The sequence below is a fragment of the Spirosoma sp. KCTC 42546 genome (assembly GCF_006965485.1).
Classification (GTDB): Bacteria; Bacteroidota; Bacteroidia; order Cytophagales; family Spirosomataceae; genus Spirosoma.
On the sequence record NZ_CP041360.1, the window covers coordinates 3,171,218 to 3,228,888 of the forward strand.

The 57,671-nt window shown below is 47.6% G+C and carries 53 protein-coding genes (2 of these 53 running past the window's edge); 29 read left to right on the forward strand and 24 right to left on the reverse strand.

What is annotated here, in order from left to right; genetic code table 11:
* The 3 genes in view from EXU85_RS12845 to EXU85_RS12855 are tightly spaced (at most 40 nt apart) and all read left to right on the forward strand, a layout consistent with a single transcriptional unit that may run on beyond the window.
* Positions 1-372 carry the 3' portion of a hypothetical protein gene (locus EXU85_RS12845; RefSeq protein ID WP_142776704.1) on the forward strand. It extends 36 nt beyond the left edge of the window, so 372 of the gene's 408 nt are visible here — the last part of the coding sequence; its start codon lies off the left edge, out of view; the stop codon is at positions 370-372.
* A 40-nt stretch (positions 373-412) separates the two neighbouring features.
* Positions 413-634 (forward strand): hypothetical protein, encoded by a 222-nt coding sequence (locus tag EXU85_RS12850; RefSeq protein ID WP_142772463.1) that lies wholly within the window; start codon positions 413-415, stop codon positions 632-634.
* The gene (locus EXU85_RS12855) at positions 624-965 is read left to right on the forward strand and encodes a type II toxin-antitoxin system PemK/MazF family toxin (RefSeq protein ID WP_142772464.1); all 342 of its coding nucleotides are present in this window, start codon (positions 624-626) and stop codon (positions 963-965) included. Before EXU85_RS12850 ends, EXU85_RS12855 begins: the two co-directional genes overlap by 11 nt.
* A 134-nt stretch (positions 966-1,099) precedes the next feature.
* Here EXU85_RS12855 and hslU read toward each other — a convergent pair whose 3' ends face one another.
* Positions 1,100-2,485 (reverse strand): ATP-dependent protease ATPase subunit HslU, encoded by a 1,386-nt coding sequence (gene hslU / locus EXU85_RS12860; protein ID WP_142772465.1) that lies wholly within the window; start codon positions 2,483-2,485, stop codon positions 1,100-1,102.
* 153 nt (positions 2,486-2,638) lie between these two features.
* Here hslU and EXU85_RS12865 point away from each other — a divergent pair, with 153 nt between their 5' ends.
* A complete protein-coding gene (locus EXU85_RS12865) occupies positions 2,639-4,522 on the forward strand; it encodes a beta-N-acetylhexosaminidase (RefSeq protein WP_142772466.1) in 1,884 nt (627 codons plus the stop codon).
* 108 nt (positions 4,523-4,630) lie between these two features.
* On the opposite strand, the gene EXU85_RS12870 is transcribed toward EXU85_RS12865, so the two are convergent.
* The 5 genes from EXU85_RS12870 to EXU85_RS12890 form a co-directional block, all read right to left on the reverse strand.
* Complete coding sequence (locus EXU85_RS12870; RefSeq protein WP_142772467.1) at positions 4,631-5,191, reverse strand: Uma2 family endonuclease; 561 nt, start codon at positions 5,189-5,191, stop codon at positions 4,631-4,633.
* Between the two features lie 76 nt (positions 5,192-5,267).
* Positions 5,268-6,287 carry a type IX secretion system protein PorQ gene (gene porQ / locus EXU85_RS12875; RefSeq protein WP_246859542.1) on the reverse strand — a complete coding sequence of 340 codons (1,020 nt, stop codon included), beginning with the start codon at positions 6,285-6,287 and terminating at the stop codon, positions 5,268-5,270.
* 121 nt (positions 6,288-6,408) lie between these two features.
* Entirely contained in the window at positions 6,409-7,116 is a 708-nt protein-coding gene (locus tag EXU85_RS12880) for a DUF3575 domain-containing protein (RefSeq protein WP_142772469.1), read from the reverse strand.
* Positions 7,113-7,865, reverse strand: a complete 753-nt coding sequence (locus tag EXU85_RS12885; protein WP_142772470.1) for an LVIVD repeat-containing protein — start codon at positions 7,863-7,865, stop codon at positions 7,113-7,115. The genes EXU85_RS12880 and EXU85_RS12885 overlap by 4 nt, the downstream gene beginning before the upstream one ends.
* A gap of 32 nt (positions 7,866-7,897) precedes the next feature.
* Positions 7,898-8,431, reverse strand: coding sequence for a hypothetical protein (locus tag EXU85_RS12890; RefSeq protein ID WP_142772471.1), 534 nt, complete (start codon positions 8,429-8,431; stop codon positions 7,898-7,900).
* Positions 8,432-8,537: 106 nt separating this feature from the next.
* Here EXU85_RS12890 and EXU85_RS12895 point away from each other — a divergent pair, with 106 nt between their 5' ends.
* From EXU85_RS12895 to EXU85_RS12905, 3 genes are all read left to right on the forward strand, one after another.
* Complete coding sequence (locus EXU85_RS12895) at positions 8,538-10,124, forward strand: acyl-CoA carboxylase subunit beta (protein WP_142772472.1); 1,587 nt, start codon at positions 8,538-8,540, stop codon at positions 10,122-10,124.
* Between the two features lie 390 nt (positions 10,125-10,514).
* On the forward strand, positions 10,515-11,315 hold the full coding sequence (locus EXU85_RS12900; RefSeq protein WP_142772473.1) for a hypothetical protein: 801 nt from the start codon (positions 10,515-10,517) through the stop codon (positions 11,313-11,315).
* 160 nt (positions 11,316-11,475) lie between these two features.
* Entirely contained in the window at positions 11,476-11,943 is a 468-nt protein-coding gene (locus EXU85_RS12905) for a hypothetical protein (RefSeq protein WP_142772474.1), read from the forward strand.
* Between the two features lie 195 nt (positions 11,944-12,138).
* Here the strand turns inward: EXU85_RS12905 and EXU85_RS12910 are convergent, their stop codons facing one another.
* Positions 12,139-13,341 (reverse strand): aspartate aminotransferase family protein, encoded by a 1,203-nt coding sequence (locus EXU85_RS12910; RefSeq protein WP_142772475.1) that lies wholly within the window; start codon positions 13,339-13,341, stop codon positions 12,139-12,141.
* A gap of 45 nt (positions 13,342-13,386) precedes the next feature.
* Here EXU85_RS12910 and EXU85_RS12915 point away from each other — a divergent pair, with 45 nt between their 5' ends.
* The 4 genes from EXU85_RS12915 (at position 13,387) to EXU85_RS12930 (ending at position 17,943) form a co-directional block, all read left to right on the forward strand.
* Positions 13,387-14,601, forward strand: a complete 1,215-nt coding sequence (locus EXU85_RS12915; protein WP_142772476.1) for a hypothetical protein — start codon at positions 13,387-13,389, stop codon at positions 14,599-14,601.
* Positions 14,602-14,604: 3 nt separating this feature from the next.
* Positions 14,605-15,513 (forward strand): hypothetical protein, encoded by a 909-nt coding sequence (locus EXU85_RS12920; RefSeq protein WP_142772477.1) that lies wholly within the window; start codon positions 14,605-14,607, stop codon positions 15,511-15,513.
* Between the two features lie 289 nt (positions 15,514-15,802).
* Positions 15,803-17,485 carry a sodium:solute symporter gene (locus EXU85_RS12925; protein ID WP_142772478.1) on the forward strand — a complete coding sequence of 561 codons (1,683 nt, stop codon included), beginning with the start codon at positions 15,803-15,805 and terminating at the stop codon, positions 17,483-17,485.
* A gap of 92 nt (positions 17,486-17,577) precedes the next feature.
* On the forward strand, positions 17,578-17,943 hold the full coding sequence (locus EXU85_RS12930) for a hypothetical protein (protein ID WP_142772479.1): 366 nt from the start codon (positions 17,578-17,580) through the stop codon (positions 17,941-17,943).
* A gap of 720 nt (positions 17,944-18,663) precedes the next feature.
* Here the strand turns inward: EXU85_RS12930 and EXU85_RS12935 are convergent.
* Positions 18,664-19,569: a DUF2911 domain-containing protein gene (locus EXU85_RS12935; protein WP_142772480.1), complete on the reverse strand. Its 906-nt coding sequence runs from the start codon at positions 19,567-19,569 to the stop codon at positions 18,664-18,666.
* 157 nt (positions 19,570-19,726) lie between these two features.
* Between EXU85_RS12935 and EXU85_RS12940 the strand changes: the two genes are divergently transcribed.
* From EXU85_RS12940 to EXU85_RS12955, 4 genes are all read left to right on the forward strand, one after another.
* Positions 19,727-20,278, forward strand: coding sequence for an NUDIX hydrolase (locus EXU85_RS12940; RefSeq protein WP_142772481.1), 552 nt, complete (start codon positions 19,727-19,729; stop codon positions 20,276-20,278).
* A gap of 83 nt (positions 20,279-20,361) precedes the next feature.
* Positions 20,362-20,766 (forward strand): hypothetical protein, encoded by a 405-nt coding sequence (locus tag EXU85_RS12945; RefSeq protein ID WP_142772482.1) that lies wholly within the window; start codon positions 20,362-20,364, stop codon positions 20,764-20,766.
* Between the two features lie 196 nt (positions 20,767-20,962).
* Positions 20,963-24,067 (forward strand): two-component regulator propeller domain-containing protein, encoded by a 3,105-nt coding sequence (locus EXU85_RS12950; protein WP_168207783.1) that lies wholly within the window; start codon positions 20,963-20,965, stop codon positions 24,065-24,067.
* A 115-nt stretch (positions 24,068-24,182) separates the two neighbouring features.
* Positions 24,183-24,920, forward strand: coding sequence for a LytTR family DNA-binding domain-containing protein (locus EXU85_RS12955; RefSeq protein ID WP_142772484.1), 738 nt, complete (start codon positions 24,183-24,185; stop codon positions 24,918-24,920).
* Positions 24,921-25,306: 386 nt separating this feature from the next.
* On the opposite strand, the gene EXU85_RS12960 is transcribed toward EXU85_RS12955, so the two are convergent.
* The 9 genes from EXU85_RS12960 to msrA all read right to left on the reverse strand — a co-directional run bounded on the left by EXU85_RS12960 (position 25,307) and on the right by msrA (position 33,387).
* Complete coding sequence (locus tag EXU85_RS12960) at positions 25,307-25,894, reverse strand: O-methyltransferase (protein ID WP_142772485.1); 588 nt, start codon at positions 25,892-25,894, stop codon at positions 25,307-25,309.
* A 43-nt stretch (positions 25,895-25,937) separates the two neighbouring features.
* A complete protein-coding gene (locus tag EXU85_RS12965) occupies positions 25,938-26,456 on the reverse strand; it encodes an O-acetyl-ADP-ribose deacetylase (RefSeq protein ID WP_142772486.1) in 519 nt (172 codons plus the stop codon).
* Between the two features lie 77 nt (positions 26,457-26,533).
* Positions 26,534-28,213 (reverse strand): S8 family peptidase, encoded by a 1,680-nt coding sequence (locus EXU85_RS12970; protein ID WP_142772487.1) that lies wholly within the window; start codon positions 28,211-28,213, stop codon positions 26,534-26,536.
* Complete coding sequence (locus EXU85_RS12975; protein WP_142772488.1) at positions 28,167-28,862, reverse strand: hypothetical protein; 696 nt, start codon at positions 28,860-28,862, stop codon at positions 28,167-28,169. The genes EXU85_RS12970 and EXU85_RS12975 overlap by 47 nt, the downstream gene beginning before the upstream one ends.
* Positions 28,863-28,934: 72 nt before the next feature.
* Complete coding sequence (locus EXU85_RS12980; protein WP_142772489.1) at positions 28,935-29,438, reverse strand: hypothetical protein; 504 nt, start codon at positions 29,436-29,438, stop codon at positions 28,935-28,937.
* A gap of 113 nt (positions 29,439-29,551) precedes the next feature.
* Positions 29,552-30,598 (reverse strand): hypothetical protein, encoded by a 1,047-nt coding sequence (locus EXU85_RS12985; protein WP_142772490.1) that lies wholly within the window; start codon positions 30,596-30,598, stop codon positions 29,552-29,554.
* 95 nt (positions 30,599-30,693) lie between these two features.
* Entirely contained in the window at positions 30,694-31,707 is a 1,014-nt protein-coding gene (locus EXU85_RS12990) for a hypothetical protein (RefSeq protein ID WP_142772491.1), read from the reverse strand.
* Positions 31,708-31,797: 90 nt separating this feature from the next.
* The gene (locus tag EXU85_RS12995) at positions 31,798-32,493 is read right to left on the reverse strand and encodes a hypothetical protein (protein WP_142772492.1); all 696 of its coding nucleotides are present in this window, start codon (positions 32,491-32,493) and stop codon (positions 31,798-31,800) included.
* Between the two features lie 225 nt (positions 32,494-32,718).
* A complete protein-coding gene (gene msrA, locus EXU85_RS13000; protein ID WP_142772493.1) occupies positions 32,719-33,387 on the reverse strand; it encodes a peptide-methionine (S)-S-oxide reductase MsrA in 669 nt (222 codons plus the stop codon).
* Positions 33,388-33,507: 120 nt separating this feature from the next.
* Between msrA and EXU85_RS13005 the strand changes: the two genes are divergently transcribed.
* The 3 genes from EXU85_RS13005 to EXU85_RS13015 all read left to right on the forward strand — a co-directional run bounded on the left by EXU85_RS13005 (position 33,508) and on the right by EXU85_RS13015 (position 35,322).
* Positions 33,508-34,104, forward strand: a complete 597-nt coding sequence (locus EXU85_RS13005; protein ID WP_142772494.1) for a tRNA-(ms[2]io[6]A)-hydroxylase — start codon at positions 33,508-33,510, stop codon at positions 34,102-34,104.
* Positions 34,105-34,161: 57 nt separating this feature from the next.
* Positions 34,162-34,473, forward strand: a complete 312-nt coding sequence (locus EXU85_RS13010; RefSeq protein WP_142772495.1) for a hypothetical protein — start codon at positions 34,162-34,164, stop codon at positions 34,471-34,473.
* Positions 34,474-34,659: 186 nt separating this feature from the next.
* Positions 34,660-35,322, forward strand: coding sequence for a zeta toxin family protein (locus EXU85_RS13015; RefSeq protein WP_246859628.1), 663 nt, complete (start codon positions 34,660-34,662; stop codon positions 35,320-35,322).
* Between the two features lie 42 nt (positions 35,323-35,364).
* Here EXU85_RS13015 and EXU85_RS13020 read toward each other — a convergent pair whose 3' ends face one another.
* Entirely contained in the window at positions 35,365-35,805 is a 441-nt protein-coding gene (locus EXU85_RS13020) for a YafY family protein (protein WP_168207784.1), read from the reverse strand.
* 900 nt (positions 35,806-36,705) lie between these two features.
* Here EXU85_RS13020 and EXU85_RS13025 point away from each other — a divergent pair.
* The gene (locus tag EXU85_RS13025; protein WP_142772498.1) at positions 36,706-37,314 is read left to right on the forward strand and encodes a GDSL-type esterase/lipase family protein; all 609 of its coding nucleotides are present in this window, start codon (positions 36,706-36,708) and stop codon (positions 37,312-37,314) included.
* 198 nt (positions 37,315-37,512) lie between these two features.
* Positions 37,513-40,659: a PD-(D/E)XK nuclease family protein gene (locus EXU85_RS13030; protein WP_142772499.1), complete on the forward strand. Its 3,147-nt coding sequence runs from the start codon at positions 37,513-37,515 to the stop codon at positions 40,657-40,659.
* Positions 40,660-40,759: 100 nt separating this feature from the next.
* Here EXU85_RS13030 and EXU85_RS13035 read toward each other — a convergent pair whose 3' ends face one another.
* Positions 40,760-42,565 carry an acyl-CoA dehydrogenase gene (locus tag EXU85_RS13035; RefSeq protein WP_142772500.1) on the reverse strand — a complete coding sequence of 602 codons (1,806 nt, stop codon included), beginning with the start codon at positions 42,563-42,565 and terminating at the stop codon, positions 40,760-40,762.
* Between the two features lie 153 nt (positions 42,566-42,718).
* Here EXU85_RS13035 and EXU85_RS13040 point away from each other — a divergent pair, with 153 nt between their 5' ends.
* The 4 genes from EXU85_RS13040 to EXU85_RS13055 all read left to right on the forward strand — a co-directional run bounded on the left by EXU85_RS13040 (position 42,719) and on the right by EXU85_RS13055 (position 47,413).
* Positions 42,719-43,246 (forward strand): DUF2911 domain-containing protein, encoded by a 528-nt coding sequence (locus tag EXU85_RS13040; protein ID WP_142772501.1) that lies wholly within the window; start codon positions 42,719-42,721, stop codon positions 43,244-43,246.
* Between the two features lie 266 nt (positions 43,247-43,512).
* On the forward strand, positions 43,513-44,388 hold the full coding sequence (locus EXU85_RS13045; RefSeq protein ID WP_142772502.1) for a hypothetical protein: 876 nt from the start codon (positions 43,513-43,515) through the stop codon (positions 44,386-44,388).
* Between the two features lie 263 nt (positions 44,389-44,651).
* Complete coding sequence (locus EXU85_RS13050) at positions 44,652-46,622, forward strand: sialate O-acetylesterase (protein ID WP_142772503.1); 1,971 nt, start codon at positions 44,652-44,654, stop codon at positions 46,620-46,622.
* Between the two features lie 77 nt (positions 46,623-46,699).
* Positions 46,700-47,413, forward strand: coding sequence for a hypothetical protein (locus EXU85_RS13055; RefSeq protein ID WP_142772504.1), 714 nt, complete (start codon positions 46,700-46,702; stop codon positions 47,411-47,413).
* 30 nt (positions 47,414-47,443) lie between these two features.
* Here EXU85_RS13055 and EXU85_RS13060 read toward each other — a convergent pair whose 3' ends face one another.
* From EXU85_RS13060 to yidD, 3 genes are all read right to left on the reverse strand, one after another.
* Positions 47,444-47,827, reverse strand: a complete 384-nt coding sequence (locus EXU85_RS13060; protein WP_246859544.1) for a DUF4174 domain-containing protein — start codon at positions 47,825-47,827, stop codon at positions 47,444-47,446.
* A gap of 140 nt (positions 47,828-47,967) precedes the next feature.
* Complete coding sequence (locus tag EXU85_RS13065; RefSeq protein ID WP_142772506.1) at positions 47,968-48,342, reverse strand: co-chaperone GroES family protein; 375 nt, start codon at positions 48,340-48,342, stop codon at positions 47,968-47,970.
* Positions 48,343-48,489: 147 nt separating this feature from the next.
* Positions 48,490-48,699 (reverse strand): membrane protein insertion efficiency factor YidD, encoded by a 210-nt coding sequence (yidD, locus tag EXU85_RS13070; protein WP_142776705.1) that lies wholly within the window; start codon positions 48,697-48,699, stop codon positions 48,490-48,492.
* Positions 48,700-48,890: 191 nt separating this feature from the next.
* Here yidD and lgt point away from each other — a divergent pair, with 191 nt between their 5' ends.
* The 4 genes from lgt (at position 48,891) to EXU85_RS13090 (ending at position 54,508) form a co-directional block, all read left to right on the forward strand.
* Positions 48,891-49,736, forward strand: a complete 846-nt coding sequence (gene lgt / locus EXU85_RS13075; protein WP_142772507.1) for a prolipoprotein diacylglyceryl transferase — start codon at positions 48,891-48,893, stop codon at positions 49,734-49,736.
* 286 nt (positions 49,737-50,022) lie between these two features.
* Entirely contained in the window at positions 50,023-52,143 is a 2,121-nt protein-coding gene (locus EXU85_RS13080) for a S9 family peptidase (RefSeq protein WP_142776706.1), read from the forward strand.
* A 4-nt stretch (positions 52,144-52,147) separates the two neighbouring features.
* Positions 52,148-53,782, forward strand: coding sequence for a M1 family metallopeptidase (locus EXU85_RS13085; RefSeq protein WP_142772508.1), 1,635 nt, complete (start codon positions 52,148-52,150; stop codon positions 53,780-53,782).
* A 93-nt stretch (positions 53,783-53,875) separates the two neighbouring features.
* Positions 53,876-54,508 (forward strand): transposase, encoded by a 633-nt coding sequence (locus EXU85_RS13090; protein WP_142776707.1) that lies wholly within the window; start codon positions 53,876-53,878, stop codon positions 54,506-54,508.
* An 87-nt stretch (positions 54,509-54,595) separates the two neighbouring features.
* Here EXU85_RS13090 and EXU85_RS13095 read toward each other — a convergent pair whose 3' ends face one another.
* A complete protein-coding gene (locus tag EXU85_RS13095) occupies positions 54,596-55,543 on the reverse strand; it encodes a carbohydrate kinase family protein (protein WP_142772509.1) in 948 nt (315 codons plus the stop codon).
* Positions 55,544-55,640: 97 nt separating this feature from the next.
* Positions 55,641-57,170, reverse strand: a complete 1,530-nt coding sequence (locus EXU85_RS13100; RefSeq protein WP_142772510.1) for an MFS transporter — start codon at positions 57,168-57,170, stop codon at positions 55,641-55,643.
* 123 nt (positions 57,171-57,293) lie between these two features.
* On the opposite strand from EXU85_RS13100, the gene EXU85_RS13105 reads away from it, so the two are divergent.
* Positions 57,294-57,671, forward strand: the 5' portion of a protein-coding gene (locus tag EXU85_RS13105) for a BamA/TamA family outer membrane protein (RefSeq protein WP_142772511.1). Its footprint extends 1,059 nt past the window's final position; the window shows 378 of its 1,437 coding nt (coding positions 1-378); its start codon is at positions 57,294-57,296; the stop codon falls past the right edge of the window.

The following is a 57,671-nucleotide window of genomic DNA, read 5'->3' on the forward strand; positions in this document are numbered from 1 at the left end:
GATGCGCTGAACAAAACCGGACTGGTTCGTACGTTTTCGAGTTGTGAAGGCCATTTTGGACCTGGAGAGCAGACGCTCGTTGATCGAAATCACGCCGAAGTGCGGTTTGTTCCTGCTGATGGTGTATCTGTTGAAGAAGTCGAGAAGTTGCTGGCTTCTATAGTAACCCGCTTCAAAGCCAGGCATGGGTTGCTACCTGTAAAAGTGACGGCCTATAAATTGTATACGCCCATTGATGACGAAGTGGTTGAGGAAACCTTCGTTCTGGAACTTCGGCCCTTTAACCGTTTTGATTCGCCCGATCGGAAACGCGCAGATATTGACTGGGCAATTGGGCAGGTTGTATTGCTGAACAGCGCAATGAATCAGTGATAACCTATTTCAAATCTCCATTTTACTGTATATTCGGGACATGAGAACATTGGAACTACATCTTTCTGAAGAGTTAGCCGCTTCATTGGCTCGTGTCACGCCTGATGCTGAACTTTTTGCAATTGAAGCCTTACAAGCGAGGTTAAATGAAATAGAAAGAGAACATCATCTGGCCGAAGAATATCGATTTGCCGCTGAAGAGAATAAAATAATTACTCGAGATTTTAATGAGTTAGATCTTGACAACTGGGATGAATATTAAACGCGGGGAAGTTTGGTTAGCAGCATTGGACCCAACTATTGGTAGTGAAATACAAAAGACTCGCCCGGTTATAGTTGTTTCTAATGATATAAATAATGCTAACAATAGTGTCGTTTCTGTAATACCCATAACGTCAAACGTGACTCGAATTTTATCATTTGAAGTGTTTATTCCTGCTGGCGTTGCTAGCCTTACGAAAGATTCTAAAGCAAAAACTGACCAGATTCGGACGTTGGATAAAAGCCGTTTAGTCAAACGATATGGTGCCTTACCGGCAGTGTATACGCAACAACTTAATACTGCTCTGAAATTACATTTGGCTTTGCCTTAATAGAAAAGCACTTTAAGAGGCCCTGTTATAGCCGTATTGTGATTGAATAGATAGTTGCAGTGTGAGTAGACGCATTCACCTAAATTAACGAAGCGCTTGAGCCCCAAGCGCTTCGTTAATTTAGGTGAATGCGTCTACAAAATAAACTGACTTAAATCCCTATTCTTCACCAGCCCATTTAAACGTTCACTCACTAAATCTTTGGTGATAACTACCTGAGCGTTAGCGCCAATTACGTCAGGGATATCGAACATGAAGTCATTCATCAGATGACTCAGTACTGTTTGCAGACGTCGTGCACCAATGTTCTCCACATCGCTGTTTACTTCGAAGGCAATCCGGGCCAATTCGCGGAGGGCGTCATCCTGAAATGTAAGACCAACGTTTTCGGCCTGTAACATGGCTTCGTATTGCTTGGTCAGCGCGTTTTTTGGTTCTTTCAGGATTTGATAGAAATCATCCTCCGACAGGCTTTGCAGCTCAACCCGGATTGGGAAACGACCCTGTAATTCGGGGATCAGATCACTGGGCTTAGCTACGTGGAAAGCACCGGCTGCAATGAACAGGATATGGTCGGTATGAATAACGCCATATTTTGTGTTTACGGCGCTGCCCTCAACAATCGGGAGTAAATCGCGCTGTACGCCTTCCCGGCTCACATCGGGGCCACCTCCGCCATTACCAGAGCGGGCAGAGGCTACTTTGTCAATCTCGTCGATGAAAATAATTCCAGCGTCTTCCGCTTTGCGAATGGCTTCCTCCTTCACCTCGTCCATGTCGATGAGCTTGGCCGCTTCTTCTTCCAGCAGGATTTTACGGGCTTCGGCAATGCTCACTTTGCGTTTTTTACCGCGCTTGGGCATCATGCCGCCAATCATCTCCTGAATGTTCATCATAGACAGATCGTCGACCGAGCCACCCATAATGCCGATGTTGGGCGTTTGCGCCTGATGCACATCGATCTCGATTTTTCGGTCGTCCATCTCGCCCGAGCGGATTTTTTCGCGGAATCGTTCACGGGTGCGTTCGTTGAGTTCAGCGTCGGAATCTTTCTTCTCGTTTTCAAATCCCAGCTGGCCGTTGGCAGGCTTCACGGGTGGAATTAAAATATCCAGAATGGCATCTTCAACTAACTGTTGTGCTTTTGCCTGAACGGCTTCTTTCTTGGAAGCTCGTACCATATTGACAGCTTGCTCAACTAAGTCGCGCACCATGCTTTCAACATCGCGGCCAACGTAGCCTACTTCTGTGAACTTGGAAGCTTCAACTTTAATAAACGGAGCATCGGCAAGTTTTGCCAGTCGACGGGCTATTTCGGTTTTGCCAACGCCCGTTGCTCCGATCATCAGGATATTATTTGGCGTGATTTCACGTTGCATATCGGCAGGACTATTCATCCGGCGCCAGCGATTCCGCAGGGCAATGGCTACGTTCCGCTTGGCATCATGCTGGCCGATAATGTACTGGTCTAACTCGGCAACGATCTGCCGTGGGGTAAGGTCTTTTAGTAATTGGGTCATCGAAAAAAATGGAGCGTGTTGTGCGCCCCTGCCAAAGAAACACAGGAAACCCGAAAATGTGCCAATTCAATAGACGAAATTTGGATTTTGGTCATTCAACGTTAAAACGAGACCTTCGATTACTTTACTTCTTAATCATCAATCACGCGTACTATGAATCTTAGTCGAGTTCTTCTTTTTATTCTTTGTATTGCCACGGCTCAGGCCCAGTCGCCCATTAATTTAATTCCCCAGCCTGTGAGTGTGCAGCCTCAAACTGGCACTTTTACCCTTACCAAAGCAACTACTATTCACTACAACCAGGCCGATGGGCGCGCGGTGGCTGATATGCTTAGCCAGCGACTGAATATGCCAACCGGTTTTGGCCTGGTGGCAAAGTCAGGTAAAACCGGCAAAATTCAACTGAATCTGACCGATACGCCCAATACCCAATTAGGCGAAGAAGGGTATACACTAGATGCTTCGCCGAAAGGAGTCATTATTACAGCAAATCGTCCTGCGGGGTTGTTTTATGGTATGCAAACCCTGACTCAGCTCCTTCCGAAAGAAATTGAGGGCAAGACCGTAACCACGAAAACCTGGAGTATTCCTGCTGTTCGGATCACCGATTATCCGCGCTTCGGCTGGCGGGGGATCATGTTCGATGTAAGCCGTCATTTCTTCACAAAAGTGGAGGTAAAGCAGTACATCGACCAGCTGGCGAAACTGAAGTACAATACATTTCACTGGCACCTGACCGATGATAACGGCTGGCGAATTGAAATTAAATCGTTGCCCAAACTTACCTCTGTAGGGGCCTGGCGGGTTGCCAGAGCGGGGCACTTTGGCGATCGGGCCGAGCCAAAACCAGGCGAACCAACCCCTTATGGTGGCTTTTATACGCAAGACGACATTCGGGAGATTATTGCCTATGCCCAGGCCCGTAACGTAACCATTGTTCCTGAAATTGACGTACCTGGCCACAGTATGGCTGCGCTTGCGGCTTATCCGGAACTCAGTTGCACAAAGGCCATTGTTAGTGTTAACCCTGGAACGGCATTTTCCGACTGGTATGGTAATGGCACGTTTAAAATGAAGGTTGAGAATACGTTGAATCCGTCAGATGAAAAAGTCTATGAGTTTTTAGATAAGGTATTTACCGAAGTAGCCGCACTCTTCCCGAGCCCGTACATCCATGTTGGGGGCGATGAGTGCTACAAAGGTTATTGGGCGAATGATCCCGGTTGTCAGGCATTGATGAAGCAGTTGAATATCCGGCACGTCGAAGATTTGCAGGGGTACTTTATGAACCGGGTTGAAAAGATTTTAACGGCCAAAGGCAAGAAATTACTGGGTTGGGATGAGATTCTGGAAGGCGGAATTTCGCCGGGTGCTACGTTGATGAGCTGGCGGGGTGTCAAGTACGGCATTGAAGCAGCGCACGCGGGCCATAATGTAGTCATGACCCCCACGACCTTTGCCTATCTGGATTATGTTCAGGGAGAACCAACGATTGATCCGCCCATTTACGCCAGTTTGCGCGCACGAACCAGCTATAACTATGAACCCGTTCCAGATGGAGTAGATGCCAAGTATATTCTGGGTGGGCAGGGTAATCTCTGGACGGAACAGATACCAACCCTGCGGTATGCCGAATACATGACCTATCCACGCGCCTGGGCCTTATCGGAAGTGTTTTGGTCGCCGAAGGAGGTTAAGAACTGGCCCAACTTTGTGCAACGGATGGAAACGCATTTTGAGCGGGCCGATGCCGCCCAGGTCAACTATTCGCGGGCGATTTATGACGCTATTGTTAAAACAAGTATGAAAGATGGCAAACTACGCCTTGAACTGGAAGGTGAAGTGCCGGGTCTGGATATCTACTACACAATTGACGATACCATGCCTGACCAGTTCTCAACTCGGTACAGCCAGCCTGTTGACCTGCCCGACGGCCCTATTAATCTTCGGGTAATTACCTATCGGGCCGGAAAACCAATTGGACACTTGATTACCCTCACGCGCGATGCGTTGCAGAAGCGGGTTGGGCGTTTTTAAATAAGATAGACCGCTGATTTTTATGATGACTATGATTCAACATGATTTAAAGGAATCTGGAACTCGTTGAAAATTATAATCATCATAAAAATCAGCGGTCTATTGTAATCAGAAAACCCCTTCATACACATCACCAACTTGCATAGTAATCCCAAGTGCACGGACATCAAACGAATCCGTTAAATCAGTGTAAAAAGCATACTCCCACTTTGTTCCTGTACGCTGATACACTTCGACCAACAACTCAGCCTGGGAAACAATTAGATAGCACTCAATCGAAGGTATACCGATATACTCATGGAATTTCTCATCATGATCAACACCAGAAGAATTTTCAGAGGTAACTTCAACCGTTACTATGGCGCGATGAACTACATGTGTGTCGTCAACATCATCAGTAGGTACAACCATGATATCTGGGTAACGATACTTTCGACCTGGAACAGTACGGAGCTTCACATCGTGGTTGTAGACTTCAAAGGGCTTACCTTTTAAACCCAGACGGAGGGCCATATAAATACTGCCCGCAATTATATTTGCTTTCTTAGACTCTCCTGGCATCTCAAGTAGGATTCCATCTACAAACTCATGCTTTACCTCCGAATTCTTCTCGAATTCCAGGTATTCATCAACTGTGTAGATGCGCTTTTGAATTTCTTCCGCTATCATATTGAGCTGCTTTGGTTGAGTGAAAATAGCTGGTATTTGGTAGAAATCAAATAGTCAACAGGTAATTGATTTTTGATTACTTCAGCCAGCGATCCAAATCAATTCGAAGGGATAATTGGCTGGTTCCGGCTGTGGGAACGGATGTAAACCGGGCGTAGGTTAGCTGGAACCCCTTCGCCTGTACCGAGGCTCCGAATGAAATACCCGCGCCCGCTCCACCCGTAGTCAGCTTACCTTCCTGATGCTTCTGGTGGTTGTAGCCCACTAACAGATTCACGTTTCGATGGACCAATAGCTCGGCCCCAATACTAAGGTGCCGGGCTATTTTCTCGGTTACGCTGGTGGTTTGCGGAATTGGATTGCCGCTCAAATCGTAGCGGACATTCAGATTCGGATCGGTATAGCTGATGTCGAAGCGCTGAAGATGGTGGGCCGTCAGCGTTAGGCGAATTGGTGCATGTTCGGGTTTTATGGTTACGCCCGCCTGTAAATCGAAGGGTAGATCGGCATCGAGCGAGCCGTAGTTTTTGATCAGATAGCCTACGTTTTTAGCGACCAGTCCGAAGGTGAGATCTTTTTTCGGATGCCGCCAAACCCCACCTAAATCGGCCAGAACGCCAAAGGCGGAATACATATCGATGCTGGACCCAACCGCTTTGATGGTTGCCCCAAGAGTAAAGTTGCCTTCTGTTCGGGCGTGGGTAATACTCAGGGCATAATCATTCGCAGAGAAAGTGCCAGTTGTGTTACCCACGGGGTCAGTCATGGTGAACTGGCCGTAGCTCAAATATTGCAAGCCAGCCGCCCACCCGGAACGCCGGTTCGATGCCTTACTCTTTATCGGCAAACCATACTGCAACGTATAATATTTTGCGGCTGCCAGATACGGCATCAGGCTGATAGATAAGTCATTATCTTTAACAGAATCGGCTAGGGCAGGGTTGTTCAAGTGATACGAGCCATCGGGACTTGTAGCCGTAGCAACCTGCCCACCAAGGGCGGCAACCCGAGCGTATGTAGGTAAGTCGAGGAAGGAAAAAATACGTTGCCCACCCAGCGGTTGAGCGACCGCCAGGAACGGCCACAGTATGACCAAAAGCAATAGAATAAAACAGGCTCTCAAGCGGAAGTCGTTCGCAGTTTTTACAAAGAAAGCCAATTTTTAGACCACCAACCGCATGCAGTTTGATATTCGAAGGAAACGAATTCGCATTAACTCAAAATGAATACCCCAGTTTTATGCCGTATGAAAAACTGGCGGTTGGCCGATCAGGGATTGAAAATAAATTAATAACGTTGATCCCATATGACCCATAAAAAGGAAGGCCTTCCGGAACCGTAAAGCGGTCGAGGGTACCCCAACGAACACCAACACCACCGTAGAAGTCGGCCAATAGCCGATTGTTTCGTGACAATGAAAATTGCCGCCCAAATTTTACATGCCCCGCCCAAATTTGCTTGGTTATAGGTGCCGAATACATCTGGTAATACTGGCAAGGACCAGATTCGCAGCCAACACCCACCGTTCCATGTTCGTTAGCGGTTGTTTGCTTAAAGAGGCCTTCCAGCGCCACATACGAACCAATTGGCCCCCCATGCCAGTAATAGCGCCACTCGGCCCGCCCTCGCCAGATCTTGGTATCCGTATAACGAGACCGTTGAGACACATCCCAGAGGTTCATGCCTTGCCAACCGTATCCAAGCTCAGCCTGAATAGCCTGATGTTGCCCCACCATTCGCTCTATCCCAAACTGAATCGTATTGCTAGGATCGATTAAGCTGAGCGCAGCAAACTTAACGACCCAGCGCTGGCTCTGCTCGGCATCAATGGAAGATAATGGAAACGCTTTTTCTGTTTGGGCATACGTAGCCAATCCCTGCCCTGTAAGCAATACAAATAGCCAAAGCCAACGATAGGTTTTCATAACTGAACGGGGATTTCGCTGAGTAATTTCAACTGCTTGGGGTCGGCATAACTGTACTGATAGATTCCTTTTGGACCTGTAACAATCAGTAGTTTTTGAGTGGTAATAACGTCGTAGGTCTTTGTGTTATAAAAGTACTCTAGCTCCTTTACATTGGCCGGATCGCTGATATCCATGACCCGAAGGCCATAATCGCCCTCACCCACAAATAGTAACGTACCGTCGGCACTCAGGCCACGTGGGTTGGTCATTGGGTAGCTACGCAGCAATTTGGGGCTGGCTATAGTTCGAATGTCGATTACGTCGAGACTGTTTGCCGTCACTGATTGGTTGCGGCAGTTGGTGCCGCTGCGCAGGGTTACGTAGGCATAATTTCCCTGAACAACAACCGGATCGCAGCTCAGGATATGCGTATAGATGCCTACCGATTTAGGCGCATTAGGCTGATTGATATCATAAATATACATCCCCGTCTGGGTGCCAATAAACAGGTTATTTTGGTACGGGAATATCGTTTCGACACCAAACCCAATATTCGTTTTGCTCCCTTTTTTAGGGTCGCTGCTGGATGAAATATCGTAGGCTTGCAGCGCCGAATTGTTGACCGTATACAAGGTGTTGCCACTTACCGTAAAGCGGGCTGTTGAGCCACCCGTTCCCGATCCGGGCGTTGGCGAATCGCTGCTTGATGCATTGGAGCAGGATGCGAGTACAATTAGTACCAGTAGAGAGGATAGGAATGATTTCATAAATCGTAAATCAGTTACGAGCCAGAAAAACCTTATCGATAACATTGCGGATTTTCAATAGCCGCTTTCTCCCAGCGGATGACCACGCCCTTGTTGGGGTCCGCACATTCAAAGCGTACATTGGTTGCCACGGGAAATGCTGAATACTCGAATACATTTTCCAGCCGCTTCACAAGCCGGACGTTGCGTGGATTGGCAATGTTGAGCGCAACCAGATCCGTTAGGTTGTCAGCATAGAGAATACTGTCTTTGATCGCTAATTCCTGATTACCCAGAATGGCAATAAAGGCGAGTTGGATTGGCTTTTCCGGGTCAGAATTATCCATAATATGAATACCGCTGCCCACATCATTGATAAACAGATACTTGTCCTTAATGTAAATTTTGCCCACGTTTTTGAGTGGTTGCGGAGCGAGTGTCTGCACCGTCCGGGCATCGGTGTAGGAGGCATAAACTGGCCGGTAGATATCGCTAGTGCTAGGCGGGGGAGGTGCGTACGGCCGACCGCAACTGTCGAGTACTACACAAACGAGCAGCATGAGGAAGGAAAGCAGAAGTCGATTCATGGCGGAATAGTGTTTAGTTCACAAAGGATACAAAAACAAATCAAATCGTTGGAATCCGTAAGAAAAATTAACTTTGTCTATACTTGATTTCACGAAGCCAAATCGCATGCAAACGGAAACCCAACCAGAGACCAATCAGGCTAATTCTCCAAAACTGACCAAATCCGAAATCCTGTCGCGTAAAAATGCTGAAGCTGAACTTGGTGGTGGACAGAAACGCATTGACGCTCAGCATAAAAAGGGGAAATTGACCGCTCGTGAACGCATTGCACTTCTGGTAGATGAGGGCTCGTTTGAGGAAATAGGCAAGTTTGTCATGCACCGCACCCGCGATTTTGGTATGGATAAGGAGCATTATCTTGGCGATGGGGTAGTGACGGGTTACGGCACCGTAGATGGCCGATTAGTCTATGTGTTTGCGCAGGATTTTACCGTTTTCGGAGGAGCCTTGTCAGAAACTCATGCGGAAAAAATATGTAAACTGATGGATCTGGCGTTGCAAAATGGAGCGCCTATCATCGGGCTGAATGACTCGGGTGGTGCCCGGATTCAGGAAGGCGTATTGTCGCTGGCCGGGTATGCCGATATTTTTTACCGCAATACGCGCGCTTCGGGTGTTATTCCCCAATTGTCGGCGGTTATGGGTCCCTGTGCAGGTGGGGCCGTTTATAGCCCGGCCATCACCGATTTTATCTTCATGGTCGAGAATACGAGCTATATGTTCGTGACCGGTCCCAATGTGGTGAAGACCGTTACGCACGAATCCGTCACCGCCGAAGAACTGGGCGGGGCGAGTACGCATAGCACGAAGTCGGGGGTAACCCATTTTTCCTGCGCTAACGAATTGGCTTGTATTCAGTCACTTAAACAGCTGCTCAGTTATATTCCACAAAACTGCGAAGATGAGCCGCCCATGCTCGCCTATGAGCCCACTGACGAGTCCCGGCCAACACTGAATACCATTATCCCCTCCAATCCGAACCAGCCGTACGACATGCGTGAGGTGATCGACGAGTTGGTGGATGTGGGTAGTTTTATGGAGGTTCACAAGAATTTCGCGGAGAACATTGTTGTTGGGTTTGCCCGAATTGGCGGTCGTAGTATCGGTATCGTGGGTAATCAGCCCGCCGTATTAGCGGGTGTGCTCGACATCAATGCCAGTACGAAAGCAGCTCGTTTTGTGCGGTTCTGCGATTGTTTCAACGTCCCCTTGCTCGTCCTCGAAGATGTGCCTGGTTTTCTGCCGGGTACCGATCAGGAATGGAATGGCATCATCACCAACGGTGCCAAATTACTCTTTGCCTTCTGCGAAGCGACTGTGCCCCGTGTGACCGTCATTACCCGTAAAGCCTACGGGGGGGCTTACGATGTGATGAACTCCAAGCACATTGGTGCCGACATGAACTACGCCTGGCCATCGGCCGAAATTGCCGTAATGGGCGCTAGTGGAGCCGCCGAGATCATTTTCAAGCGTGAAATCGCCGAAGCGGAAGACCCTCAGGCCAAATTGCAGGAAAAAGTGCTGGATTACACCGAGAAATTCGCTAATCCGTACCGGGCCGCGCATCGGGGCTATATCGACGAAGTTATCATGCCCGATCAGACCCGCCAGAAACTCATCCGGGCCTTCAAGATGCTGGAAAATAAAGTAGCTACAATGCCTAAGAAAAAACACGGGAATATCCCGTTGTAAGAGACGTGATTTATTAGCTATAAATTTTATTTTTAACCACAGAGGCACAGAGATTAACTAGCTAAAATCCATAGTTTACATCTCTATATTCTCTGTGTCTCTGTGGTTAAAAATTTATTTGATTACGTATAAACGCTTGACTATATGGCAACCCCAACCCCCGAACGCCCAGGTAGTTTATTGAAAACCGTATTAATCGGCCTATTAATAATTTTTGGAATTGCACTGCTGGTGGGAACATTATCGGTATTGTTTCCATAAAGACAGTAGCTAACCTGATTAATAGGGCTTTCAAAATATGCCTCAAAAAATACAATACATTATAGTAATAGGTATGATAAATACAAGAAGTACGACACTTCCGTGTATTAATGAGTTAGCAGAAATATTATGATCAACCGACAAATAGATAAGACAGCTTTTAAAGAGGAGTTAAATTCAGATGAATACAAAACTGAATGGAATAGATTTGTGGAAATGAGAAAGTCGATAACGTATTGCCTCTCATTCTGTTATATGAACTCACTAAGAGATGGAATTAGTGGCGAAAGAAATTTTTTCTTACGCATGGTTGACGACATTATTCAATCTGTTATTTCAATCGAAATAATTGCAAAAGAAGGTATAATGAACACTTGCAGAAGAGAATTGAGATACTTAATTGAGCTTTCAATAAAAAGTTGCTTGATAGTAAATAATACAACTAAAAAAGCTTTTGATGAACAAATAACTGAATATGAAAAGCTTCTAAATTCTTCAAATATAAATCCAATAAATACATTACGTTTTACTTATTTACCAGGAGAAAACGAAGATGAATTTAAGGCCGAAGTGAAAAGATTATATGGATATTTATGTAAATATTCACATTCAAGTGCACACCAAATTAGAGAAAGATTAGAAAGGGCGGAAATAGGAAGAAGTATAGGATTTGAAGGAATTCAAGAATTGAAAGAACTTAATAATGACATTGAAAGAGTACTTGCAGTTGTTATAGTAATGATTTTTCATTCAATTGCTCAATATGTAGTAGGAGACTTTATGGTTGAGCCTGATGGTCAAACAGTTAATTGGTATTTCAATAAGTCTAAATATATAAATATAATAGACCAAAATTTTGACTATAAGCATGAAAGACAATTACTTTTACCAATACTAAAACAACAACGATTAGAAAGAATAAAATTTTAAATAAAAGTATTTATTCTAACATGGGTTTGGCAAAAGTGGCACTTTAGTACTAGGCTGAACATTTGTACTTTCTATTAGTGTTTGTACTAAATTTGAACTTTAGTACTATCTAAACCCTACCTTCGGCAAGCCCAAAGCCGTCGATAAGCGTGATAAACAAATGACAGTGATCATACGAAAGAATCTTACAGCGACATCCATTTTGATGATCGTTTTTTTTACCTATTGTAATGGGCAAAACAAGTTGTCGGTTGGTCAGGCAATGCAACAGATTCAGCGATCTCATATTGATGCAAATGTGCCGAATAAGCATAAATTCGATGCGTATCTTAAGCGTGATTTGGAAAAATACTTTTCTGGTAAGTATGGTAAAGTTTCTGTAAAGTGGGAGTTCTTACGTGAAGGGCCCACACAAAGCGGAGTGGCATATCCAAAATACTATCTCTGGACAAAGGTTTATGAGAACGAAACGTTGATCACTGAAGGTGCCGCCCGAGTTGCGGCCATTGACCAAATAGAGTTTGACGTAAGGGATTTTTTGTCCTTGCCGAATATAAAAAAGGATATCCCTGGTATATATCAGATTTTTCCACCAGCGGTCTGCGAGACAATAAAACTTCGGCTTTAACTGTCTGTCTGCAATAGCCTTGCAACTATCAGGGCAGTGCGCTACCGAGCTTAACAAGGGGTTGGCACAAGAAGGGCTTCAGGGCAAGAGGCAACTTTCTTCTTTTTAACTACTTGAGTGGAAGGGTGAATGGCAACGGGTTTTTATACCCTTTCTGCGCTAAGCCCCGAACCGTTACCTGAATACTATATCCGCCTAGCCTATGGCATCCAGAATCACGGCACAGGCTTCCCGAATTTGGTCTTCGGTAATAATCAAAGGTGGCGCAATCCGCATCGAATTGTCGCAGAATAAAAACCAGTCAGTAATAACCCCTTTTTCAATAGCCCGGTCAATGACGGGTTTCAATACCGCGAACGATTCAAATTCAACGGCTAGCATTAGCCCTTTACCACGCACTTCCCGAATGGCAGGGTGTTTTAGCAATTCCTTGAACAGCTGCCCCTTAGCCTCGGCCTGTTCATGAAGTTTCTGGTCCTGAATTACCTGAAGCGTAGCCAATGAAGCCGCGCATGAAACCGGGTGCCCCCCAAAAGTGGTGATGTGCCCCAGAATCGGATTGTTTTTGAAAACGCTCATTTTCTCCGCCGAGCTAATAAACGCGCCAATGGGCATGCCGCCCCCCATTCCCTTAGCGCACAGCAGAATGTCGGGATGAACCGGAACGCCAGCCTGACTAAATCCTTCAAATGCCCAGAACGTACCCGTTCGACCAAAGCCCGTCTGAATTTCGTCGAAAATCAGCAACGCACCTACATCGGTGCAGCGTTGTCGAACGGCCTGTAAATAAGCGGTATCGGGTACGCGAACACCTGCCTCGCCCCCAACAACTTCCATAATGACAGCTGCGGTACGGGACGTAATTTGCTCAATATCAGGCGAGTTTCTGTATCGGATATGTCGAATATCGGGTAGGAGGGGGCGGTAGTTTCGCTTGAAGTTTTCGTCGCCGGAGAGGGAAAGAGCGCCCTGGGTAGAGCCGTGGTAGGCGTTGACGCAACTAATCAGCTCAGTGCGACCCGTGTAGCGTTTGGCTAGTTTCATGGCCCCCTCAACCGCTTCGGTGCCGGAGTTTGTGAAATAGACGGTATCTAATTCAGTTGGCAGGGTAGTTGCCAGCGCTTGAGCGAGTTGGGTTTGGGGGGGCTGGATGTATTCGCCATACACCATGAGGTGTAAGTATTTATCCAACTGGTTGTGAATGGCTTCGAGAACACGCGGATGCCGATGTCCAACGTTACTCACGCCAATCCCGGAAATCAGATCCATATAGGGCTTACTGTCCCCTTGCCTGTATAAATAAATACCTTCAGCTCGTTCGATTTCCAACCCTAAAGGGAAATCGGAGGTCTGGGCTATATGCTGAAAAAATAATTGCCGGGGAGTAAGCGTTTGCATGATAAAACTTTCAACAGTACTTCTTCGATTCTAACACCGTCAACCATGAAAACAGTTCTTCTTTTGTTACTGCTAAGTCCCGTTGTTTTGTGGGCACAGGTTTTCAAAATTTCTCCCAACGACACCCAACGCAAGCACTCGTACGTAGTTATGCGCGATGGCTCCGTGGTGCGGGGACAGGTTGTCCGGCAGGATAGTACGGTGATTACGATTCGGAAAGGAAACGGCGATATGACCTTTGTCGAGGCTGACCAGATCATTCGGATTTCACCCAATCGTCCGGACGATGTTGTCCGAACGGAGAGTTATGGCGCAAATCCCACGTTGTATACGGTGTTTGTCTTCAAAGATGGTACCCAGGTGGAGGGCGATTATGTCCGCCGTGACAACACGATGATCACGGTCCGAAAACGGAATGGACAACTGACGTATTTTGAACCCGAGTTACTCGCCCGTGTGGATACAATTCGGGCTGGGGTGACCTCGGCCGATGGAGTTGCCGCCGATGATGGGATATTTTCAAATCGTTTTTCCCCCTGGTTATTAACCGGCCAAACAGCGTTTACGCCTGAAAAAGGCCGGTTTTATTATCGAAATACGTTAGCGCTACGGAATGAATTTGATTATGGGATTACCCGAAACTGGAGCGTTGGGGCCAGTTTTGTATTGCCAATACCTTATTTGGTTCTCAGTGATTTTTACGCGTTTAACGGATTTTTACCTGCTAACTCACACCTGTTTACAAAGTTGAGTGTACCCGTAGGGAATCAATTTCGATTCGCCCTGGCTGTAGATTATCAGGATAAGTTGTATCCGTACATCAATACCCGGGGTGCTCTGACCTATCAGGCACTGGCCGCCATCGGCACTAGTCAGCGAAATGTAACCCTGGGTTTTGGATTGACTGATCGGGGGAAACGACGTTATTATCAATACCTGACACCTTACTCATCAGTAACCCCAATGGACATGCCCATTCCTAATCAGTCATTTCTAACGCTGGGGATTATGCAAAAAGTGTTGCCTGGACTAACGGTCATCAGCGATAATCGCATTAATTTGGGGCAGAATCAGGCCTACTATCTGGATAATCTCGAACGGGCTTCGGTATCGTTTGCGCTTCGGTTCGACCGTCGCCGTCATGCGTTCGATCTGGGTGTGTACAGTCTGATGTACAGAGATAGAGATAAATGGTATGATGGTCGTCAGGTGCGCATCTTAGGGTATCTGGGCTATAATCTGATTATTGGTAAACCGTAACAAATGAAATATCTATCCCTAATGCTGCTTACGCTGCTGCCCTTACTGGCCGTAGCCCAGGACGATTACTACCAGAAGAAAAACACGACCACGCCAGTCAAGCACCCGTATACCATTCTGCTGAAAGATGGGACGCAACTACGGGGTGAGCTTCTACGACAGGATAGTACCGAAGCCATTATCCGAACAAAGAATCTGGGTGAAGTTCGACTGAAATCGGACCAGATTGTTAGAATAGAACAAGAAAGTGTTCAAGCGGAGGGCACTGGTTTTCCGAACCTGTTTTCGCAAACGATGCGATTAGCGCCAACGGCGTTCTCGGCCGAGAAAAATAAACTCTATTATCGGAATTACTTCCTGTATTTTAGTCAGTTTGAATACGGTATTACCGACAACTGGAGCTTTGGGACCACCTTCTTTACGTTTTTGCCAACAGCTATTTTTTCGCTCTCCACCAAAGTGTCATTGCCGGTTAGTAATCGGGTTCGGCTGGGTATCAGTGCGCAGTATATGGGTGTCCGGTCAAATGGGTTGCTAGGGAATTATGGAAACGGCACGGTGGAGGGAATTGGTTATGTACAGGGCATCGTTACCACCGGCGATCGTCAGAATAATACGAGCTACGGACTGGGATGGAGTGTCTCCAATGGCGAATTGTCCCGAAATATTGTAGGCTCCTTTGGACTAGTTAGGAAAGTGAGCCCTAAACTCTCGTTCATTAGTGAAAACTTTGTGCTGTTTGGTAGTGGGGCCGTTGACTTTTCGGGTGTTTTATCGGCCGGAGTCCGGTTCGACCGTCGCCGTCATGCGTTCGATCTGGCGGCCTATATTCCAATTATCATCGGCCGGAACATTTCTACGCCAATTACATTTGTTCCGTATGCGAGCTACCACATCCGGATTGGGAAATAAGCCAAGCTGTCGACCCGCCGAACGACGCATGGCACGGTTTCTGATCGGAGGCTATTTCGGCGATAGGCCTATACGTAATCTGTTTGCAAGCCGTTTATGTTGTTTCTTGGCGACCATACACCGATTTCAGCTAATTTCGCCGTTATTGTGAGACAACCCATTCCTACATGCCTGAGACCCCTACCGATTTACCACCGTTTGTACGTACGTGGCCGCAATTATATGCTATCGTTATAGGTAGTTTAGTTGCCGAAATTCTCCTGTTTTATGTTTTAATGCGCTGGTTATCATGAGTATCCTTGATTGGAGCGTATTAACTCTGACGTTGCTGGGCATTATCGTATATGGTATTGTTCGGAGCCGGGGAAGTCGTAGTATGGACGATTACCTGCTGGCTGGTCATTCGTTACCCTGGTATCATGTGGGCCTGTCCGTAATGGCAACACAGGCCAGTGCAATTACATTTTTATCGGCGCCGGGGCAGGGCTTTGCCGATGGTATGCGGTTCGTCCAGTTTTACTTCGGTTTACCACTGGCAATGGTGGTGCTGGCGGTAACCTTCGTCCCGATTTTTCATAAACTGAAAATCTTTACCGCTTATGAATTCCTGGAAGAGCGGTTCGATATCCGGGTAAGAACGCTCACGGCGGGCTTGTTTCTCCTACAACGGGGCTTATCGACGGGCTTGTCGATCTATGCGCCTGCCATTATTCTCTCTACTATTCTGGGCTGGAATATCTACTGGACCAATCTGCTGATGGGCGGTATGGTGCTCCTGTACACCGTTACGGGTGGTACCAAAGCAATTTCCTACACCCATCTGCAACAAATGGCGATTGTTACCTTTGCGATGGGGCTGGCGGGTTATCTCACCGTTAAATTATTGCCGGAAGGCGTGGGCTTTGTGGATGCTTTGCATGTAGCAGGTAAAGCGGGTCGGATGAATCTCATCGACCTCAAATTCGACCCAAGTAGCCGGTACAATCTCTGGTCGGGCTTGATTGGCGGGTTCTTTCTGCAACTATCCTACTTCGGAACCGATCAATCGCAGGTAGGGCGGTACCTAACGGGCGAAACGATTGGGCAAAGCCGGTTGGGGTTGCTGATGAACGGACTCCTAAAAGTGCCCATGCAGTTCCTGATTTTGCTGGTGGGGGTGCTGGTCTTTGTGTTTTATCAGTTCAATCCATCGCCCACCTTTTTCAATAAGCGGGAAACGGAACTGCTCAAAAAGAGCCGCTACGCGGGGGCGTACCAACTGGCCGAAATCAAGCATCAGAACCTGGCAACGCAGCGTCAAAAGGCCGTATTGGATATGCAGGTGGCATTGAAAGCCGATGATGAAGCCGGACAGGATGCAGCCGGGAGCATTCTTCGCGAAACCGACGAAGCCCTGAACGTAGTGAAAGCCGACGTGGCGGATCTGATCAAGAAAAACAATCCGGCCGCCGATACCAACGATGTCAACTATGTGTTTCTGCGTTTTGTGCTGGATTACCTACCGCATGGGCTGATTGGCTTGCTCATTGCCGTCATTTTCAGTGCGTCTATGGGGTCCATTGCATCGGCCTATAACTCGCTGGCGTCCACCACCGTTGTTGATATATATAAGCGGCTGGTCAAGAAGGAAGGCACCGACCTGCATTATTTGCAGGCATCCCGCTGGTCCACTATTGGCTGGGGGATTTTCTGCATTGTAGTGGCGATGTTTGCCAACCAGCTAGGCAGTATGATCGAGGCCGTTAATATTCTGGGTTCTCTCTTTTACGGGGTTATCCTGGGCGTATTTGTGGTGGCCTTTTACGTCAAATCCATCGGAGGACGCGCTACGTTTATGGCCACCATTCTGGCCGAGCTATTGGTCATCGTTAGCTGGTATCTGGACCTGACCGCCTTTCTGTGGCTGAACGCCATTGGCTGTTTACTGGTCGTTGCAATTGCCTGGGTATTGCAGAAAACGGTATATCGGTAGGGGAGATTGAGCGGTTGAACAGTTGGATATGCAGATTTGATTAACATAACGTTTGATTATAGAACTGGTCAGATCTAGTTTGCGACGAGAGAATGAAGAAAATACTTTTAGCCATTTTAACCTGCTGGTTGGTTGGCGTAGGGACCGCGAAAGCTCAAATTATGGTAGGGAGCATTAATGTTGATAGTCTGGATATTCAGTACATTGAGTTAATTGGCTTTAATCGATCTACCTGGGAAGCTAGTGTCTGGATTGACTTCGGCCGGAATTATACTGCTAATAAATCAAGCGAGTTCTTGAAACCCCTTAACGATCATGAATGGGTACGTTTTGCCTCTGTCGTTGACGCGCTGAACTATATTTATAAAAATGGTTGGGAGTTAGTAAACGTGTATGTCCCCTCACCTGATGCTCCTCGCCATTATGTTTTACAGCGGAGAAGTCAAGCTGTAAAATGAATTGACTAACTGATGTTATTAGTCCTAGGTTTACATATTACCACTTATACAACAACTATAATCTATGCAATAGTGAGCTTTTAGGCATCTAAAAGAATGAAATCTATCCTTGACTCAACCAATGCACTTACTTCCGTACCCGATGTCATTAACCTTGGCTCTATCCATTAGCCTGTTAGTATCTGTGAGTGGTTATGGCTGTAGCTGTCAAGACGGAGGCTCTATTCTAGACAATATAAAGATTTCATCCATTGTCTTTTCTGGCACAGTACTTTCCGTTAAGGAGACTAATAATTATAGAGGATGGGTAGCCTATAAAATTAAAATTGATAAACTTTTTAGGGGCAAGGTTAAATCGAATGTCGTGATTATCTGGACTCCTAGCGGAAACACCTCTTGTGGGTTAAAACTCACTTCCAGAAAGGTGTTGATCTATGCACAAGATGCCGCTTTTTATCGGCTAAAATCGTACGTCAAGGGTTTCTCCTTTTATACCAATGTCTGCCTGAAAAGTGGTTCCTATTCGCTTTCCGAAGAGAAGGGAATACTACAAGCATTAAAACGAATCTAATTGAACTTAAACTCGAAACGACGCCGAACATTTTGGAAATAATTCTGGCTAAAATCTCTTTACATAAAATTAGTTATAAAACTGCTCTAGGAAAAATGCAAAACCAGCAAAGGCGGCATAATGTGCCGCCTTTGCTAACTCATTACTCCTTACGCCTTCTTCTTACCCTTTCCAGCTTTCATGGCAGGCATAGCCGCCGGAACTTTCGCGGTGTATTCCGTAATGCTTTTCTCAATACCATCCTTAAAGAACGGGAAGGCGGCATCGTTCGATGTTTGACCCATCGAAAGGGCTTTCTGCGCCAGTGGCAGCGCATCAGTGTACTTGCCCATCTTGGCCAGAATCTGCGATTTTACGTATAGGTTCCGGTAGTTTTCGCCTTTGGCAATCGACTTGTCTATCCAGGTTAACGACTGCTCCAGGTTGCGGCCTTTCGACAGGTTGTAGCTGGCGGCTGCCTGTAAAACGGCGGCATCGTCGGGCTTGTCGGCAACGGCTTTGTCTACGTTAGCGGCTGCATTGGCGGTTACGTCCACTTTTAAACTAGCACTTGCAACAACGTTGGCCCACTTGAAATTCATCTTGGCTGTGCTATCGCTCAGGTCACTGAAATCAATCGTGAAGGTTTCCACTTTCTCACTGTTTTCGGCAGGGGTAAGATTCACGCGCAGGGCGTCTTCTTCCTGTTTGTAGGTCTGTTCCGTAACGGTTTTGTTCTTACTGAAAATCAGTGTGGCACTACCATCTTCTGGAATCGATAAAATAGCATAGGTTCCGGCAGGCAGGGTTTTGCCATTCACCATCAGATCGGTCGTGGTGGTAAAGTTGGTGGCACCATTGGCACCTGTCCGCCATACTTTTCCGAGGGGAACGAACGAATCGGTAAAGGGAGTGCGTCCTTTAAGGCTTGGGCGTGAGTACGTTACGGTTAGATCGGTGGTGCCAATGGTTTGCATAACCGAAGCTCCGGGGCTAGGCGAAGGTAATTTAATCTGGGCGGTGGTTAACTGAGCAGCTAAACAAATAGTAGCTACTGTGAGCGAAAGTTTGTGCATAATTCTCTATAGACTATTGAAAAAACAGCACCAAATTGCGGCTTTTTACGCAGAAACCCAACGTATGAGATTTACGATGTTCGATTTACGAATTAGGATTTCCTTTGGTGTACATAACAAATCGTAATTCGAACATCGTAAATCCCAATTCTACTATATGCATCGCCAATTGTTACTTCAACTGCTTCAGCAGCATTCCCCCGCCGATCCGAATGAACAGGCTATGAATCAGGCCACTATCGCCTTTGTTGAGCAATACCCCGATTGCTTCGAGCGGTCGTTGCTTATCGGTCACATTACGGGATCGGCCTGGATTGTTAGCCCCGACCGGACACAAACGCTCCTGATTCATCACCGTAAACTTGATCGTTGGCTCCAGCCCGGCGGTCATGCCGATGGTGATCCCGATGTAGCCGCTGTTGCTCTGCGGGAAGCTCAGGAAGAAACTGGCCTAACATCCCTGAGGCTGCTCATGCCCGCCGACGGTACCCCGGCTATTTTCGATGTGGATGTACACCAAATTCCGGCCCGGCATGATGTGCCTGAACACCTGCATTATGACATCCGTTTTTTACTGGAAGCAGACCCGGATGAGCCATTTGGCGTTTCAGATGAAATTAAGAATATTCAGTGGTTTTCGTTAGAAATGGTAGATAATTACACTGATTCGGAGTCTATTTTGCGATTAATACGAAAAAATATGGCTTAACTATAAGTATAGTAGATGTTTTCGTTGTTTATTGCTACAACAGAGTCTTAACTTTGTTGTACAACAAAACCATAGAAACGGCCATGAAATTAGTCACTTTTTTGCTTGTCGGCATCGGCTTAGTGGCGATGTCGGAGCAGGCATTCTCTCAGGATGACGGAGAGCGAAAGCCCCTGAATAATCCAATGTACTCGACTGGTAATTACAAGCATCCGAACATGGCTGCTGCTGCCCGTCGTTGGGAAACTAAGGAAGGCGTAGCGGTTAAAAAGCCAACCCCCGGTGATGCACAGGTAGCAAACTACAAAAGTCAGATGCCTACCCTACAACCCGTTGGTGGTATTACAGTAGGCCATACACCGTCAACCAATCTGGCCGATCGGAACTATAAAATTCAGCGTGTGAGCGAACCAACACCGGACAAAACCGAGACGGGTTACTACGTGAAGAAACAACAACGGAAAACGGAAATGACCATTGGTCAATAAGTGCCGGAGTTGTAGTAGCAAAAGCGAGTTGCCTGTCCGAAGGGTAACTCGCTTTGTTTGTTAGGAGGTAAAGTAGATGACCGGAATATGTCTATTTTAGTACAATAATTAGCGTCTCTTTCTATGACTAACCTCCATGCTGTTGCATCGAAGCTGTTCAGAATTTATGCTTAGCGTGTATAGGCATCTTTATCAGATGGACCGCCCTGCTCGTCTGATTTTTAGGCTCCTGGGTCTGATGCTCCTGAGCGGCCTAATAGCCAATAGTTGGGGGCAGGTTCCGGTTAGAGAACCTCAATTTGACCGATTATCGTCGAAAAACGGCCTTTCTCATAATTCGATCGTTTGTATCTGGCAGGATACGGATGGGTTCCTATGGCTTGGTACAAAAGACGGTCTAAATAAGTATGATGGCTACGCATTCACCGTCTACAAGCCGGACCCCGGCGATCCTGACAACACGTTTAAACACAACTGGATTTCAGGTATTTGCGAGGATCGAAAAGGAAGGATGTGGGTAGCAACCCTGGGCGGAGGTCTTCATTTATTTAACCGGCAAACCGGCAAAACCACGGCTTACCGAATTGACCCGGCCCGGATTTCGCTCCGTAATGCCATGCATTCAATTGTTGAGGATAAACAGGGCCTTCTATGGATTGCATCGCGGGAAGGACTGAACCGATTCGACCCGGAAACAAGGAAATTCACCTTGTTTCCGTCGCCCAATTCAAAGCGGCCAGATGTATTTACCGTACAGGAGGATAAACAGGGTCGATTGTGGGTCGGTTCTAGTGATGGATTGTATCAATTCAATTGTCGGACAGGGGTCTATAGTCGTTTCAACTTAACGCGGGATCAGTCCGATACGACTGCTGTTTGCCTGGTTTTTCCCGATCCATCGGGCGCTGTATGGATTGGAGCCCTGTCTGGTAAGCTCTACCGGTTAACGGCGGCAGGAAAGCTCCAGACGATCTATACCTACCAGCCTAAAGGTCGGGAAATCAATCGGTTTTACCCATTTGGCGTTCTTAAAACGGATGCGGCTGGTGATCTCTGGGGAACCCTGCCTGGTCATGATGGCCTGATTCATGTAACTGCTACTACGGGGCAACTGGCTCGTGTACTGGCTAATCCGGCTCAAACGGGAAGCCTAAGCAGCAACACAATTTTTTCACTTTGTTTTGATAGGGAAGGAATTTTATGGGTTGGTACCGATAATGGCCTGGATAAGCACGTAGCACAGCCTAAAAAGTTTCATACGTTTCAGCCAATTATCAACAACAACATTACCCGCTTACCAGCCAATAGTGTTCGAGCTATCTGCCAGGATCATACAGGGGTGATTTGGTTTAGTAATGACCTTGGAGAACTCTATTCATTTGATCGCCCGACAGGCCGCTATCAACGCTATTCGCTGAAACCAACTATGCCTGGTCAGGGATTCAGCGACGGTGTTTCAGCCATTTACGAAGATCGTGCCGGGCAAGTGTGGGTTAGCGCTGGGCTTTATCTGCATCGGTTCGATCGAAAGACGGGTCGCTTTGTTCGGTATCGTAGTCAGATTCGGGTTCGTAGCATTCGGGAAGATGCAGCGGGTAACTTGTGGATGGCGGGGCGGGGCCTGGCCTGTTTTACTCCTCGTACCCAACAGTTTACCTACTATTACCCCAACCCAAAAAATCCAGCCAGCCTGGGTGATGATGTCCTGATTGTTGCACTGCCTACGCAGGATGGAACCGTTTGGGCAGCCTCTACCCGAAGAGGGCTTAGTCGGCTTGATGTATCAACGGGCCGATTTACCCAGTATCAACCCAATTACCAGCACCCATTGGGCCACCTGACCGACAAAGATGTTCGTAGCCTGTACGAGGATCACCGGGGGCAGTTATGGATTGGTACCAACCAGGGCGGGTTAAATAGGTATGATGCCCGCACCAATTCATTCGTAGCCTTTACCACCAATGATGGGTTGCCTAATAATCATATTGCCGGCATTGTAGCGGATAAGGATGGTAATCTCTGGCTTTCTACCAACCAGGGCATTTGCAAGTTTAACCCTACAACCAGAACATGCCGGAATTATGATGAGAGCGATGGCTTGCAGGCCAATGAGTTTTTTGAAGTCTATGCAAAAGGAGTAGATGGCCAGTTGCTTTTTGGTGGCCCCAATGGATTCAATATAGTCTCGCCATCCCAGATTCATGATAACCCCCTGATTCCACCCGTACGGATTACCCGCGTACAGGTTCAGAACAAGACTGAGCAACTACCTACAGGAACCCTGGAGCTTCCGTATCAGGAAAACGATATTTCGTTTGACTTTGTGGCACTCAACTTTAACATGCCGGAGAAAAATCAATACGCCTACCAGCTTACCAGAGTCGATAAAGACTGGGTGTATAGCGGTACCCGCCGGTTTGTGAGCTATACCAATCTTGAACCGGGTGACTATGTATTTCAGGTAAAAGCATCGAATAACGATGGGGTCTGGAATGAAAAAGGAACAAAACTCAGTATCCGTATTCAGGCACCTTTTTGGCAAACCTGGTGGTTTCGGGCGCTACTAATACTGCTCAGTTTCGGTCTTATATACCTGGGCCTTCAGTACCGAATCCGGCAGGTAAAGCAGCAGGAAGCGCAAAAAACAGCCTTCAACAAGCAGCTAGCAGCTATGGAAATGCAGGCACTCCGGGCACAGATGAACCCGCATTTTATTTTTAATAGTCTCAATTCAATCAACCGGTTCATTATGAAAAATGAATCGGAGAAAGCGTCCGATTATCTGGCCAAGTTTTCCAAACTGATCCGGTTAATTCTGCACCATTCCAGTATGCCCGTGGTGACGCTGGAAAGTGAGCTGGACGCGCTTCAACTGTACCTGACGCTGGAGTCACTTCGCTTCGATGGTCAGTTCACCTTTTCGATTCGGGTTGGTGAGGAAGTAGAGCCTGCTTATACCGAATTACCACCCATGATTATTCAGCCCTACGTCGAAAATGCCATTTGGCATGGCTTGATGCACAAAGAGGGTGGTGGCCGCATCACGATTGACTGGGCGGTGGAAAATGATACGCTGATCTGTACGATTGATGATAATGGCATTGGCAGGAAGAAGGCTGCCGAGTTGAAAAGTAAATCGGCCACACGGACTAAATCGCTGGGTATGCAGATCACGTCGAACCGACTGAAATTGAGTCAGTTGTTAGATGGCAGGCAGCCAACTGTACTCATTCAGGACTTGGTTGACCCTGAGGGTGAGCCTGCTGGAACAAGTGTAGTCGTGCGGATTCCCATTGGCTAACGAGGATATAGAACGCAGATTCTTATGATCAATATGAGTAAGATATGATTGAAAAAGAGGTAAAATTTACGAACATGTTATTTTCTGAAAAATCATAAGAATCTGTGTTCTATCCATGATAAAAGCACTCATTATTGACGACGAAGCCCATTGCCGGGAGACGTTATCCATGCAATTAGCCAAATATTGCCCGCAGGTAACGGTAGTTGCCGAGTGCCGGTCTGCCGCCGAAGGGCTGAAAGCGATTGCAGATCACACACCTGACCTGCTTTTTCTGGATGTGGAGATGCCGATAATGAATGGCTTTGAAATGCTGGAACAACTCCCCAATATTCCCTTCGATATTATCTTCACCACCGGATACGATACCTATGCCATAAAAGCTATTCGGTTTAGTGCGCTGGATTATTTACTGAAGCCCATTGATAAAGACGATTTGTTGAAAGCCGTTGCCAAAGTTAACCCGCAACCAGAGCCACAGATGGCGCAACAAATTGAGTTACTGCTGCAAAAACTGGGTCATAAACCTGCCTTACAAAAAATTGCACTGCCAAGCCTACAGGGATTTGAACTGGTACTGATCGATACGATTATCCGCTGTGAAGCCGACAATAACTACACCCATGTTTTCCTGAAGTCACGCCAGTCGTTACTCGTATCCCGAACCTTAAAAGAGATTGAGGAGCTGTTGGAGGAGAGTTCGTTTTTACGCGTTCATCAATCCCACTTAATTAATCTGAACGAAATTATCCGCTACGTTCGGGGAGAAGGGGGGTATGTGGTGATGAGCGATAATTCAACCGTTCACGTATCCCGAAGTCGGAAAGATGAACTCCTGAAAATTTTCAGGTGACTGGCGTCATCTGGCCAATCCAATCCTTTCCACAACTGGCCATTTGCTCACCCAAAGCAGTTCGATACTCATTCCGGGTAGGATTTACGCGTTGCCGAACGCTAGTTTATACCTGCCAAGGGAGAAAACTCCTATGTGCACCTAACAGATTTTGACTAACGGCTCTCAACAACTGATTGACTCAACGAGACACCAATATATAGGTACTGCTCCAATAGGAACTGACAAGATGTGAATGTCACTGGATTTAAGTAATAGTTAATTGTTAAGGAAAGCAGTCTCCATCTTGCGAGGCTGCTTTTTTGTGATGATCAGGTATCAGATTAACTATAGAGTTGACCGAATCATTGACTACGACGTGAATTTTCAGTGGAATGGGTTCCAGTCTACCGCTGTTTCCAAATTAGTAATTCCCCTTTTCCGATTGGCACTAAAACAGTATCCATACCTGGCGTTTGTTGCACTAGTTCGGTAAATGCGACCAGCTCTGCCTGATGTGAAACGGCATTATCAACTGCTATCAGGCCGCCTGGTTTTAAAATTGTGTTGACCAATGGCCACCACTCAGTATAGTGGCTGCGTTCTGAGTCGAGAAAAATAAAATCAAAAGAGTGTGGATTACAGGAGGGTAAGTACTCATCTGCCTGATCAACTATAAGGGTGATTGATTGCTCTACGTTAGCCAGCCGAAAATTCTCCCTCGCCCGAATGGCTTTACGTTCATTCATCTCAATTGTAGTTACGTGCCCACCTGTAGGGTGTACTGCATCGGCCAGCCAGATGGTTGAGTAGCCGTTGGAAGTGCCAATTTCGAGAACCTTTTGTGCCTGAGTTGCTTTGATCAGAAGGGCAAGAAAAGCGCCTGTATCCGCTGTGATATTGAGCATTCGCTCATCCTGACGAGTTGCCTGACTGTCATTTTCCTTGCCAAATTTCTCTAGCTCCTGAAGTAAGCTTATCTGTGTCTGATCCATGGACATTCACGTGGTCTACCGATAAACCGTTCACCAGTAAGTGCTAATTGGCCTTGTGTGCGTGTAGCTTCTGGTCATAGAGTGCAAAATTATCGGCCTCAAAACATACAAACAAGATTGTTTCAACCGAGGTTAGTTCTTCCCGGATTTGGAGAACAGTGCTAATAGCAACCTCAGCCGCTTTGTCTTTGGGGTAGCCGTAAATGCCTGTACTGATATTCGGAAACGCAAGGCTGATCAACTTATTCTCGGCAGCAATTTCCAATGACCGACGGTAGCAACTTGCTAGCAACTCGGTCTCATTCTGCCGGCCCCCTCGCCATACAGGGCCAACGGCATGAATGACATGTTTAGCGGGTAACCGATACCCTTTCGTGATCTTGGCATCGCCCGTTTTACAGCCGTTTAGCCTACGACACTCAGCTACCAGTTCAGGACCGGCTGCCCGGTGAATAGCCCCATCGACACCTCCGCCACCCAGTAAACTTGTATTGGCCGCGTTGACAATCGCATCGACTGCCTGTTTGGTAATATCACCCAGAATAACCTGAATTGTTGCCATGGGGTTTCGGTTTTCGGTATACGGTTTTCGGTGGGCTGCCCACCGAAAACCGTATACCGAAAACCATAAATCTCTGCTCACTGTTTCACCAGCTTCATCGTCTTTTTCTTATCACCAGCAACCAGTGTCATGAAGTAGACACCCGCGGATAAATTCAGATTGGGTAAAACGAATGAAGGCAAACCGGTATACTGATTCTGCCAGATAGTACGCCCTGCGGCATTACTTAATGTTGCATCAAAGGGGGTATTCGCTTCAAGTTCGCTCCACTGAACAATAACCGATTGACTATCAGTAAATGGATTCGGGTAAATTAAAAAGGGCCCATACGAATCGGTAACAGATGATGCCCGCTCAAAATTTGGAATGCCGTAGCCAAGTTGATCGTCAGGAGTACCAGATTGACTTCCCGACCGACGTAATGCTGTTGTTACCTGAGCCGCTGTCAGGCGAGGGTGCGCCTGCCAGAAACCGGTGGCTAAACCTGCGAGCAGGGGAGTCGCAAATGAGGTCCCATCGCCTGTTGCGATCAGTCCGTTTGGAATGCCGATTACGGTGCCCTGGCCCCGTGCGGCCAAATCAGGTTTGACACGACCATCGGCCGAGGGACCAAATGAACTGAACGACGCGCGTGTTCCTGTTTGTGTAACGGCAGCAACGGCCAGAACCGATGCCGCATCGGATGGGGCCGATAGGTAATGCCAGGCACTACTACCCTCATTACCAGCGGCCACAACGACGACCATGCCGGTTTCGGTGGCAATTTGGGCGGCACGGCTACAGAGCGTTGTTTTGCCGTCCATATTCTGGTAGGTGTAGCTCGTTGATGCATCATCGAACTCCGTATAGCCTAACGATGAGCTGATAACATCTACGCCTGCGCTGTCGGCGTATTCGGCTCCGAATAGCCAGTTAGCTTCTTCGATTTGTTTTTCACTGTTTACATCCTCAGTGCGAAGCAGAATAAAGGAAGCTTTATAGGCGGTTCCATACAGTTGATTATCGGCTGTAGCCGCAATAGTCGACAAACAGGATAAACCGTGCCAGTCATCTTCATACACACTGGTTTCTTTCTTGACAAAATCGTAGGTAGCCAGCACCCTATTTTCGGCGAATACTGGTTTTAAGTAAGCTACTTTATTCGCATTCAGAAAACCTGAATCCAACACACCAATGAGCATCCCTTCGCCATGATAACCCTGCTGGTGCATTTTATCGGCACCCAGTTGCGTAACTTGATCTTGTGAGCTGCCATAATTAAGGGGTGGATTGTCAACCGTACCAAACTTGCCGAAACGATCAGCCGTGTAAGTTGTCGTGGTTTGGGTTTCTGTTACACTGATGCGGGCGTTGGCCAGTGACCTGCCGAATTCGAGGCCTTTTACGATAGAGAGGTTTTGGATAGTGGCAATCGTGGCGTCGCTGGCTTCAACCAACACCGCATTCATCCAGCGTGATGAAAACCAGATTTTCCCCCCTGCCTGTTGAAGCTGGGTCAGATAAGCTGGATTAACGGGAAGATCGCGTTCCAGTACAGGAATGTTTTGTTTTTGCCGACGTAGAATAGAACGCTGGGATAAAAATTGTTCGGGTTTACTTATGCTGTAAGGCGTGTTGGCCTTATCGCGCAACAGTACCAGATATTTGCGGGTAACCTGACCAAAACTGCTGAATTGGCTAAGCACCAACAGGAGTACAAAGCAGAAAGTCTTACTCTTTTCCAAGAGCCCGGATGCGGTATACTTGTTGAGTGCCATAATCGATCTGGTTATGTCCCAGGCAGGCTGGAGTAGCTATACAAAATTGGAAATTGACCCGCTCCTTATAAATCAACCCAACCTGCCGGGCATAAACCGCTATGTTTTTAGTCTGTGAAATCAGTGTTGAATCAGTCTGCCCTACTACGGTCACAGTCTGGTCGAACTGTTTACCCTGTACGCGATAAATCTCTCCTACGTTGCGTGCTGTGTACGTATCTGAGCCAAGTGTATTGAACCGGTTGCCATCCCAGCTCAACTGGTTACTAACCGGAACTAGTAGCTGAACAAAATCCCTGCCGTTTTCAGTGCGAATAATTTCATTATTGACTTTACGGGCCGACCAGACAGAATCGGCCTGCCACAGTTGGTTGTCTGACATGCGCCGATACCGTAGTAACCGGTACGCGGGTTGGCCGGTAACGTCGGTATAGGATGCACCAATGGTTTCCTTTAGCTGATACGTGAGCAGAATAGGGGCGCTGCTCAATGAGTAACGTTTCTCCTCTACGTCGTAAATAATATACCGGCCCGTCTCAAGGGGCATGTATTCATCATCTGAAGCAAGAGACTCGTTTATGCTGGATTGGCATCCAGAAAGTAGGAGGGAGTGTAATAGGGCTGCCCAGGTAAATTGCTGAAAACGCATAAGTCAACGGAAGTTGGATTTCCGAAGATATGAAGTCAGCCAGCAGTAGGCAACCCTGCCGATTAGAGAGGCTCAAAAAATCCGGCTCCAGGCGAAACGGATAATTAGCAGGAGGGCAATGAATCCTACTACGATGTAGGTGAAGGGAACGTAGGTAATGGCATAGATGCGGGTTCGATCAATGAACCACATAATGCCCATAACGGCGGCAATGATTGTCAGAAAACTAGATAGTTTGCCGAAGCCAGGAATGTAGTTGAACGGTATTTTTCGGCGAATCAGGAACAGTGTGCCAATCATCGTTAAAATAGGCAACACCTGCAACGCCAGATTCATGTCCCAGATGCTCTGCCGTTCAAAGAGAAATAGATAAATATTGAGGGTGACGGCAAAAATGCCTGGAATGCAGGCCAGATACACTAAGGTGGCATAGGCGTACTTCCACTTAATGATTTCCTCCGCTGTATCGCCCGACCATAGGTTTACCAAAAAAGCTAGCGTGGGTATCGCTGCCAGAAGAATAAACAGCAAACCAGGGTGACCTGAGAGAGAAGCAAAAACGTCGCGGAGGGTCATGGATGAGAGGGAAGAAGGGGAGAAAGGAGGAGAGGGAGGAAGGGCGAGAGGGCTGATTTACATCACTTTCTCTCCTCCTTTCTTCCCTCTCCTCCTTTCTCCCTTTTCTCCGTTTATTTAAGCGTCAACAAATAGCCGATGGTGAAGTTAGCGTCCCAGTCGAATACGAATTGATTGCAGCCAGTAGCTTCGGCAATCGACTTGTAAATATTCAGGCCTGCTTTGGATTTGGCGTTTTCGAGTTTGTAGGCCGATGGTGCATCGAGAACCGTATAGCGCTCCTTGCCTTTCCGAACGCTTTTAGCCAGTTCAAAAGGAACACCACCGATAATGAAACAGGTTTTCCGATGGTCGGTTGGGATTTGTTTCGCTTTGGCTTTTACGTCAGAAGCAACAACGTCATCACTTGTCCCTTCCTGGAAATATTTAGCCCCATACGTTTCCAGTGCTTTAGTCGAACCACCTTCTTTCCAGGAAATCTTTGTGTTGCCTGATCCAATGTCTGTTACGAATGAGTTATCGTAATACTCCGTAGGAAGAACCGCGCGCAGTCCCAACGAACCTTCCTGCTCGGGTGTAACGGTATTCACTACATAGTTAAGTGATTTCAGGACACGAATGATCTTCTGCGTACCTTCTGCTTTCACAGCCCCCGAACTGACCACAAACTGAATATTGCGTCCGCCAACACCAAAGTCGAGCATTTTACCAATATAGGTTTTCAAGCCGGTGCGAATGTCATTATCGGTAGCCATATTTTCGATGACCAGGCTGTTGCCAAACTCGGCTTTTTCGAGTTTCCAGCGTTTCTGATCGTCAATACGAACAATGAACGAGTTAAAGCCACTGGCACCCATCTCAACTACACCTTTCAGTACGCCATTTTGGGGTTCTGGTGCCGTGTAGGTGAAGGCTGGGCTAGCCTGCGTACTCGTTGCTTCATCTGATGCGCCAGATGAAGAGGCTGTCGATTCCTCGGCTGCTGGCTCTGTTGTTTTATCGTCGCCACTGGGCAGCGTTTGCGACTCTGTAGCTTCTTTGTCTTTAGGCGCGAGTTTGCGCAGGGCTTCGTTACCGCCGAAGTAGCGGAATGCGAAGAAAATGCCAGCCAAAATAACGGCCGTGATAAGCAGCCGACCGGCTACGGTTAAGCGTTGCATATAGGTTTGAGTTTGAAGTTTGTGGTTTATAGTTTGAGGTTTAACGTTCGAGTTTGAAAAACTACAGACTTCAAATGTCAAACCTCAAACTTCTTTTAATCAAGCAAATTCTTATACCCCGCGTCTTTCTGCGGGGCAGGGCCGAGGTTGAGCGGTTGTGCTGGTGCATCCAACTGGACGATCTTGAACTCGCCTTTGTTGTAGGCTTCGAGCAGAGCCTCGCCTTTGTCGGACAGGATACCGTTCTGAATATCGACCCCATTGATGAAGTCCATCGACAGATCCATGGCGCGTTTCATTTCACCGAGTTTCATGCTCATATCGTCCTGAATGTATTCCATCGACTGATCGAAGTAGAACTTCTTGTCGGGATCGCCTTTGAAGATGCTTACGGCCGTTTTAAGGGCATTGGAGCTATCTTTAACGATCTGGTATTCAGTTTCCTTGAGCCGAACTTTGATTTCGGTTTCCTTGATGATGTAATCGGCGCTCTGGTTCACTTTTTCCATGAATGCCAGCACGTTTTTCATATTCCGTTGAAGTGGCAGGAGTTTTTCGTTCATTTCCTGCAAGCCCGCGCCTTCAATGGTAGCGAGCTGAGCCGCTTCGCGCATGCCGGGTTTATCGCTCAGAGAATTTGCTTTGTTCGCTTCGGCAAACTTCTGTTTGATCGTGTCGTTGTTCTCCGTGATTTTCTTGTTCAGCTTCACCAGTTGACCGGCCAGAATATTGATCTGCCCCTGCATTTTTTCGCGCTTCTCCCGCAAATCCTGAATGTAGATTTTCATGATGGCGATCGGGTTCAGTTGGATCACCGTTCCCGTAATGCTACGCATCAGCGTCTTAAACAGGAAGAATATGGCCGTCCGAACGTCTTTACTGGTGAACAGAAAGATCAGCACACCCAGTGCGCCCAGGAGCAGCGCCAGTTCGAGGATGTTCGACGTAGCCCGTATCAGGAACTCGATAATTCGGTTGAAGTAAACCAGGCCGAAGCCAGCCACACCAGCCAGCGTGATCATGCCCAGAATACCTTCGGGGCGGCTCCAGAACGAACGCTTCTCTACGTCCGTATTGCCGCCAAGTTGAGAAAAATCAGGTGTTGCCATTTGTTAGTTTTTAGTTTGAGGTTCGAAGTTTTCAGTTTGAGGTTTACCCATGCGTCAGCAACGTCAAACCTTAAACTACAAACTTCAGACTTATTTCAAATATTGACCCATTTTGGCGATGTCGCCTTTGATTTGATCGGTAAAATGCGCGAAGGTTGTCTCGTAGTTCTGCTTGTTCTGCGTGATTTTCGCACTTTGCTCATTGACTTCGCCACCAATGGCCGATAGTCGGTTTGTGTTGGCGTCGATCTGTTTCTGAATCTCTGCCAGCTGTTTGGTGAGGGCTTCGTTTTCGGTTTGCAGTCGCTTCTGTTCGTTCTGTAAACCACCCACTCGCTCAGCTAAGGCAGCCTCGACACTTTTGCCAAAGGCATCACGGTCTTTGTTCAGTGCTGCAATATACTGATTCGCGGTGTTGGTCAAAGCGGCCATGTCCGTACTTCCGCCAAGTGCCTTGAAACTAGCCCAGGCTGCCTGATACTGTTTGTCTTCGGGCAGGTCGAGGTTCGTGAGACTTCGCAGCGTTTCGCGAAACTCAAAATAGTCGGGGCCGGGCGGGTTGTTCTGCGCCAGTACATTCGCAAAATGCTCTGCAAACTTTGAATCGACAGCGCCTGCGGGTGCCGCCGTTATAGTAGGCGTCGGCGTTGGTGCGGGCGATGCACTTGCAGGACGCGGTGCCGTCGACGCCGGTGCGGGCGAAGTTCCGGTAGCGACTCCGGGTTCTTCCTCTTTGACGAAGAAACTCAGAATTTTACGACCAATTGATTTATCAGGTTCTGGCATAGTTATTTATCAGTTGCGGGAATACCCGTGCGTGAAATACTGAACAATGTTACGAGGTTCGCATCAATCCCACAATATCAGATTTGGCCGAACGGTTGCGGGACTTGACAACTTGTTGTAGGGCGGGCCGAATGTTACCAGAGGAGGTTTGATGTTCGTAGTTTGAGGTTTGAGGTTTACCCATGCGGCAGCAACGTCAAACCTCAAACTACGAACATCAAACCTCTAGTCTTTCAACCTCCCCTCCATCTGCTCCCGAAACTTCTCCACTTTTGCTTTGGATACGAGTTGAATATACAGGTTGTTATAGAAATTATGCTGGTAGTAATCCTGATGATAGACCTCTGCGGGATAGAATGCCTTGAATGGTGCTACCTGCGTAACCACCGGGACTTTATGGTGGCCAGAGGCATTCTCGCGACGAATGGCTGCGTCGATGCGGGCTTTCTCTCCGGGCGTGCGGTAGAAAATTGCCGAACGGTAATGCTTGCCAATATCAGGCCCTTGCCGGTTCAACTGGGTAGCATCATGTCCGGCAAAGAACGCATCGAGCAACACATCGTAAGAAATCACCTTCGGATCGTAATAAATCTGGACCGTCTCGGCATGCCCCGTTTGATCCGTACCGACCTGCTCATAGGTCGGGTAATCCAGATCGCCACCGGCGTAACCGGAAATCGCTACCCGAACGCCTTTCAGCGATTTCATTTCTTCCTGTACGGCCCAGAAACAGCCTCCCGCTACTGTGGCTACCGCTTCGCCAGTACGTAGCGTAGGCAGTTTTGCGGGGTTAATGTCGATAACCGTTGGGGTTTTCTCGGCGGGTTGTTGGTTGCAACCTATCGGCAGGCCTACAGAAAAAAAGAGTAGCGAAATTAGGATAAGCCGTTTCATGAATCGGGTTCTATAGCTCAATAACACAAAACGCCCGGTTTGGGTTGTCTACTTCTCATTACACCCTCGTTTGTATCTTTGCTTACTGACTGCCAACTATCGATCATTGACTTTCGACTTATGTCGCTTACTACGTTAGGACTTGAATTGCCGACCGACCCGCGCTGGGTCAATATTGCCGAAATGAATATTGGCGAGATTCTGATCGACCATGCCTGGTGCGAACAGAAAGCGGCTTCGTCCTGCATCTCGCTCATTGTCATGTACACCGACAAAGTGAAACTGGTGGAGGTGCTGACGCCCATCGTGACCGAAGAGTGGGGTCATTTTCAGCGGGTGCTTAAAGAGTTGAAGAAGCGGAATATTCCGCTGGGTCGTCAGCGGAAGGATGAGTACGTGAATCAACTCCGCACCCGCATCCGTCGAACCAGTGGCGATCAGCAGGGGCAGATGATGGACAATCTGCTCATCAATGCTCTCGTTGAGGCCCGTAGTTGCGAACGCTTCAAACTCCTCTCAGAACACCTCGCCGATGAAAGCTTACAGAAGTTTTATCGGGAGCTGATGATTTCGGAAGCGGGTCATTACCGCACCTTTATCGAACTCGCCGAGACTTATTTACCCGCCAAACGGGTTCGGGAGCGGTGGAAAGAATTTCTGGCCATCGAAGCCGACATTATGGCCAGTCTGGACGTTCGGAGCGATCGAATGCATTGATAGACTGAATTACTTTTTTCGTTACATTTGGTAGTTATCAGTAAAACGACCGTTACTATGGATATGAAGGTACTGCCCTGGATTAAAGACGACGTAGCGATTGAAATTATCGGCAAGATGATTGCCGAGCAGAACCGATTGTTGATCAGTGTTTTGGATGCTTTTGAGAGCGTTGGCTTTGATGAAGATAGCTATCAGGTACAAAATAATGCGGATTACCAATATCATAATCAGCGGATTATGTTTTTGCAGGCTGAAATTGATCAAATCTATCAGGGTGAGAATAAAGCAGAATTAATAGAAAAGGTAAATACCCAGTATGCTCCTTATATTAAGGGACGGTTGAAAACTCTTAAGTCATTAGTATAGTACAAAATGGAATTACATGAGTTTTCAGACAAAGAACTAGAAAGAGCTAAAAGACGGCTGTATCAACGATATTTTTCTAGTGATTTCATTTATACAGATCAGCAACCATTCGGTATACTTCTTGGCGGTTAGCCAGCTTCAGGCAAGACGAGCCTCTTTGATTACATACAGCGGGAAAATCCAACGATTAAATTCGTTGCTATCAATGGTGATGAATATCGGCAGTATCACCCGAGGGCGACAGAGCTAAATGAAGAATACGGCCAGGATGCTCCTAAATACACACAACCTTTCTCCAACACCTTAGTCGAATACCTCAAAGCTGAATGCCTGCGCTTGCGCTGCAATTTCATCATTGAAGGCACCATGCGTACCTACGCCGTTATCGAACGAACAGCACAGGAAATTAAACAGGCCGGTTTTCGGTGCGAAGCCCATGCGTTAGCCATCCACCGCCAGGATAGCCTGTTAGGCGTATTTCAGCGATTTGAAAGCGATAAACAGCGTACAGGTGTTGGTCGGTTCTCACCAATTGCTGTTCACGATGAAGCGTATCGCCAGATTCCACTCAATCTCGCTAAAGCTGAAGACGAGAAACTGTTCGACCGGATTGTTGTGTATACGCGCCAGCCCGATGGGCAACTTACCATGGGATTGGAGCGAACGGGCGATCAGCTTGAGCCTGCAAATTTTAACAGGGAGTTTGACCGACTTCGCCAGCCTATTTTCGATCAGATATTTTACCATCAGCAATGGCTTGCTCTCCTGGAACTAGCGCAAACGCGTAACGAAACAAACGATGATTACCTCAAACAGATTGATGCGTTTGTTCAGCTGTTTAGCGTGTAGTACCGACCGTCTCGGTCGGGCGTCTAGTTAAGAGTTACTCACCTAACCGGAACGTTCGGTACTACTGCCTTGATACTGTTTCAATGCCTGCCGGAAGAAACTCGTTAGCTCTTCTACTACTGTTTGGGGAGAAATCACCTTCACCGAATCGCCTAAGCGGGCCAGTTCAAATACCAGTTCTTTATTGACGATAATCGTCAGTTTTACCCGAAACTCGGCTTCCGTATCGATCAGGATGTCTTCTTCCTGAAACGGATAAAATGGTTGCGCCCGAAAATGAAGTCCCTGCTGGCGGGTAAATGACAGAATGACCTCTTCGGCAGGATCGTCGTAAGCAGCTACGCCCAATGCCTGCCGAAAATAGACATCGGCATCGAAAGCGGGCGGATCACACAGGACATCAATGATCTGGAACGAATGGGCCATGATCCGGTCCAGACCAAACACCCGGATTTTCTGGTAGTCGAGCTGCCAGCCCACCACATACCTGAAATTGATAATCGTCGTACCAGATAGGAATTGAAATCACGAAAGCAGACAATGTGGGGGAGCGCGTCAACTCGTTTAATCGTAGGCTAACTTGGCTTGTTATGTCTAGTCACGTATATAGTCTATCGTTTAGAAGTGAATTCATAGTTATACCCGTATGCCTACTATAGGCGACTAATGGTTATAGTGTTTTTTAGATTTAGTTGACCATTTTGGGCATGGGTTAGCCACTTAATTAATAGTTTGTTAAATTTTTTCGGATTGAGGCTTTGCCATAAGATGAAAGGGTAACTTTGGGTACTAAAATCAAGCTTCTGGCCTTGTCAGGCTTGTTTTTAGTACCCCGTAACTCACTCACTCATGACTTCTCTACTTCTCATCCTCCTCGCAGTAGGGGGTATTGTTTTACTTTTGATCCTGGTTTACCTCTACCGGACAATTAGTTTTACAAAGAGATGCCCCGTTTGTGGCAATCCACATCCTGACCGGGTAGCTCGCCCTAAACTGCTAAAAATCGTTCAAAGCAAAGCCTATCATTGCACAGCCTGTGGTAAGCGGTTTTATCAAATAGGTGCAGGGGAAGATTTAACCTCGATCCCAGTATGAAGAGTAAGCTTTTTCGCACGCTTAGTATTATATCCCTTCTGATATCCACACTCCTGATGGTTAGCGTACTGTTTATCCCATTCAGGAGCCGATATACCTTACTGTGCTTCCTGGTTTCTCTTATTTTTACGGGTATGGGGCTTTATTTATCCCGTAGGTCAGTGTAGTAGGCGTTGATCTACCTCACTGAAGCGTCCACAACCTCACTGAAGCGTCCACATAGGTATAGCTGTATACTTAAGGGAAAAATAAACTTTAGGTGATTTGGGTATCTTTGGTTTTTGATCCATGAAGCCATTCGTAAAGAAGGTACTTGCTTACCTGGTTAGACAACTTAATCCCGAACCGAAAAACCCGTCTATTATTCTGATTGGTGACTCACTCATTCGCATGGGGAACTGGAAGGAGTTATTGAACCGGAGCGATTTCATTAACCGGGGCATAGGTGGCGAAACGCTAAGCCAAATTCATGCACGCCTGAAACAGTTAGCAGATACGACAGCGAGGATTGCGTTTATTGAGGGAGGTATAAATGACTTGCCTCCGTCTGATGCGGATACTCTTTTGGCTGAATACCAGGAAATGGCTACCGTATTTCAATCAAAACAGTTGATTCTTGTCATCACCTCTTTGGTTTGTATTTCTCCACAAGCAGCAAAAAAATATCCCTGGCGAAGCGATTGGAGGGCTATTAATACCCAGGTAACTAGCCTGAATGAGAAACTTAAGGCCTTTTGTGGTGAAAAAAATATTGATTTTATTGACTTGAATTCGTTGCTGTCCGACTCCGTGCAGTTACAAGCAGAATATACTACCGATGGGGTTCATTTAACAGAATCTGCCTACCGTATCTGGGCCGCTGAAGCTATACGGATTTTACAGAAGTACCAGATTTAGTGACTGAGTTGTATCTGGACTTGCCCTTTTGAAGGTGCGATCCTGGTGCATTCCCGTTATTTACCCTGCCAGATTTTTCGGAAGTGCGCTTTGCTGATAGGTTTTTTGCTGGATAAGTTTGGTAATTATCTACCTGCCTGGGCTGTTGTGGTGAGTGGGAGGGTTATCTTTACAGTCCGATTCTATACTCACCGGCTCATGACTTTTCTTCAACAAACGGCACATAAAATTTTTGACCAGCACGGCCCCAGCCTGAGCGACGTATGGGTGATTTTGCCCACACGCCGGGCTGTATCGGTGTTTCTGGACGAATTAGCGGCTTGTTCTGACAGACCGTTTCTGGCTCCTCATGCACTGGCGGTCGATGATTTTATTACGCAGGCTGCTGGTGTACAGCTCATTGATTCGGTTAGTTTGCTGTTTGAACTCTATGATGTTTTTAAGGAAATAGACCCTCTGGTTGAATTTGAGCAATTTATTGGTTGGGCGTCGGTGCTACTGGCCGACTTCGATCGTATTGATCAATACCTTATTAGTCCAACTGAACTCTTCAGTTACCTGACAGCCGCTAAAACGCTTGAGCGTTGGCAGGTTGATCGGCCTTCATCTGCGCAGCCAATTGTAGAAACCCCCGGAACAGCTCGCTATTTCAAACTGTTCGAAAACTTACACACGGCTTACAACGCCCTGCATCAACGCCTGACCGAACAGAGATTAGCGTATCGGGGAATGGCATACCGATTGCTCGCCCAGGATGTAGAGCCCCTGATTCGAGACAATCTGGCCTATGAACGGGTGTATTTTGTGGGCTTTAATGCCCTTAGCCGCGCTGAAGAACATATTATCCGGGTGCTGGTCGATGCCCAGAAAGCGGAGCTTATCTGGGATGCTGACCAATATTATATCCGCGATTGGGGACAGGAAGCGGGTGAATTTCTCCGCCGATACCGGGATAATGGCTGGTTTTTCTCAAAACAAAACCAGGAAGATCTGGCCCAACAATCGAACAATCTGCTGGGTACGGAGAAAAATATACGGATTGTTGGCGTGCCAAACGCAAGCATGCAGGCAAAAGTGGCCGGAAAGATTTATAGCGATTGGCAGAGGGCATGGAGCGCGGAGCAGGGAGTAGGGGATGCGTCATCTCCGCACTCCGCCCCCCCTGCCCCGCGCCCCAAAACCGCTATTGTGCTGGCTGATGAGACGTTATTGATTCCGGTGTTATATGCTCTTGACGAAAACGTGACCGATCTGAACGTCACAATGGGCTTGTCGCTGCGATCGTCGTTGTTGTTTACCCTGGTCGATACCCTGTTCGAGATGCAACGGACAGTGCACGAATTCAGAACAAAGGATGGGCGTGATCTGCGGATTCCCAAATACCATCACCGCCATGTAGTAAAGGTGCTGAATCATCCGTTTGTAAAGCAGTATGAGCGCATTCGGGAACTTATGTGGCCTGGTGAATTTCTGGAATCGGGAGAGGTATTACCGCCAGAACCGTTGTTCCAGTGGATAGCGAAGGTGATCGTGAAAGATCAGCGCGTGTACCTCACCGAAAAGGAAATGAGGGAGTTAGGGCAGGATGATCCGCTCATTCGGGTATTATTTACCCGTTGGCCCAACGAGAATCCGATGAAAGCCATTCGCGTTTTCTACGAGTTGATCGAGCTACTGCGCGATGTGTACAGGGTCAGCCAGGATGCTATCGAGATCGAGTATCTCTACCTCTTCTTTACGCTCCTTAAACAACTCGAAGCAACACTGGAGGGTGGGCAGGTAGCGGTGGGCAGAGAGCAGGGAGCGCGGAGCCGGGAGCCGGGAGCCGGGAACCGTGATTCTGCTGTCGATCCCTCCACCCGCTCCGCGCCCATGGCTCCCCGCTCCCTGCCCCCGGCTCCGCGCTCCGAGCACCCCGCTATTACCGTGCGGAGTTTTCGACAGTTTCTGTATGAACTGATTCGGCAAACGAGTATTCCGTTTACGAGTGAAGGGAAGAGTCAGTTGCAAATTATGGGGATGCTCGAAACACGGGCGCTGGACTTCGACCGGGTGATTATACTGTCGGTCAATGAAGGTGTATTGCCGCAATCCCGGAAGTTAAACTCGCTGATCCCATTCGATATTGCTGCTGAACTGCACATGCCTACGTACCGGGAACAGGAAGCTGTAATGGCCTATCACTTTTACCGGCTGTTGCAACGGGCGAGCGAGATTGTACTTCTGCACACCACATCTACCGATGCCTATGGAAACAGCAAAGGAGAGCCTAGCCGGTTTATCCGGCAAATTGAACATGAACTGGTGCCCCGCTCGAAAGGGCTTATCCGGATCAGCCACCCCACAGTGCGCTTCGGTCGAACGGGTGCTAGTACGGTAGCTGATCTGACGGATTTGCGGGTGCCTAAAACGGATGCTATCCGCGCCGAACTCATCAATACACTAACAACAAGAGGCCTGTATCCATCTTACCTGAATCAGTTCGTGAGTTGCTCCATGCGCTTTTATTTCAGCCGGATCGTGAACATTAGCGAGGAGGAAGATATAGAAGAGAAAATGGGGGCCGCCGAGTTCGGGAGCTGGCTCCATATGGTGCTGGAGCGGCTGGATAAAGACTATCGGCTGAAAAACCTGCCTATTGATGAGTCGATTATCAAGAACCTGCTGGAAGAAGAGTTTGCGAAGTCGATGAAGGGTCGGGTTATTGAATCGGGAATGAATTTACTCCTGTACGAACTGGCGCAGAAACTCATGCTCGACTTCCAGCGGGAGCAAAGTAAACTGGCTGGACTTACCGTTATCGGAACTGAGCAAACCCTCGAAACCTACCTGATGGTACCCCTGGCTGATGGTCAGGAAATTCGGGTGCGAATAGCCGGTAAAGTGGACCGAATCGAACAGTTTGGCGATCAAATTCGGATCGTGGATTATAAAACAGGACGGGTTGATTTATCCGATAAAACACCCAGCGACCTATCGGAAAAACTCCTGAAAGACGGTAAGGAAGAAAAAATGAGGCAGTTGTGGTTATACCGCTATCTGGCCCTCAAGAATATCAGAGACTACGGCGGCCTGCCCCGCGATAAAGCCAAACGGGATATTTTCCCGGCCAGAGGGCTGCCGGTTGAAGCAGGATTTTATTCCTTTCGGGATATCAGTGGTGGTTTCAAAACGAACCCCGTTCGGTTCGATACCAATGATGATCCTGAACAGTACATCAACGATTCGGAAGAATTATTACGGCAACTGATCCGCCAGCTTCTGGATGAAACGGAACCGTTTAAGAAGACCGACAAACTCGAAACCTGCCAGTTCTGTGATTTTAAAGGGATTTGTGGGCGATAAACTGGAAGAGTGGAACGCTGATGACGCAGATTTTTAAGATTAATATAGATTTATCATTCTAGATCTTAAAAAATCTGCGTCATCAGCGTTCCATTTTTTCTTACAACGCCAATTCCTTTTCGCTCACAATCGTAAGTACTTCGGTGTCTTTCAGCCGTACGGCCAAGCCCAGCGTTTTTGGAACTTCGTAGTGGAAGAAAAACTTCATGGTGTGAATCTTACCTTCGTAAAAAGCCAGTTCATCATCGGCTGGATTCTGGGTCAGTAAAGCTTGTTTGGCCACAACAGCTTGCTTGAGCCACTGCCAGGCGACAACAACAATACCGAACATTTCCAGAAACAGCGTGGCATCGGAAAGATACCGCTCAATGTCGCCCTGTTGGGCGTACGGCATCAGACTCGCCATGACTTCCTGGGTTCGTTTCAACTCAGTCGTGAGTTGGTCGGCGTAGATTTTCAGGTCATCGTGTGTACAGGCTTCGGCAATACTTTTACCGATTTCCTGGAATAGCAACTGTGGCGCCTTACCGCCTTTCATCGTCATTTTTCGACCCAATAAATCCTGCGCCTGAATACCCGTAGTGCCTTCGTAAATTGGTGTGATACGAATATCGCGGTACATTTGCTCAACCGGAAAATCTTCCGTAAACCCGTATCCACCAAACGTTTGCAGACTCTGGCTCACGGATTGGACACCCATTTCAGACGGGTACGATTTGGCCACAGGCATTAGCAGATCGAGCATCAGGAAGGCATTTTCTTTTTCTTCTCCTTCGGCTACCTCGCTAATGTCGAAGAGCCGGGCGGCTTCGAGGAGCAATGATAAAGACCCTTCCGTAACGGCTTTCTGAAACAATAACATTCGCCGAACATCAGGATGGTTAATGATGGGCGTCTGGGGTGAATCCAGGAGGCCTTTCTGGTTTAATCGCCGACTCTGCGGACGCTCTTTGGCATACTGTAGGGCTGCGTAATAAGCCGCCGTAGAAATGGCAGCAGCTGTCATGCCTACGCCAATTCGGGCCTCATTCATCATCTGGAACATATAGGGCAAACCCTGATGAGGCTGACCGACCAGATACCCAATCGTATTCTCGTTAGAGCCCATCGTTAGGTGCATGGCCGGAACACCTTTTTGCCCCATTTTGTGGTATACCCCCGTTGAGGTGACATCATTGTCTATATAACCACCTGCTCCGTCTGGACGATATTTGGGCACGACAAAGAGCGAAATACCTTTTGTGCCCTTGGGTGCCCCATCAATCCGCGCCAGCATCAGGTGAATAATGTTCTCGGCGGCATCATGGTCGCCCGCCGAGATAAATACTTTTTGCCCACTGATTTTATAACTTCCGTCAGGTTGTGGAGTGGCAGATGTGGTAACGTCTGATAGGGACGAACCCGCCTGGGGTTCGGTCAGTGCCATGGTTCCCTGCCAGATACCCGCCAGTAGATTGGGTACATAGGCTTCACTTAGCTCAGGTGTGCCGAAGGATGTAATCAGGTGAGCTGCTCCGGAGGTAAGACCTGTGTACATCATGCCATTGTTGGCCGCCATCACAATGAAACCCACACACGAACTGATCATTTCGGGGAGTTGCTGCCCGCCATGTTCAAATGGAAACCCGGCTCCAATCAGTCCGGCTTCGCCCATTGCTTTCAGGTATTCCTTTATTTTCGGGTGGACTGTAACCTGGCCGTTTTTAAGTTCAGGCTGGTTTCTGTCGACTTCCTTCAGATACGGATGCATAAGCGTATCGGCAATGTAGGTGGCCGAGTCGATTACGAGATTAAAGGTTTCGCGATCATGGGCACTGAAGTAGTCATATTTAGTTAGCTCTTCGGCCTTAAAAACTTCATGCAGCAGAAAATGCAGATTGCGTTTGCTAAAATAGGTCGTTGCCATGTGGGGCGGTCAGGTTAATAGGAGGTACACAAATTGTAGATGTACAGGGCTAAAAATACCACCTTTTGGCCCACTATTTGTACAGCTATCACAAAACTATCGTTTACTTTACACCGTTTACTATACGGTGATCAAACAAATTAACTATCAAACATGAAAAACCTAATTGCAGTATTCGTTCTCCTGCTGGCGATTGTACCGCTGGTAAAGGCGCAGGACAAGGCGCCAGCGAGCCCGAAAGTAACGGTCGAAAGCCCGGACAAAAACATTAAAGTTGTGTATGGTCAACCCTCGAAGAAAGGTCGGGTTATTTTTGGTGCCGAAGGATCAACTAGTTTAGAAAAATACGGTAAAGTTTGGCGTACCGGTGCGAATGAAGCTACCGAGGTAACCTTCAAAAGTGATGTTATGTTTGGCGGCAAAATGGTGAAAGCAGGTACCTATACACTGTTCACCATTCCAGGCGAAAAAGAGTGGAGTGTAATCCTGAACAGTACACTGGGTCAATGGGGGGCATATGACTATGATAAAATCAAAGGTACCGATGTGGCTTCAATTAAAGTCCCGGTTTCTATGAATAAAACACCTATCGAAAAATTGACCATTACCCCTGCCAACAGCAGTATTGCTATTGCCTGGGACAATATGACAATTTCGGTTCCCGTAATGAAACACGGTTGATTTTAATGCCTGATAGACAACTACGTTTATCCAGAAAATGAATAATAAGGCCCAGCCCAAAAGGTTGGGCCTTATTATATAAAAAAAGATTGGTTATTAGCCTGTTGAGGCTAGAAGCCAGTTTTTTTATGAGTATTTTTTTTGGGAATTTGCTTATGAACAGACTACTTGATCATTTAATCGACCTTTAACGAAAAAAAATGGTATAAGTAGTTAACAAACAAACGTTTATCGCGTTATTTGCGAAACACGTAACCAGATACCCGATGATGAAACGCTACTTACTGTATGTACTGCTCGGCTTAGCCGTACTGCCCACCTACGGTCAGGGCGTTACGGACTATTATCGGGTACCCGAAAAGGACCAACAATATAACCGATTGCTGACTCGATATGGGGGGGCACAGATTCGGGATCGATGGTATGTGGCACTCGATGGCTTTGTTCGAACGGACCGCGCTCAACTCGATAATTCCATCAATGGATTGGTTGAAAGTGATCTGGTAGGTAAGCTGGGCTGGGGCGTTTTGCTCGGCTGGACTTACCGCGAACGCTGGACTGTAGAAGGGGGCTATGCCCGTATGCCAATTCATACGCAGGTGGCGATCAGTAACACGAATCCTCCTTTATCATTTCGTTCTACCAATGACCGCAATGCGTTTGTTCTACGCGGTAAACACCTGGTGTTGTCGACCAGTAAACCCTGGTTACGATCAGGCTTTTGGGTAACTGGTGGCATGTGGGTTGTACCAAACAGTGGTCAGGAAGAAAACCGTATTTCGGTAACTGGCTACCGCTATCAGGGCTGGTGGGAAGCACCAGAGTCCTTCAAATTAACCAGCGAGAGTCGCAGCAATTCGCAAATGACCACCCTGGCTGAATTAGGCGTGGAATATAATGTCCGGTTAAGTAACGCTCTTGATCTGGGCATTTCGGCGCGTAAGCTGTGGGGACTTGCCAATGCCGTTACTACTGATGTTACGTATACAGCTTATCGTACCCCTTCTCAACAGGCGCAGCTTCAGGGTGCGGGTACTGGTATGAGTTTTGGCGTTACCCTTCGCTATAGCTATGCCACTCGGCGGCATCAGACGAATGTACTGGACATACAGGGTAAAAACCGGGGAAGTAAAATCCAATAGATCAGGAACAACAGATGTATATAGATGTATTATCTATTATCTAGGATGTATGACTAAAGGTCACTTCCTAATCTATTCATACAGGCTACATGAATCTAGTAAAGAGTAGGCGGCTTAGATGGCCGCCTTTTTTTGTGCGTTGTTGTAGTACCGACCGTCCCGGTCGGGTGATAGACTATTAGATACACGGCCGACCGGGACAGTCGGTACTACAACTACAAACAGAAAGGTTAAGACAGTCTCTATTTTAACGCTGCATATACATGAATCGGTTGATACGGTATCTTTTTGTTCTAGGCCTCCTGATTACGCATATTGCCCTGGCCGATGTTCGTTTGCCGAATGTGTTTGGTTCGCATATGGTGCTACAACGTCGGAAACCGGTTCCGGTTTGGGGCTGGGCAGATCCAGGCGAAAAAGTGACCGTAACCGTAAACGCTCAGGTAAAAACAGCTAAAGCAGGCAAAGATGGGAAGTGGAAGATTACACTTGATCCGATGGAAGCGGGTGGTCCGTATCAGTTCGTTGTGAAGGGAAAGAGAAACACGCTTACACTTGATGATGTACTCACTGGCGAAGTATGGATTTGCTCGGGCCAGTCGAATATGGAATGGTCGCTGAGTGCGGCCGCCAATGCAAAAACGGAAATTCCGACGGCCAACTATCCCAACATCCGGCAATTGCAGGTGCGGAAAGCGGTAAGTTTAACCCCGAAAGACGATATCCTGGGCAACTGGAGTGTGTGTACACCCGAAACCGCTCCCCAATTTACCGCTGTTGGCTACTTCTTTGCCAAACAGCTTCAGCAGGAACTTAACGTGCCCATCGGCTTGATTAATACATCGTGGGGCGGTACACATTCTGAAACCTGGACCAGTCGCGAAGCGATGCTAAGTGACCCGGAACTAAACCCAGCCGTAGCCAATCTGCCTGCCGATTTTTCGGCAACCGATCAAAAACAAAACGAACGGCTAAAACAACTGCTTCAGGAAAAGCAGGGTGGGATGCTTCCGTCCGTAGCCGAAGAAAAAACATGGTCAAAGGTAGAGGTGAACGATAGTCAATGGCTTACAATGAAGCTACCCCAGGCCTGGGAGTTTCAGGGTGGCTTACCCAATTTTGACGGCGTTGTGTGGTTTCGTCGTGAGGTGATCATTCCAGCAGATGCTGATTTGACCAATGCGAAACTAAGCCTTGGGTCAATTGATGATATTGATTCAACCTTCGTGAATGGCCAGTTTGTAGGATTCACTAACAGCTACAATACTCCTCGATCCTATAAATTACCGGATGGGGCATTGAAGCCGGGCCGAAACGTGATTGCCGTACGCGTGAATGACACGGGCGGTGGGGGCGGATTTATAGGCGAAGCGGGCGACATGACCTTGTCAACAGCGAAACTGAATATGCCCCTGGCGGGTGATTGGCGGTACCGGATTGCGAGGGTGGGTGCATTAGCAGCCGGAGGTAACCCGAATACCTATGCAACCTTACTATTTAACGCCATGCTGAAACCACTGATTCCGTATGCCATCGAAGGCGCTATCTGGTATCAGGGAGAGTCAAACGCAGGTCGGGCTTATCAATATCGAAAAGCGTTTCCATTGATGATTCAGGACTGGCGGCAGCGCTGGGGATACGATTTTCCGTTCCTGTTTGTCCAACTTGCCAGTTTCAACGCAGCCAACGGCGACAGTCAGCATGGGAGTTCCTGGGCTGAATTACGGGAAGCACAAGCCCTGACGCTTCAACTGCCGAATACGGGCATGGCCGTTACGTCGGATATTGGCGAACGGACGGATATTCATCCGAAAAATAAACTGGATGTGGGTAAACGCTTAGCTGCCGAAGCCATGCGGGTTGCCTACCAGAAAAACGACGATGCATCGCGCGGCCCGCAACTCGAAAAAATGACTGTTGAGGGAAATCGGGCTATGCTGACGTTTCGAAACATAGGAACTGGCTTGCTGGCCAAGGATAAATATGGCTACCTCAAAGGGTTTGAAGTGGCCGGAGCTGATCAGAAATTTTACTTCGCCAAAGCTGAAATTCAGGGTAATTCAGTAGTTGTTCATGCTGATTCGGTAACCGTACCCGTGGCTGTCCATTATGGCTGGGCTGATGATAATGGTGAAGTGAATTTGTACAACAAAGAAGGGTTTCCCGCTATACCGTTTCGTACTGATACCTGGAAAGGAATCACGGAAGCGGTTAAATTCCCCGATCCAAAGTAAGCCAGCTATACTTTGATGCTGAGCAGGTTATATATATATTCCTGTCAGCAAAAAAACACTAACAACCTGCTATTAACATGTACCGACAACTTTACGTCAGCCTGACTATTTTAGTAGCAATGACTACCACCTTTACCCAGGCTCAGGTTGAGTATAATACTATTCAGAATGTTCGTATTTCAGCCCCTTCATTTGCTAGTTTTCATGGGGTAGAAGGATCGCCGTATATACCCAGCGATACGGTACGAAATGGCTGGCTGGTTGTTGGTAATAAACGGGTAGTCAGCAAACTACGGTATAATAGCCAAACAGGACAGGTCGAATATGCACAGGGCAACCAGATTGTAACCCCTGTAAATGCGGTTGCTGATTTCGTAATCCTGGAGCCGGATACCGTACATTTTCAAAAAGGCTTTCCCGCTATTGGTACGAGATCAACGAACGATTTTTACCAAATTCTTTTTGATGGGCGGAAGACAAAACTTGTCCGGTTCATCTACTCAACCGTTAAAATCAACAACGATGCCATGTCTGATGATTACGGGAAAAAGAAGTACACCAAACGGGAGGATTATTACGTCTGGGTTTCTAAAGGGCAACCTGCTGCCGAAAACTATTTCGTAAAATTAGCCGACGGCGAAATGAACTCGGTTTTAGCAACTAAAAAATCATTGGTAAGTCTATTCCCAAAGAATGCCGATCAAATCGAACGATATATAGCCGACCAAAAACTAAAACTTAAATCCTGGTCTGAATTTGCTGGGGTATTGAGGTTTTTGGAGACCCAATAATCTGAGCCTAAAAGGCGGCCCTGTAGGGAGTTATTGATTTCTCATTTCCAGCATCCGCATGGGCATACTGTCAATTGTCCTAAACAGTTCATTTACGGTGACTGGCTTTTTGTAGACCTGTTTGATGCCACCGTCTTTGCCGATTAACCAGCCCAGGAAATCAACCGATGGGTCTAACTTGTACTTCTGGATCAAAAATTGACGATCCGGCTCCGTTATCTGCGATCCAATAAGCACAAGTACCTCTACATCGCGCTCAACTAATCCTGCCTTACCTTCATTCAAAGCTTTTTGCTGATTAGCTAGAAAAGGCTGTGTGTTATCACGGCTATAGAGCAACAGGACACGACGTTTATCCTTCTTTTCGTGTAACATCGCTTTAAGCGACTTTGGTTGGCTTGCAGCGCTTTCCATAATAGGCATGATTCCCATTAATAGGACCATCAGACGTATCAACCAGTAAGTTCGCATCGTGTTTGTGTAATGCGGCTTTTCAGACGCAGATTTTGCAGACTTTCTACGACCTTTCTGCCGCATTGCTCATCGGAATCGTATTACAAATCCTCCAGTCGTTCCAGCATCAGAATTGACCCCTGAGGTACAATAACGTAGTTTTCTCCTTCGTATTGAACATCAATGGCGTTTCGTTGCAGGTAGAGAGCTAAATCGCCTTCCTGTGCCTGGAGCGGCATATATTTCACTTTTTCTTCGGTTTCTTTCCAGGGTTCGTCTTCAGTTGGATTGGGAATAGGATAGCCCGGTCCAACCTTTATAACGTAGCCTGCCTGTACCTGTTCTTTCTCCTGTACGGTTGGCGGTAAATACAAACCGCTCGATGTGCGGTCGGTCGGATCTTTCGGTTTAATCAGTACCCGGTCGCCTACAACAATCAGGCGTTTCAGTTTATTATCGGCAGTAATCCCAAGCATGGTAGTTTTCAGTCAATACAAGCAATAAAAGGCCGACTTTGCGGTCGTGAGTCGATAGGCAAAAATCGGGCTAGCTGAGTGATTAAGTCAAAATGTCAGGATTCAATGAACCAATTACCTACCAGAACGAATCGACCAATGGCAATGCTATGGTACCGGATCGTAGCCATGACCACCCCAGGGATGGCAACGACTGATGCGTTTCAGGCCCATCCACCCACCCCGAATAGCTCCATGTTTGCCAATGGCCCCGATTGTGTATTGAGAACAGGTTGGGGTATACCGGCAGGCATTGGGGAAATAAGGTGACACAATGGCCTGATAAATTTTAACCAGCCCAATGAGAATTGTTTTCATCATACACGCATAAACAATAAAACGCCCAAAAACTTTCCCGCAATATGTATCTTTGTCCGCCGTCGTTAGTTGGTATCATACTCTTGTTTGACGTCTGTAGTTTAAAGTTTGACGTTTGTACTTCCTGAGATAACTCTTGACGTCAGACTTTAAACTACAGACGTCAAACCTTAAACGTATTTACTCATTTTATGCTTCAATACATTATTTGGGAAGTTAATCCTGAAATTTTTCACATTGGCTCGTTCTCAGTGCGCTGGTATGGGTTGCTGTTCGCGCTGGGTTTTCTGATTGGAATGCAGATTATGAGCTACATTTTCAAAAAAGAAGATAAGCCTGTTGCTGATACCGACACGTTGTTGATTTACATGGTTGTTGCCACGATTCTCGGGGCTCGGATTGGCCATTTCCTCTTTTATGAACCAGAAGTTTTACTGCATCATCCGTTAACTGTTATTACACCACCCTTTGCCGGGTTGGCCAGTCACGGGGCCACTATTGGTATTTTGACAGGCCTATGGCTCTATTCCCGTCGAAAAGAGAGTCGGCTAACTAACCAGACGTTTCTGTGGGTGACAGACCGCATCGTTATCGTAGTGGCCCTGGCAGGAGCCTGCATTCGTTTTGGTAATCTGATGAACTCCGAAATTGTGGGTCGCCCAACGGATGTGCCCTGGGCATTTGTGTTCATGAATAATAATGAATATGCTAAAATTCCGCGTCACCCGGCTCAGCTCTATGAATCCATTACCTGTCTGGTGATCTTCTTTATTCTGCTCTGGTTCTGGAATCGGAAGAGAGAGCTAACACCCCGTGGCAGCATGTTGGGTATTTTCCTGATCTGGATATTTGGACTGCGTTTCTTTTATGAATACCTGAAAGAAAATCAGGTACCATTTGAAGATAGCCTGCCCTTAAATGTGGGCCAGATTTTAAGTATCCCGGCGGTGTTGATGGGTGTTTATTTCCTGGTACGGAGTTATCGGAGTCCAGTTGTACTACCTGCACGCGACGAGCCGAAAGAGATTGAGTCCTAACTTGTCAGACATTGAAATTATCGGCTTAGCCCTCTTTTTTTGACAGGATTACAGAATTAAATCGCAGAAAAAATCCTGTTAATCCTGTCAAAAAAGAACTTGTCCTACAACACCGAACCTATTGTAAGACGGGAACTCAGAAAATGCTGTATTTTTGAAGGTAACTTACCTCATCTATACACTTCATTCTGTGAACCCGTCTTTTTTTAGTTCGCCCAAAACACGCTTACTTTTAGTTGTACTTCTGAGTACTTATATTGCCCAGGCTCAGGTACCCGGTCGACAAATGCACTGGACTGCCAATGGAAATGCCTCCATTTCCGGTACCCAGGGTGATCTGGTCAAAACCGACATTCGGACCGGGCAAAAAACCGTTTTACTCGCGCAGGAAAAATTGCGTCAGCCAGGGAGTACGCAACGCATGACTATTTCGGACTTTGCGTTCACTCCCGATAGCGCCAACATCCTGGTTTTTACGAACACGGCCAGGGTATGGCGTTACAACACACGAGGAGATTATTATCTGTTCAATCGCACATCGGGCCAGTCTCGTCAGTTGGGCAAGGGACGTCCTGCCCAATCACTGATGTTCGCCAAGCTATCGCCAGATGGGCACGCTGTGGCCTATGTTAGTGAACACAATCTGTTCGTAGAAGATGTTGTTACGGGTCAACAAACCCAACTCACAACCGATGGAACCCGTAAGCGTATCAACGGTACGTTCGACTGGGTGTATGAAGAGGAGTTCGGTTGCCGAGATGGATTTCGGTGGAGTCCCGATAGCAAGCAGATTGCCTACTGGCAGGTGGATGCGACCAAGATTCGTGATTACCTGATGCTGAACACCACCGATTCCGTTTACTCGCGTGTCATTCCGGTCGAATACCCGAAAGTGGGCGAAGCTCCGTCGCCAACCCGGATTGGTGTCGTTTCGGCAACGGGCGGCCAGAATGCCGTACCGCCAACGACCTGGTTAGCCATTCCTGGCGATCCGCAGCAACACTACCTGAATCGGATGGATTGGATACCCAACAGTAGCAACCTGTTTATCCAGCAACTGAACCGCAAACAGAACGAAAGTAAACTGTTTGTCTGCAACACAACAAACCAGTCGATTACCCCGATTTATACCGAAACGGATAAAGCCTGGGTCGATGTTAGAGAGCGGAACAATAATGACCCAAACGGGGGGGAGTGGCTCAATGGTGGAAAAGCCTTCGTGTGGGTTTCCGAAAAAGATGGCTGGCGGCACATTTACCGGATAAGTGTTGACGGCAAAGGCGAAACCTTACTGACACCGGGTTCGTATGATATCGAATCGATCAGTCATATCGACGAGGCCACCAACCAGATTTACTTTATCGCATCGCCCCAGAACACGAACCAACGATATTTGTACCGCACCCGATTGGATGGTAAAGGCAAAGCCGAACGACTGACGCCTGCCGGACTGGATGGAACCCATAGCTATGTGATTTCCCCGAATGGAAAGTTGGCCCAGCACTCATTTACAAATTACCAGACGCCACCCGTTCAGGAGTGGATAACCCTGCCCGATCATAAACCCGTCAATGCGCAGGAAAGCATGGCGACACGGATGAAACCCGTTACCAAATCGAACGTTAGTTTCTTCAAAGTTACGACTGAGGATGGCGTTACGGTCGATGGCTGGATGGCCAAACCAACCGACTTCGATAGTACGAAAAAATACCCGATCGTTTTTTACGTGTATGGCGAACCGGCTTCCAGTACTGTCAACGATGTGTTCTCTGTTGGTCAGAATCGGCTTTTTCTGGGCAATATGGCCAACGAGGGGTATCTCTACGTAGCGCTCGACAACCGGGGCACACCCAACCTGAAAGGCGCAGCCTGGCGCAAGTCGATCTACCGGCAGATTGGACGGATTAACATCCGGGACCAGGCCATGGCGGCTAAGAAGCTGTTTGCGCAACATGCGTACATCGATACTAGTCGAGTGGCCGTTTGGGGCTGGAGTGGGGGAGGGTCAACAACCCTGCATCTGTTATTCCAATACCCCGAGATTTACAAAACCGGCATTTCGATAGCGGCAGTGGGTAACCAGTTATTTTACGACAATATTTACCAGGAACGGTATATGGGGCTACCGCAGGAAAATCGGGACGATTTTGTGGCCGGATCGCCGATTACGTATGCGAAAAACCTGCGGGGTAACTTACTGTACATTCACGGTACTGGCGACGATAACGTGCATTACGACAATGCCGAACTGCTGATCAACGAATTAGTAAAATACAATAAGCAGTTTCAGGTGATGCCCTATCCGAACCGATCGCACGGTATTTCGGAGGGAGAAGGTACACAACAGCACCTGCGAACACTCTACACGAATTATTTACACACTCACTGCCCACCAGGTCCACGCTAAACTCATGACTCGAATTATAACCATTTGCTTGCTGCTGTTGTCCGGTCTGGCTGCTGCGCAGCGCTACCAATTTACCCACGACGATACATTGCGGGGCTCGATCACGCCCGAGCGAGTATGGTGGGATCTGACATTTTATCACCTGAAGGTTCGTGTGCAGCCTGCCGATAGCACCCTGAAAGGCTCGACCGAAATTCGGTACCGGGTGTTAAAGGCAAGCCAGATCATGCAGGTAGACCTACAGCGTCCGCTTCAGGTAGAACGCGTTGAGCAGGATGGGCAGTCGCTCAAGTTTCGACGGGATGGCAACGCTTTTTTTGTAACATTGACGAAAGCCCAACAACCGGGCAAAAACGAATCGGTGACGGTTTTTTATGCGGGCAAACCTCGCGTAGCTAAACGCCCACCCTGGGATGGGGGCCTGGTATGGTCGCACGATAAAGAAGGGAATTGGTTTATTGCCACGGCTTGTCAGGGATTGGGGGCTAGTGCCTGGTGGCCCTGTAAAGACCATATGTACGATGAGCCAGATTCGATGGCCATTAGCGTGACGGTTCCCGAAGATTTAACCGATGTATCGAACGGTCGGTTGATTAAGACGAAAACCAATCCCGACCACACCCGTACCTTCGACTGGTATGTTAAAAACCCGATCAATAACTATGGGGTCAATCTGAACATTGCCCGCTATGTGCATTGGGACGAAACCTACACGGGGGAGAAGGGGGCATTGTCGCTCAACTATTATGCCCTCCCCGAGCATGCCGATTCTGCTAAGGCACAGTTTCGGCAGGTACCCAAGATGCTGAAGGCGTTTGAGTACTGGTTTGGGCCATATCCGTTTTATGAAGACGGCTATAAATTAGTCGAAACGCCTTATCTGGGCATGGAGCACCAGAGTTCGGTAACCTATGGCAACCGCTTTCGGAATGGCTATCTGGGTCGCGACCTTTCCCGTACGGGCTGGGGATTGCTTTGGGATTTTATCATCGTTCATGAATCCGGCCATGAGTGGTTTGCTAACAACATTACCTATAAAGATGTGGCCGATATGTGGATTCACGAGAGTTTTACGAACTACTCGGAATGCCTGTTCACGGAATATTACTACGGTAAAGATGCCGGAGCCACCTACGTAATCGGTTGCCGGGCAAACATCCGGAATGATCGCCCAATCATTGGCACCTACAACGTAAACCATGAGGGATCGAGTGATATGTACTACAAAGGCGGCAATATGCTGCATACGATCCGGCAGCTTGTGGGAAATGATGATAAATGGCGGCAAATCCTGCGCGGAATGAACAAGACATTCTACCATCAGACCGTTACCACCAATCAGATCGAGCAGTATATGAGTGAGCAAGCAGGGATTAACCTCAAGCCTGTTTTTGATCAGTATCTGCGAGATATTCGCATTCCGGTGCTTGAATATCGGTCGGTAGGGAGTGGAATCCAGTACCGCTGGGCCAACTGTGTAGCCGGATTTGCTATGCCTGTACGCATTTGCTTCGGTGAAACAGGGCCTTTTCAGCTACTACAACCCACCGCTCAATGGAAAACAATGCCCGCAAAAGGAGCTACAATAATAACGGTCGATGCGAACTACTACGTTCTCTGTAAGCAGATTAAAGAATAGAACGTTTGCTCAAAAGAATAGCGATCCTATTAGAAGAAACAGTAGCTTGCTATCGATTAACCTTTACCCCATTCTTATCTAGAAAACACGATGATACGAACAAATCGAAACTGGCTTTGGGCCGGCTTACTCCCGGTAATGTTATTGGTTGGCTGCGGAGGAAGTAAAGAAGAAGAGGAAGAAAAAGAGAAAAAAGAAGAAGAGTCCGTATCTACGCTGGGCGCTGTGAGTGCCTTGAAAGAGATGGCGAATCAGGCCGAAGAACTGGGAAAAAAAGGTCCCGTTGCCACAGTGGACTTCCGAACGCTCAAAGAATTACTGCCAGCTGACGCCGATGGACTACCTCGAAAAGAAGCTACTGGTGAGAAAAATGGCGCTGCTGGATTTACGGTTTCAACCGCCGAAGGTAAATATGCAAACGAAGATGGGAGCGAAACGATAGAATTGTCCCTCATCGATGGGGGCGGTTCGGCGATGATGATGGGCCTGGCTGCCTGGTCTATGCTCGAAATTGATAAGGAAACCGAAAATGGCTACGAAAAAACCACGAAAATAGGCGACAATAAGGCATATGAGAAGTACGACAACGCCAACAAAGATGGCGAAATAGCGGTACTGGTCAATAAACGATTCATTGTTTCCATAAAGGGACGAGGTGTCAGCATGGACAAAATCAAAGCCGCGCTCGAAGACGTCGATTTGGATAAGCTGGCGGATCTGAAGTAAGGAAGGTATTTTAAACGCAAAGAACGCAATGAATATTCACTTAGCGTTCTTTGCGTTATCCCTTGCGCCTTTTGCGGTTAAAGAAATTTACTCAAAGTCTGCATAAATCAACTTTCTATCTACCTTGTCAGGCAATGGCCCCTGACGGGTCAGTTTCATTTTGGCTAAGGCCGCTCCGGCATGGGCACAGTTTCCGGGTGCATACCCATCCAGGTAGGCTGTTAAAAAGCCCGCCCAATAGGCATCACCAGCGCCAGTAACATCCACCACATCAATCTTTTTGCCCGGTATTCGCGCTTGTTTCGTTCCGCCATCATACGATACCAGACTTCCGTTAGCGCCAAGGGTTAAGCAGATAGTGGTTGCCCCCATTTTATGAAAATCGCTTAAAATCCGCTCTGGCGTTTGGGGGGAGCCATAGAGCCGTTCAGCATCATCTTCACTTACTTTTACTAACGCACCAGCCGTAAAATAATCAGTCAGCACACGCCAGGCCTGATCGCGATCTGGCCAGATACTGGGGGCGTAGTTTGCATCAATCGTAACCTGGCAACCAGCAGCCTTCGCCCGTCGGGCCGCGTCGATAATGGTATCCTGGGCAGGTTGTTGACTAAGAGCAAAGCAAGTGGTATGAAACAGCTGCGTTTGCGCCAGTAGGGAATCTGGTAGCTGTTCTGGTTTCAGCTGACAGTCGGCATGGCGGTAGGCAACAAAGTCGGGCGTGCCAGCCGTTCTAGAAACAAGAACGATGGTAGTCGGCTCCAGAGGATCAGCGGTAATGAATTGGGTATCCACACCTGATTCTTCAATCTGCCGGACCAGGTATTTGCCAATATTGTCATCACCAACGCAGGAAACCAGCGCCACCTGACCGCCCAGGCGGGCCATATTCGTAGCCATATTGGCGGGGCTCCCACCCTGATACCGCCTGAAGTCCTGGGCATCAAGCAAACTGCTCGACACGTGGTGGCCAATTAAATCGGCTAGTAATTCGCCAACCGAAAGGAGAGCGTAAGGGCGGGGTGAATTTGCCATGTATAAAAAAAGTTCTTGTGATTAGCTTTCAGAGATAGCTATTTCGCTGGAAAACTAATCACAAGAACAAAAAGAGCCAATAGAATAGAACTTAATTTTAACCAAGCTCAATCGGGATGGTTTCTTCGTCGGTCTTTCTGATTTCTTTTACCAGAAAGCAGGAGGCTGCAGCCAACAGCAGGCAGATACCCGCCAGTACAAGCGCGTTACGGGGATCGTCGCCCAGCAGAGGTTTGTAATAGAGCGGCACGGTAAGCATACCAATAAACTGAGGGACACAGATAAAACCGTTAAAAATGCCCATGTACACACCCATGCGATTTTTAGGAACCGCGCTCGCCAGCATCAGGTAAGGCATCGACATAATGGACCCCCAGGCTAACCCAATAATAGTCATGCCAGCCAGATAAATAAATTTGTCGTTCGATGTAAGCGTCAGGAAGAAGCCCATAGCCCCAATAGTAAGGAACACGGCGTGGGTAGCTCGGGCGCTGCCAATGGCTTTTGCAATGCGGGGGATGAAGATTGAGATGACGGCGCAGGAGATGCTGAACATAGCAAAGCAAAGTCCACCCCATTTGGTGCCTTCTTCGAATCCGGCTCTATTAGACACGGTATCGGGCGCGTTAAAGGCGTACTTAGCCGTTGCAAGCGACAGGTATTGCCACATCAGCGGCAGGCCATACCAGGTAAAAAACTTCACCCACCAAAGCTGCCGCATAACGGTTGGCATTGCCGAAAGCGATGCCAGAATCTCTTTGAAAATAGGAAGTCTCAGCACCAGGTAACTGCCTGCCAGTACACCAACTCCCCACATCAGGCCCGTTGAGATACCGCCTATACGCGCAGCAAAGAAGAAGGCCAACACAGCAGCCCCAACGGCTAAGGCTACATGCCAGAACGAAATCGACTTCTTTTCTTCGGCAGTAAACTCGTGCTGCTCTTTATAATTTTCGTCAACCGGCGGATACTCTTTCGTGGTGCGGACCGTCCACAGCACAGAAATCAGGATAGCAGCTGCGCCAATGTAAAACGGGTAACGCACTGAGTTGGGAATGCCGTTGGCCAATTGCCCTTCCGACAGTACCATAGAAATGCCCAGAAGTGGCAAGATATACGGCATTAAGTTGGCTAAGGTTTGTCCGAAGCCCACCATAAACGATTGGACGGCAAAGCCCGTAGGCCGCTGTTTATCGTTCAGCATATCACCTACGAAGGCCCGGAAAGGTTCCATGGCCGAATTCAAGCCCGCATCGAGCATCCACATCAGCCCGGCGGCCATCCAGACATACGATGAATTGGGCATCATGATCATGGCTATGCTACCGAACAGCGCCCCGGCGAGAATAAACGGCTTCCGTCGTCCCCAGGTAGGTGACCAGCTTCGGTCCGAAACCGCTCCAATAATTGGCTGGAGCAATAAACCGGTTAATGGTCCAGCGAGCCAGAGACCCGGAATGGAGGCTTCATCAGCACCCAGATAGCGGTAAATAGGACTCATATTAGCTTGCTGTAGGCCAAAGCCGTATTGAATCCCTAAAAAGCCGAAACTCATATTCCAGATTTGCCAGAAACTTAAGTTGGGCTTAGCTTTTGCAGAGGTTTTCTGAACACTTCCCGTTTGCATTGATTATAGTATATTTAAACAGTCATCATAGGTTTCTACAGAGTAGTCAGCAATAATACGTACTGATTTGCAGGATATGGAGATAATCTTGTCTTATTTTTTTGAAAAGACGTACTTTTGAGAATGATTCCAAAAACGTGGCCGACCCTTATTTTGGCCCTAACGGTGTTTCTGTTGTCATCTCAAGTTGTCTTTGCTACTGTCTCGACGGATTCGACTCAGAAAATCGTTGTACGTTCAATAACCTTCAAAGGAAACTACCGTACCCGAGACCGAATTATCCTACGCGAAATGACGCTTCACGTTGGGGATTCCGTTCGGTTGGCCGATTTACCGGGCCGTGTTGCCTGGGATCAGCGTAATATTAGCAATACGACGCTGTTTGTGACGGTCGATATGGGAACCCAACTGATACCCTCGGCTGATTCAACGCAACTTGCCCAACTCGATCTTACGGTGACTATGAAAGAGCGGTGGTATTTTGTGGCGTACCCTGTTTTT

Coding starts and splice junctions, on each gene's coding strand:
- EXU85_RS12850 (WP_142772463.1), top strand. CDS start 413: ATGAGAACATTGGAACTACATCTTTCTGAAGAGTTAGCCGCTTCATTG.
- EXU85_RS12855 (WP_142772464.1), top strand. CDS start 624: ATGAATATTAAACGCGGGGAAGTTTGGTTAGCAGCATTGGACCCAACT.
- hslU (WP_142772465.1), bottom strand. CDS start 2,485: ATGACCCAATTACTAAAAGACCTTACCCCACGGCAGATCGTTGCCGAG.
- EXU85_RS12865 (WP_142772466.1), top strand. CDS start 2,639: ATGAATCTTAGTCGAGTTCTTCTTTTTATTCTTTGTATTGCCACGGCT.
- EXU85_RS12870 (WP_142772467.1), bottom strand. CDS start 5,191: ATGATAGCGGAAGAAATTCAAAAGCGCATCTACACAGTTGATGAATAC.
- EXU85_RS12880 (WP_142772469.1), bottom strand. CDS start 7,116: ATGAAAACCTATCGTTGGCTTTGGCTATTTGTATTGCTTACAGGGCAG.
- EXU85_RS12885 (WP_142772470.1), bottom strand. CDS start 7,865: ATGAAATCATTCCTATCCTCTCTACTGGTACTAATTGTACTCGCATCC.
- EXU85_RS12890 (WP_142772471.1), bottom strand. CDS start 8,431: ATGAATCGACTTCTGCTTTCCTTCCTCATGCTGCTCGTTTGTGTAGTA.
- EXU85_RS12895 (WP_142772472.1), top strand. CDS start 8,538: ATGCAAACGGAAACCCAACCAGAGACCAATCAGGCTAATTCTCCAAAA.
- EXU85_RS12900 (WP_142772473.1), top strand. CDS start 10,515: ATGATCAACCGACAAATAGATAAGACAGCTTTTAAAGAGGAGTTAAAT.
- EXU85_RS12905 (WP_142772474.1), top strand. CDS start 11,476: ATGACAGTGATCATACGAAAGAATCTTACAGCGACATCCATTTTGATG.
- EXU85_RS12910 (WP_142772475.1), bottom strand. CDS start 13,341: ATGCAAACGCTTACTCCCCGGCAATTATTTTTTCAGCATATAGCCCAG.
- EXU85_RS12915 (WP_142772476.1), top strand. CDS start 13,387: ATGAAAACAGTTCTTCTTTTGTTACTGCTAAGTCCCGTTGTTTTGTGG.
- EXU85_RS12920 (WP_142772477.1), top strand. CDS start 14,605: ATGAAATATCTATCCCTAATGCTGCTTACGCTGCTGCCCTTACTGGCC.
- EXU85_RS12925 (WP_142772478.1), top strand. CDS start 15,803: ATGAGTATCCTTGATTGGAGCGTATTAACTCTGACGTTGCTGGGCATT.
- EXU85_RS12930 (WP_142772479.1), top strand. CDS start 17,578: ATGAAGAAAATACTTTTAGCCATTTTAACCTGCTGGTTGGTTGGCGTA.
- EXU85_RS12935 (WP_142772480.1), bottom strand. CDS start 19,569: ATGCACAAACTTTCGCTCACAGTAGCTACTATTTGTTTAGCTGCTCAG.
- EXU85_RS12940 (WP_142772481.1), top strand. CDS start 19,727: ATGCATCGCCAATTGTTACTTCAACTGCTTCAGCAGCATTCCCCCGCC.
- EXU85_RS12945 (WP_142772482.1), top strand. CDS start 20,362: ATGAAATTAGTCACTTTTTTGCTTGTCGGCATCGGCTTAGTGGCGATG.
- EXU85_RS12950 (WP_168207783.1), top strand. CDS start 20,963: ATGGACCGCCCTGCTCGTCTGATTTTTAGGCTCCTGGGTCTGATGCTC.
- EXU85_RS12955 (WP_142772484.1), top strand. CDS start 24,183: ATGATAAAAGCACTCATTATTGACGACGAAGCCCATTGCCGGGAGACG.
- EXU85_RS12960 (WP_142772485.1), bottom strand. CDS start 25,894: ATGGATCAGACACAGATAAGCTTACTTCAGGAGCTAGAGAAATTTGGC.
- EXU85_RS12965 (WP_142772486.1), bottom strand. CDS start 26,456: ATGGCAACAATTCAGGTTATTCTGGGTGATATTACCAAACAGGCAGTC.
- EXU85_RS12970 (WP_142772487.1), bottom strand. CDS start 28,213: ATGGCACTCAACAAGTATACCGCATCCGGGCTCTTGGAAAAGAGTAAG.
- EXU85_RS12975 (WP_142772488.1), bottom strand. CDS start 28,862: ATGCGTTTTCAGCAATTTACCTGGGCAGCCCTATTACACTCCCTCCTA.
- EXU85_RS12980 (WP_142772489.1), bottom strand. CDS start 29,438: ATGACCCTCCGCGACGTTTTTGCTTCTCTCTCAGGTCACCCTGGTTTG.
- EXU85_RS12985 (WP_142772490.1), bottom strand. CDS start 30,598: ATGCAACGCTTAACCGTAGCCGGTCGGCTGCTTATCACGGCCGTTATT.
- EXU85_RS12990 (WP_142772491.1), bottom strand. CDS start 31,707: ATGGCAACACCTGATTTTTCTCAACTTGGCGGCAATACGGACGTAGAG.
- EXU85_RS12995 (WP_142772492.1), bottom strand. CDS start 32,493: ATGCCAGAACCTGATAAATCAATTGGTCGTAAAATTCTGAGTTTCTTC.
- msrA (WP_142772493.1), bottom strand. CDS start 33,387: ATGAAACGGCTTATCCTAATTTCGCTACTCTTTTTTTCTGTAGGCCTG.
- EXU85_RS13005 (WP_142772494.1), top strand. CDS start 33,508: ATGTCGCTTACTACGTTAGGACTTGAATTGCCGACCGACCCGCGCTGG.
- EXU85_RS13010 (WP_142772495.1), top strand. CDS start 34,162: ATGGATATGAAGGTACTGCCCTGGATTAAAGACGACGTAGCGATTGAA.
- EXU85_RS13025 (WP_142772498.1), top strand. CDS start 36,706: ATGAAGCCATTCGTAAAGAAGGTACTTGCTTACCTGGTTAGACAACTT.
- EXU85_RS13030 (WP_142772499.1), top strand. CDS start 37,513: ATGACTTTTCTTCAACAAACGGCACATAAAATTTTTGACCAGCACGGC.
- EXU85_RS13035 (WP_142772500.1), bottom strand. CDS start 42,565: ATGGCAACGACCTATTTTAGCAAACGCAATCTGCATTTTCTGCTGCAT.
- EXU85_RS13040 (WP_142772501.1), top strand. CDS start 42,719: ATGAAAAACCTAATTGCAGTATTCGTTCTCCTGCTGGCGATTGTACCG.
- EXU85_RS13045 (WP_142772502.1), top strand. CDS start 43,513: ATGATGAAACGCTACTTACTGTATGTACTGCTCGGCTTAGCCGTACTG.
- EXU85_RS13050 (WP_142772503.1), top strand. CDS start 44,652: ATGAATCGGTTGATACGGTATCTTTTTGTTCTAGGCCTCCTGATTACG.
- EXU85_RS13055 (WP_142772504.1), top strand. CDS start 46,700: ATGTACCGACAACTTTACGTCAGCCTGACTATTTTAGTAGCAATGACT.
- EXU85_RS13060 (WP_246859544.1), bottom strand. CDS start 47,827: ATGGAAAGCGCTGCAAGCCAACCAAAGTCGCTTAAAGCGATGTTACAC.
- EXU85_RS13065 (WP_142772506.1), bottom strand. CDS start 48,342: ATGCTTGGGATTACTGCCGATAATAAACTGAAACGCCTGATTGTTGTA.
- yidD (WP_142776705.1), bottom strand. CDS start 48,699: ATGAAAACAATTCTCATTGGGCTGGTTAAAATTTATCAGGCCATTGTG.
- lgt (WP_142772507.1), top strand. CDS start 48,891: ATGCTTCAATACATTATTTGGGAAGTTAATCCTGAAATTTTTCACATT.
- EXU85_RS13080 (WP_142776706.1), top strand. CDS start 50,023: ATGCACTGGACTGCCAATGGAAATGCCTCCATTTCCGGTACCCAGGGT.
- EXU85_RS13085 (WP_142772508.1), top strand. CDS start 52,148: ATGACTCGAATTATAACCATTTGCTTGCTGCTGTTGTCCGGTCTGGCT.
- EXU85_RS13095 (WP_142772509.1), bottom strand. CDS start 55,543: ATGGCAAATTCACCCCGCCCTTACGCTCTCCTTTCGGTTGGCGAATTA.
- EXU85_RS13100 (WP_142772510.1), bottom strand. CDS start 57,170: ATGCAAACGGGAAGTGTTCAGAAAACCTCTGCAAAAGCTAAGCCCAAC.